Source organism: Exiguobacterium sp. AB2, from assembly GCF_000696055.1.
Classification (GTDB): Bacteria; Bacillota; Bacilli; order Exiguobacteriales; family Exiguobacteriaceae; genus Exiguobacterium; species Exiguobacterium alkaliphilum.
Window position 1 is genome coordinate 1 of the sequence record NZ_JNAA01000001.1, and the last position, 41,216, is coordinate 41,216.

Below are 41,216 nucleotides of genomic sequence, written 5' to 3' on the forward strand. Positions count from 1 at the left end.
AGATTCTCGCTTTTTCTTTTACATTTTCAAATAAAAAAAGACCGCTTCGCACGGAAGGGTCCAATCAAACGGAAGCGATGGCTTCTTCGCTTAAATACGAGGCAATCTGTTGTTCGATTTCAGTTTCTGACTGCTTGAGCGCGAGCGACAACTCTTTGACGAGAATCGTTTTAGCGTTCTCTAAGATTTTACGGTCTTGCTCGTACAGTTTCTTGTTCAACAAATCGGCCTCTGCCTTCCGACGTGCCAGTGTGTTGATTACTTGTGCAATCTCTTGGCGATTGCCCGAATGGACGACGTTCAAAAATTCACGGTTCCGGTTGTTCGGGTGGGGATTCCACTCGACGCCAGGGGAACGAAACGACTCGAGAATCGATTTTGCCTCCGTCGCTTCAAGAAGCGTCAACATCATCACTTTGTCGCTGTCGACCGGGATGCTGATTTGAAGCTTCTGCGTGTTGTTGATTGGATGAAGCGTGTAGTACGACTTGGTCTCACCTGCGATTGTCTTATCGGAAATGTCGTCGATTTGACAGACGCCGTGGGTCGAATAAATCATTAAATCACCTTTTTTGAACAAATCGATCACCTCTCCCTTTCATCAAGTATAGTAGTTCATGATGTAAAATGTCAACTCGGTTGACATTTAGAGGAAGATGTGGTCCGTGAAAAAAAGACCCTTTCCGTTGAAGGGTCTACAGTTTCCAATCGGCTTGAAGCAACGTCTGCAGTTGTTGGAACGCCTCGTCACTAAGGGCGTTGGCGATGTCTCGCTCGAGGCTCGCCTTGAGCGCCTCGTTTTGTTCGTAACACGTCACGCCGAGCGCGGTCAGTTCGATGCATTTATCTTTTCGGCTCGTCGGATGGTCGGTCACGAGGACGAGCCCTTTCGTGTCCAAGTTTTTAATGAGTTTATGGATGGCCTGGCGGGAGACGTGGACGCCTCGTGTCACCTCGGCGATGGTCGGTTTCTTTTGATAAATCCGGGCGAGCACGTACCATTCCGAGTTCGAGATATAGATGTCGTGCTTGTCGTTCCAAGCCTGCTCGCTGATGCGTCGGATTTGATCGTGGCGTGCGGCGAGCAAATCAAGCAGCCGGGTCGAGCTCGTTTCGTTTGGAGTCAAAATGGCACTCCTCCATTCGTTTTTGTCGTTCCTAACTATACAAAAGCAAGGCGTAAGCGTCAAACTGAGGCGACGGTCGGCGTTTCAATACAGTCACTATTGAGAACAGACAATAAAGGAGGGATGACCATGCCGATGAGAACCGACCACTTTCAAGCCTATAAACAAAAGATTCTCGATTTGGCGGACTTAGAAGAAGCGACGTTGAAGAGTGAGACGTTCTTGTTCGAAGCAGACCCGGTCAAACCGCTCGAGATTTATTACGCGCCGTTCGAATACGTCAATCCGGATGCGAAAGTCGTCATCGCCGGCATCACGCCGGGCCTGTACCAGATGCGTCAGTCGTTCGAGGCGATTCGTGATTTGGCAAATGCCCCGGAGGAGGAGGCGCTCCGGTCCGTCAAACAACGAGGGAGTTTCTCAGGGCCGATTCGAAAAAACTTGGTGACGATGCTCGACGACTTGGACTTACATCGTCACCTCGGCATCGAGACGACGCTCGACTTGTTCGGGCCTGCGAACCACCTCGTCCAAAACACGGCCGTCTTGCCGTACCCGGTGTTCTATAAGGGGAAAAACTATAATGGGGCGAGCCCGGACCTGTTGAAGACGGATCTGTTCGGCTCCTATATCGACGGGATGTTCGCGGACGAGATGGCTTTACTGAAAGACGCGCTGATCTTGCCGATGGGTATCAACGTGCGCCGCGCCGTCGAAACGCTCGTCGACCGCGATCTGATTGATCCAGCGCGTGTCGTGAGCGGGTTTCCGCACCCTTCCGGTGGGAACGGACACCGGCATCGCATCTTTGCTGAGAATCGGGAGGCGATGCGCGCCCACATTGCCGAACACTTCAAACGTCATCCGATTTAAGCGCATCAAAAAAGGAAGAATCTGCGGATTCCTCCTTTTTTGTGTTACATGAACAATACGTACACCATCAGTACCGAGACGACGAGGAAAAGTAGGCTCATGATGCCGCCGGCTTTCATATAGTCGGCGTTCCGATAACCACCGGGTCCCATGATGAAGGCGTTCACTTGGTGCGTCGGCAAGATGAACGAGTTCGAGGCCGAGACGGCGACGAGAAGGGCGAGTCCGATTGGGTCCATACTGAACGTGTCGGCCATCATGAGGACGAGTGGGACGAGCAAGACCGTTGCGGCGACGTTCGACATAAAGAGCGAAAAGAACATCGTGATGAGCCCGATGATGAACAAGATGGCGAGAGTGCTCCATCCTCCGACGAGGTTGACGATGGCGTTCGCCGTATAGGCGGCCGCTCCGCTCTTCTCGAATGCCGTACCGAGCGGGATGAGCCCGGCGAGCAAGAAGACGGTCTTCCAATCGATTGCCGGATAAATCTCTTCTTTCGGGATGACGCCGAGCAAGATCATGAGCAAGGCGCCGGTGAAAAAGCTGAGCGACAGTGGAAAGCCCATGAAGACGAGTCCGAGTGAGACGACGATTGCGAACAGTGCCGGCTTTTTCTTGTTTTGTTGTGGTGCGAGTTCGGGTGCTTTCACGTCACTGAGCACCGCGACTTCGCGACCGTTACGAAGGTTGATTAAATCTTGCCAACGACCGTAGACGATGAGCTGCATCCCGGCTTCAAACGGGACGTCCTCAAGTGCCGTCTTCGTTCCGTCGTTGCCGACGACGGCGAGCGGTTCGAGCCGGAAGTTTTTCCGGAAGCCGATGTCGCGAAGCGTCTTGCCGATGAACGGCGATGTCGGTGGGATGATAATTTCGGCGAAGCCGCTCTCATCTTCGTTCTCAAGCGAGGCGAAGTGTTCGAGCTCGGGCTTAATGTTCACACCATAATCGTCTGCGAACCGCTCCACCGCGTCCTTCGTCCCAAGAACAGCGAGCGTCTGCCCTTCGGCGAGGTGCGTTTTCCGCCATGGGCCATAGACGTGACTCACATCTTCACGAAGGGCGAGGATGTTGAGACCGTACGTCGACCAAATATCGAGTTGTTCAATCGTCGAGCCGGTAAGCCGGGCGTTGACGTCGAACTCATGGATGTCGGTCGTCAAGTTGTGCGTCTCTTGCATGAACGAGGCGCTCGTCGCTAGCTTCTCACCTGAAGCTTTCGGTAAGACGAGATTTCCCGCGAAATAAAAATATAGAATTCCCGTCGCAAGCAAGGCGAGCCCGATTGGCGTGACGGCGAACAAGTTCAAGGCGTCAAATCCCGACTCGGTCAACAAGTCGTTCAAGATGATAAGCGGACCCGAGGCGACCATTGTCAGCGTCCCACCGAGGATGGCGGCGAAGCCCATCGGCATGATCAGTTTCGAGGCCGGGATGTTCGCATTCTTGCTGATGCGTTTCAGCGCCGGCAAGAATAGAGCAGCCGCACCGATGTTTTGCATGAACGCCGAGATGAGGCCGACGGTCGTCGACGTCGTTGCCATCACGTTCTTTTCTTTGACGCCGACACGTTTCGTGATGAAGCCCGCGACGACGGACATGATACCGGAGCGTTCAACGCCATATCCGATTAACATGACCCCAATCACCGAGATGACCGCGTTCGAGGCGAATCCAGAAAACGCCTCGTTCGCCGTGATGACGCCGGTCCACGGCAAGATGACCATGATTAAGACGGCGACGAGGTCGGTCCGGAGCTTGTCGGTCACAAACAGGAAAATCGCCAGCGCCAGGACGGCGAAGGTCAATCCGATTTCAATTGTCATTTTTATATACCCCCTATGGTATTATCTGTTTTCATTATAGAGGCCGAGGTGGGCGATTGGGAAGTGAAATGTTCTGAAGCCGATTGGATGGAGCGGAAGAACTGACATTTGTCCTTTACTTCGCTAAAATGGGATACGGGTATCACACAGATTTCATAAGGAAAGGGACAGTCGATGATTACGTTAACGAATGTACGCAAACAGTTTGGACGCGATATAGCTGTAAAGGACGTCTCGCTCCACGTCGACCGTGGGGAAATCTACGGCATTATCGGGGCGAGCGGTGCCGGTAAGTCGACGGTGCTCCGGCTCATGAACTTGCTCGAGACGCCGGACAGCGGCACGGTCGAGATTGACGGGTCCGTGCTGACCTCGCTCTCGACACGGCAGCTTCGCGAAAAGCGACACGTCATCGGGATGATCTTTCAGCAGTTCAACCTCGTCGCCAATAAGACCGTCTATGACAACGTCGTCGCACCACTCAAGCTAGCCGGTCGACCGAGAGCGACGCACAAGGAACGGGTGCTCGAATGTCTCCGTTTCGTCGGGCTCGAATCGTTCAAGGACAAGTATCCGGCCCAACTGAGCGGGGGACAGAAGCAACGCGTCGCCATCGCGCGGGCGCTCGCAAACGAGCCGCACGTCTTATTGTGCGATGAACCGACGTCCTCGCTCGACCCGAACACGACGGCCGAGGTGCTCGACGTGTTGAAGTCGATTAACGAGCGACTCGGCGTCACCATCGTCATCGTCACGCACGAGATGGACGTCATTAAACAAGTGTGTGACCGCGTGACCGTCATGGCGGACGGGTCTGTTTATGAGACGATGGACCTCGTCCCAAGCGGTGTGCCAGTCATCGACAACAATCCGAGCTGGTTCGTCGACCAGCTGAAGAAGGCGGGTGAGACCGATGCCTGAAGTGCTCGTCCAATACCAGACCGAGATTTGGCGTTCAATCGGCGAGACGTTCATCATGGTCGGCGTCTCGATCCTCGCCGCCGTCCTCGTCGGTCTACCGCTCGGCACATGGCTCTACTTGTCCCGAAAAGGGCAGCTCTTAGAGAATCGGGCCGTCTTCTCCGTCCTCAACTTGGTCGTCAACATCGTCCGGTCGTTCCCGTTCCTACTACTCGTCGTGTTTTTGATTCCATTCACACGGCTCATCATCGGAACGGCCATCGGGACGGCAGCGGCGACCGTGCCGCTCGCCATCATCGCGATCGCCCATTACTCGCGCCTCGTCGAGCAATCGCTCTTAGACGTCCCGCGCGGCGTCGTCGAGGCGGCGGTATCGATGGGCGCATCCATCAAAGACGTCATCTTCAAGTTCTTATACGTCGAGGCCCGTTCCGGTCTCGTCCTCGGGCTGACGACGTCCATCATCAGCTTCATTTCGTACTCGACCATCATGGGGGTGGTCGGGGGCGGCGGCATCGGTGACTTCGCCATCCGCTACGGGTATCAACAGTTCAAGACGGAGCTCATGATGTACATGATTCTCATCATGCTCCTCTTCGTCCAGATGATTCAGTTCACCGGTACGACCGTGGCCCGTCTCATCGACAAACGCTAATCAAACACAGAAAGAAGGAAAACCAATGAAAAAATTAATGGCCCTCTTCGCTTCACTCACGCTCGTTCTCGCGGCGTGTGGAAACGACTCAGAAACGAACACGACGGAAGCCCCGTCGAACGAGCCACAGACGCTCAAAGTTGCATCGCTCATCCCGCCGATGACGGACATGCTTGAGATCGCGAAAGAACAGCTTGCCGAAGACAACATCGAGCTTGAGATCGTCGTCCTCGGGGACAACGTCCAGCCGAACACGGCGCTCGCGGCAGAAGAAGTCGATGCGAACTTCTTCCAACACGTCCCGTACATGGAAGAGTTCAATCGCAGCAACGATGCGAACCTCGTCCCGATCGAGCCGATTTACTTCGCCAACTACGGGGTCTACTCGAAAGAGTATGACAACATCGACGACATCCCGGAAGGCGCGACGATTGCCATCGCGAACGACGTGTCGAACATCGACCGTTCGCTCTCACTCCTTGCCCAGCACGATGTGATTGAGCTCGGTGAAAAGAACGGTTCATATTACACGCAAGCCGATATTACGGAAAACCCGAAGAACTTCACGTTCCAAGAAGTCGACTTGCTCATGCTCGCGCGCGCCTATGACGACGTCGACGCGGTCCTCATGACACCGGCCTACGCGGCACCGCTCGGGTTGACGCCGAAGACGGACGCCCTCTTGACCGAAGGTGTCGATAACGACTTCGCGATCACACTCGTCGCCCGTGAGGACAATCAAGATGATGAGGCGATTCAGAAGCTCGGCGAGGCGCTCACGAGCGATGAAGTCCGTGCCTTCTTAGAAGAGAACTACGACGAAACGGCGATTCCTGCGTTTTGACGACAAAAAGATTGAGCCCGTCGCGGCTCAATCTTTTTTAGTACTCTTCATATTCTCTCGGGTCTTGATTATCGATACGTCCATCCGGTTTTGTCAGCGCGTTGAGCGTCTTCATCTCGCCCTCGGTCAATTCGAAGTTGAAGACGTCGAGATTCTCTTTTTGGTGCATCTCGCTCGACGAACGCGGGAGTGGGATGACGCCTAGCTGGACGTGCCAGCGCAAGATGACTTGCGACACGGTCTTCCCTTTTTGTCGTGCGAGCTCGGTGATCGTCTCGTCATGGATGACAGTGCGGGCGCGACTGAGTGGGCTCCACGCTTCGGTTATGATGCCTCGTTCCTTGTCGGCATCGCGTTGTTCGACTTGTGAGAAGTAGGGGTGCATCTCAATTTGATTGATGACCGGCGTCTCACCCGTCTCCTCGATTAAACGGTCGAGGTGCTCGGGCATGAAGTTCGATACACCGATGGAGCGAATCCATCCGTTTTTCTTCGCTTGGATGAGGGCACGCCACGCCTCGACATACTTATCTTGTTTTGGGTTCGGCCAATGTAAGAGAAATAGGTCCCAATAGTCGAGGTTCGCCCGGTAAAGCGACTCGCGAATCATCTCGAGCGCGTCGTCATAGTCGAAATATTGACCGCGTAGCTTTGAGGTCAGAAACAGTTGCTCACGTGGGATACCGGATTGACGGACCGCCTCGCCGACCGTCCCTTCGTTGTCATAGCGGATGGCCGAGTCGATCAAGCGATAGCCGTTCCGAATCGCGCCCGTTATCGCGTCGACACCGGTTTCTCCTCGTAAATAGACGGTACCGAGCCCGATGGCGGGAATCTCATAGCCGTCATGTAGTTTGATGGTTGGGATGTTCATAAAATGCCTCCTCATTCAAAATCCGTTCTCTTGTCCGCTATTCCACTTTCCCGGGGAATCAAACGTTTGAATCGGTCGCAGAACGATGAAAAACGCGTCCTCACAGTGGAGGACGCGTTTTGCGTTAGTTGCGAATCATATAATCGAAAGCACCGAGTGCGGCCGTCGCACCAGAGCCCATCGAGATGATGATTTGTTTGTAGGCGCTGTTCGTGCAGTCACCTGCCGCGAACACACCTGGGACGTTCGTCGCGCCATGACGGTCGACGACGATCTCCCCGAAGTTGTTGCGTTCGACCGAGTCGAGCCAGTCCGTGTTCGGTACGAGGCCGATTTGGACGAAGACGCCTTCGAGTTCGACGTGGTGCGTCTCGTTCGTCTCGCGAGACAAGTACGAGATACCGTTCACTTTGTCCGTACCCGTGATTTCTGTCGTCTGTGCGTTCGTAACGACGGTCACGTTCGGGAGGCTGTGAAGGCGGTCTTGAAGCACTTGGTCGGCTTTGAGTTCAGGAGCGAACTCGAGCACCGTAACGTGCTTGACGATTCCGGCAAGGTCAATCGCTGCTTCAATCCCAGAGTTCCCGCCACCGATGACGGCGACGCGCTTGCCTTCGAAGAGCGGACCGTCACAGTGCGGACAGTAGGCGACACCTTTGTTTTTGAACTCGGCTTCACCTGGGACGTTGACGTTGCGCCAGCGTGCACCTGTCGAGAGGATGACGCTCTTACTCTTCAAGACAGCACCGTTCTCGAGTTCGACTTCGACGAGGTCAGTTTTCTCGAGACGCTTCGCGCGCTGGAGGTTCATGACGTCGATGCCGTACTCTTTCACGTGCTCTTCCAAGCTCGCGACGAGTTTCGGGCCTTCCGTGTAAGACGTTCCGATGAAGTTCTCGATCCCCATCGTGTCCATCACTTGACCACCGAAGCGCTCGGCGACGATTCCTGTGCGGATGCCTTTACGAGCCGCATAAACAGCAGCGCTCGCGCCAGCTGGGCCGCCACCGATGACGAGGACGTCATACGGATCTTTGTTTTCGAACGCCGAAGCGTCCGGGCCTGTGCCGAGTTTCGCTAAAATCTCTTCAAGTGACATACGTCCGTTGCCGAATGCCTCACCGTTCAAGAAGACGGTCGGGACAGCCATGATTTCTTTCGCTTCGACTTCCGCCTTGAAGGCGCCACCGTCGATCATCGTATGGGAGATGTTCGGGTTGAGCACGCTCATGACGTTCAGTGCCTGGACGACGTCTGGGCAGTTGTGGCAGCTGAGGCTGATATACGACTCGAAGTGGTACGTGCCTTCGATCTGTTGAATTTGTTTGATCGCGTCCGCGTCGACTTTCGGCGCTCGGCCGCTCACTTGGAGCAACGCGAGGACGAGTGACGTGAACTCGTGACCGAGCGGGATTCCTGCGAAGACGATTCCCGTCTCTTCAGACGGACGGCTCACGCTGAAACTCGGTGTGCGATCGAGTGTGACGTTCTCGACCGAGATGCGTGACGACATGCTCGCAAGTTCGTTCACGAGGTCGAGCATCTCTTTTGAGACCGTGTCGTCTCCAGCGCTGACACGGAGGACGACATCGCCCTCCATGAGCTGGAGATATTGGTCCAACTGTTGTTTAATATCTGCTTCTAACATGTAATCCGCTCCTTACAACTTGCCGACGAGGTCGAGGCTCGGGCGAAGTGTTTCAGAACCTTCTTCCCATTTCGCCGGGCAGACTTCGCCTGGGTTGTTGCGGACGTATTGTGCCGCTTTGACTTTGTTGACGAGCGTGCTCGCGTCACGGCCGATGCCGCCTGCGTTGATTTCAACTGTTTGGATGACGCCGTCTGGGTCGATGATGAACGTACCGCGGTCAGCAAGGCCATCTTCTTCGTTCAAGACGTCGAAGTTGCGTGAGATTGTGTGTGATGGGTCACCGATCATGATGTACTCGATTTTGCCGATTTTCTCAGACGTTTCGTGCCATGCTTTGTGCGTGAAGTGTGTGTCAGTCGATACTGAGTACACTTCGACGCCGAGGTTTTTAAGTGTCGCGTATTCGTTTTGAAGGTCTTCGAGTTCAGTCGGGCAGACGAACGTGAAGTCAGCTGGGTAGAAGCAAACGACGCTCCATTGACCTTTGAAGTCGTTGTCCGATACTTCGAGGAATTCACCTGTTTGGAATGCTTGTGCTTTGAACGGTAAGATTTCTTTGCCGATTAATGACATGGGATATGTCCTCCTTGGTTTTTTACTCTAGTGGACTTTTGTCTCTACTAGAATAATTATAATGTAATACTAACTTCATATAACCGACCAAAAATGTCAAGGCGTTTGCATGTCTGGGAAAATGTTGATACATCAACGTTTTATGTACGAAACGCTTAATATAAGGAAAGAAAACGATTACAAAATAAATGTGCTTTTGTTTTCAATCATGTATCCTGATAAAGTGATTAGGAGTGATGAGAGTTTGAATTAATTGAAGAAACAGCAATGATTCTCGTCATAAAGTACATCATTATCAATTACAGACAAAAGGGTGAGACAGTTGAACTATCGAATTCATTCACACCGTTTCGGGGAGACGATACTTAAAAATGATAAGGAATTCACAGAGATTTGGAGAGAAATCCACGACATCATACATTCCATAAGTGATGACGACATCATTCAAAAATTCGAAGAGAAGTATGCGGACAAGAACAAAAGTCTATCTTCGACCTTGAATGATTTATTCAAATCGGAGTTTTCTAAGAGAGGCTGGGCCAGCGAAAGCCCAATCTTCCAAGATCGCGATTATTCAGAGAACGTATGGCGCCTTGATTTCGCTAAAGAGAATATCTCGCTGGAAGTAGGTTTCAATCATTCGGGAACGATTGCATGGAATCTGTTGAAACCGGTTATTGCGAGCGAGTTGAATCATGTTGAGAAGGCAATTCAAACTCGAATCGGTGTAATCATCTGCGCGACCCAACGACTTCAGCGTGCCGGAAACTTCGATAACGCTATCGGGACGTATGAGAAGTATGTCCATCATTTAAAGCCGTTGAACACGCAGTTGACTGTACCAATCGTCATCATCGGGCTTGAAGCGCCCGACACGTTCAAAATCGTCGAGTACTTGAATGAAGGTGGCAAAAAAAGAGGCCGTGTAGAAGGAATCTACACGAACCTGTTGATTGATGATACGACGGAAACGTTTGATGAACCATTGTTTGACGAGGATTTAGATTAACGAGTGAGGGTTGTCATCCGCTCCGTCTATGACGGTTGACCTTGGCCATGTCGACGAAATGGGTGATGGTATGAATCACGTGGTCGAAGTCCTCATTGACCTGATGCTCCCAAAACCGAAGGATGATCCATCCCTCCTCGACGTAGTGTCGTGTGACGTCGGCATCCCGTTCGATGTTACGTCCAATCTTTTGTCGCCAGAACTCGGCGTTCGTCTTCGGGATTTTAAAGTGAAGGGGGCAGCCATGCCAATAGCAGGAGTCCAAAAAGACGACGACACGGAGTCCGGGAAACGAGATGTCTGGTGTCCCATACAGCTTCCGATTGTTCTTCCGATATCGATATCCGGCAGCCCAAAGTGCTTTTCGGACCTTCACTTCCATTTTGGTATCCTTGCCACGATTCCCGCTCATCGTCTTGAAGACGGCTGGACTCGATGCTTTCGGTACATTTCTGGCCATACCTTCACCTCCCTCTAGTAAGAGGATTCCACTTGAGGGAGGGAAATACTCATGTTAAGCGTCTAGAATCTGTCGGATATAGCTTTTGTCCAACCAGAATGATTGCTTGGTGATCCATTGACCATCCGGAAGACGAACTTTATCCTGTCCATCGGCAGCTTTTGAGCGAACGTGAGCGACCCGATTAAACTTGGCACCTGGCAGGTTGTTCTTGACCCCTCGCTTCATAGGCGTCAATTGAACACCTGCACGGACCACCGCTTGTGTTTCAAGCCACATCGATTTTACTTCGCCGTCAATCGTTTCAAGCGGCATGTTCCATAATCGTATCCCTTCGAAGCGAGGGATACGTTTTTGTTTGGAAACGTACTTCTCATCGTATCGGAAGATGAGGAAGAGGTATTTTTGTTCGGCAAACGTGTCATATAGATCAGACTCTTCCCATGCCTCTCGGGACAAGGCCTCGAAGTCGACTTTACCGAACGACATATGTTCCCGAAGATTGCCGTCAGGTTCCCGAGCGATTGTCTTGAACTTGATATTGGCCTTTGCAAACTCCTCAATGCTCGATAAATCGGTCTTTCGGACACCTAAGAGCTTTGCCATGACGCGAGGAATCATCGCCTTATTCCCCGGGTTATAAGGGATACCGGTCTCTTCGCACAAATCGAGTAACGTCTTTCCATAATGAGGGGAGAGGCGTTCCTCGAGGAGCTGTTCGAGAGACATCTCTTTCAGTTCACCATGCGAGGCAATCGACTCCATCAGTTCTGGGGTCAAGTACTGACGGACAAGCCCGGACATATAAGAAGATTTTAGTGAGAAGGCGCGCGGTTTTGCGGGTTGCTCTGAGAACGGTTGGCTGCGTACGACCGATCCGTTCGCTCCTTTCGTGCAAGCGGATAGATACATCGTATCGGCCTCGGAAATCAAATGGGCCTCGCCACGTTTGATTTTTGCGACGATTGTCTCCCAGTCTTGCCGCATCACGTCCAAATCCTCTTCTGAGAACTCATTCAAGAACGCCTTGTAGATACGGTAGTCGTCGATAGGGATGTTTGGTTCATATTGATAAAGCATAATCAGCATGCTCGTGGCTTTGGATAAGAAGCTCGACGTCTCGAACGAATACTCGTGCTCGTTATGATAATCGATCATGTTCAAAACGAGCCGCTCCTTCGATGAATATGTACCATTTTTATTTTTCTTGAAAGGGGTGACCTTCAACTCGATGCCGAGTTCCTCGAAATCGGGTCGAGCGTCCGAATTGATTGGGTAACCGAAATGGCTTTCCTCAATGACATGTCCGAGGGCACCTTTTGAGCGGACATTCTTGATGCGTCCGGTCGTGTCGATTTCACCAAACGTCTTCCCTTCGGCCTCTCTTGCCTTATCCATCAATTCTTGAATCGTTTCATACCGCAAAGTGAATCCTCCTATATTTTACATTTATAACCATTATAGCGTACCGCTTGATCGAATTCATCGTTCGTGATACACTATTTCCATTGAGTCGAAATTAAAAATAGAGTAAATTTAAGATAGAAAATGCGAAAGGGTGTTCCCATTGATTAAAGTAGTTGAGTTATTTGCTGGTGTAGGAGGTTTCCGCATCGCACTTGAAGGAATTAAAGATGTGAATGCCGAGCCTACATCGGACAAATTCGATGTGGTTTGGGGCAATCAATGGGAACCGGCGACTAAGAGCCAGCCGGCCTTTGATTGCTACGCCGAACGGTTCAAGAACCGAGGTATACATTCGAACGAAGATATCGCCTTGTCATGGATGGAGGCAGGCCCGCATCATCTGTTAGTAGGCGGGTTTCCTTGCCAAGACTACAGCGTGTCGCGCAGCCTCAAGAACGAGCAAGGCATCCAAGGGAAGAAGGGCGTCTTGTTCTGGGAAATCATGAACATCATCGAACAAGAGAAACCACCATATGTGTTGCTCGAGAACGTCGATCGCCTCATGAAGTCGCCGGCCAAGCAACGGGGACGTGACTTTAGCGTCATGCTTCGTGCGTTCGCCGACCAAGGCTATACGGTCGAGTGGCGCGTCATCAATGCGGCCGACTATGGGTTCGCGCAACGCCGTCGTCGCATCTTCATCTTCGCGACCCGCACCGACCTGAATCATTCGGTACGTGCTCAACAGGCAAACCCTGAGGAATGGCTGCTCGAGTCAGGATTCTTCGCCCCGGCATTCCCGGTCCATGAACTGACGAGCGAGAAACATCCGGGCTCGCAGTTCGAACTGCCGAAAGATATCGTCGAAATCTCTGACACGTTCTCGGCCACGTACCGGAACGCAGGAATCATGTCGGGCAATCAGGTGACGACGCTCGAGACGTTACCTAAACGCGAAGTGCCGAAGACACTCGGCGAAGTGGTCCAAGAAGTCTATGAGCAGTTCGGTCCTGCACCGGAGCAGTATTATTTGGACACCGAGACGATTAAAAAGTCGGGTCGGAACGAGCGGGAAGAGTTGGCTTACTTGAAAGGACCGAAGAAAATCGAGCGGACTTCGGCGAGCGGTCACGTGTATGTGTACGCGGAAGGCGGCATGTCGTATCCGGACTCGCTCGACCTTCCGGGCCGCACGATGTTGACGAGCGAAGGCACATGCAACCGTTCGAGCCATGTCATCGAAGATCCACAGACGAAGAAGCTTCGTTACTTGCGGCCTGAGGAGTGCGAGGGGCTGAACGGATTCCCATATGGATGGACGGACACGATGACGGACCGAAAACGCTACTTCACGATGGGGAACGCCCTCGTCGTCGGATTAATTGAGCGGATGAGTCATCGAATCGCAGAAATCCATGAGCAAGAGGATGATCGGAACATTTTGCAGGAAGCGATTCAGATGCAGTTGTTAGGTACGTACAATAACTTTAAATAAAATCAATCCTCTTTCTACGTTTTGATTGATTATTGAATTCGATTACTGAATTCAATAATTTTTCGTAACGATAGTGAGAGGATTTTTGTTGTCCTGAGGCAAATATTTGCTTTAGAACAAATAAATAGCTCATAGGAGGAGTGACATTTGAATTTACCAATTTTACAACCAAGTGGAAGAGGAAGAGAGTTTAATTCTGTTGATGACTTAAAAAAGTATCGAGTATTAATTGCTTATCTTATCGATGGTCTTAGTCATAGGGAAATCGAAAATAGGATTCTAAAGCCTGCTTCTAAAAAATCCAATGGCTTTGAATCGATGAATATTTTAAGATACCTAGGCCTGAGTGATGAGTTCAAAGGTATTTTTAAAAATTATTCAGTAGATGGAATGATTGAAGAACTTACATCGCATAGCGGATATGAGGAAATAGTGAATATTCTTAGCTCTGTAAGTATGGAGTTAGCGTATATAACGGAAGAAGATGTAGATGCCGAGGAAGTAGAGAGCGGTGGCATGGTATTAGAAGGACAAGAACGTTATTACTACGGGAAGCGATACGAGCGGGAAGCTTCAAATCGGAAAAGAGCCATCGAAATTCATGGTGTGAATTGTATCGTATGTGACTTTAACTTTGAAGCGGCATATGGTGAACGTGGCAAAGATTATATTGAAATCCATCATTTGAAACCGCTGAGTACTTTAAAGGAACCTATGAGAGTTGATGCTGAAACAGATTTGGTGCCAGTCTGTTCTAATTGTCATCGAATGATTCATCGGAGAGCTGAACAAGTATTGTCACCAGACCAGTTACGGCAGTTGATGAACAACAGATAAAATGAAAAAGACAGAGGTCGCCCTCTGTCTTTCCATTATTCTGCCATCAACGCACACACCGCATTCGAATAGGCGACCGGGTCTTCAATCGGTAACCCTTCGATGAGGAGCGCTTGCTGATAGAGCAAATCGGTGTACTGTTTCGCTTTCGTTTCGTCTTCCTTATAGATGCGCTGTAACGTCTGGAAGATGGCGTGATCGGCGTTCACTTCAAGCACTTTCTCCGCTTTCATACCGCCACCGTTCGGCATCGTGTTCAAAATCTTCTCCATCTCGATTGAGACATCGCCGGCGACCGTCAAGCAGACCGGATGTGACTTGAGACGTGTAGATGCGCGCACTTCTTTGACGCGGTCGCCGAGCGCTTCTTTCATGAAGGCGAACAAGTCTTGGTTGTCTTCGTTGAGCGATTTCGCTTCCGCGTCATCGAGACCGAGGTCGCCGCTCGCAATTGATTTGAACTCTTTGCCGTCATACGACTGCAGCATCTTGATGGCAAACTCGTCGATCTCTTCTGTGAAGTAGAGGATTTCATATCCTTCTTCCTTCAAGCGTTCTGCTTGTGGCAAGAGGTCGATGCGATGAATCGATTCACCTGTCGCATAATAGATATACTTCTGATCTTCCTTCATTCGCTCGACATACTCTTTAAGCGAGACGAGTTTCTTCTCATGAGAAGAATAGAACAGAATCAAGTCTTTCAATTCGTCTTTGGCTGCGCCGAACTGGTCGTACACGCCGAACTTCAACTGGCGACCGAACGACTCATAGAACTTCTCATAGTCCTCACGCTCGTTTTGGAGCATCTTCTCGAGCATGCCTTTGATTTTCGACTTCACGTTCTTCGCAATCACGCGAAGCTGGCGGTCCTGCTGCAACATTTCACGGGAAATGTTGAGGGAGAGGTCTTCGGAGTCGACCATTCCTTTGACGAAGCCGAAGTAGTCTGGCAAGAGGTCGGGTGACTTCTCCATGATTAACACGCCATTCGAGTAGAGCTCGAGCCCTTTCTCAAATTCTTTTGTGTAGTAGTCGAATGGAACCGTTGACGGGATGTAGAGGATTGATTGATAACGAATCGTCCCGTCGACGTTCAAGTGCAGGTGCTTGAGCGGCTCGTCGAAGCCGTAGCGCTTCTCATGATAGAACGCCTTGTAGTCCTCGTCCGAGAGTTCGCTCTTCCGTTTGCGCCAAATCGGCACCATGCTGTTGATTGTCTCTTCTTCGACATAGTCCTCGTATTCTTCCGAGTCGTCTTTTTGACGATGCTTCGTCACATCGAGCTTAATCGGATAGCGGATGAAGTCCGAGTGCTTCTTGATGAGCGAACGAATCTCGTACTCTTCGAGAAACGTCGAGTACGTCTCGTCGTCCGTGTCAGCTTTCACATGTAACGTAATCTCGGTCCCGATGTCGGCCTTATCCGTCGGTTCAATCGTGTAGCCGTCCGTGCCTTCCGATTCCCACAAGTAACCTTGCTCGCTGTCGACCGAGCGGGTGCGCACCGTCACACGGTCCGCGACCATGAACGCCGAGTAGAAGCCGACGCCGAACTGGCCGATGAGGCTATGGTCTTCTTCCATCTTCGTCGCCTGTTTCATCGCGAGCGAGCCGCTCTTGGCGATGATCCCGAGGTTCGACTCGAGCTCGTCGGCCGTCATCCCGATCCCGGTGTCGCGGATGGTGATCGTCCGAGCGTCTTTGTCGAGTACGACTTTGACGAAGTAGTCGTCCTTGTTGAAGTCGAGTGCCTCGTCCGAGAGGGCCCGGTAATACATCTTGTCGATGGCGTCACTCGCGTTCGAGATGAGCTCACGGAGGAAGATGTCCTTATGCGTATAGATTGAGTGGACCATCAACTCTAAAATTCGTTTCGATTCGGCTTGAAACTGTTTCTTTGTCATGATCGTTCTCCTTTATTCGTTCGATTTTGGCACTCTGTATATAAGAGTGCTAACACTATTGATTATCCTAATTTTTAGAAAGATGTCAAGACGCATCAAACAAAAGATTGACGCGGGGCTCGGATTCGCCTATAGTTGAGTACATGCGATGAGCTGGTCTATGTAAGACGGCGGACATTCCTTTTAGGAGCACGTTGTGGAGCGTGGTTCGACGCGGTAGACTTTTCGAGAGCACCTCTAGTGAGAGGTGCTCATTTTTTGTATATGGGGGATTATGATGCAACTACATACCATCCATCACGTGGCGATTATCGCCTCGGACTATGACGAGGCGAAGCGGTTCTATATCGATATCCTCGGGTTCGACGTCATCCGCGAGCATCATCGTCCGGACAAAGGCGACCACAAGATCGACCTGCGGCTCGGCGCGTACGAGCTCGAGCTGTTCATCAAACCGGACAGCCCGAAGCGTCCGAGCTTCCCGGAGGCATGCGGACTCCGCCATCTCGCTTTCAAAGTCGATGACATCGAGGCGGTCGTCGCCGAACTGAATGCGCACGGCGTCACGACGGAACCGATTCGGGTTGACACGTTCACAGGCGAGAAGATGACGTTCTTCTTCGACCCAGACGGTCTGCCGCTCGAACTGCACGAATGAAGCCCCTTCACGCGAAGGGGCTTTCGTTATGGGCGCACATACGACAAGAGCATCTCGCGCAGTACCCGTTGCTGGATGGCCGGTTCGATGTCGTCCTCTAAATAGCTGATATGTGACTTCAAGATGATGTTGTTGCCGAACGTCCCGAACGCATTGATGATCGTGACGACGGTCGCTTTCACGTCGATGTCACTTCGAAGTGAGCCGTCCGTCTTCCCATGCTCAATGAGCGGTTCGAGCGTCTCCATGATTTCGCGCTGCAACTCGATATAGTCGTCAATCCCGGGAAGGGGATTTGCGACGGACGAGGCATAGCTCTCGAACGCCTCACGGAAGCGGGAATGGTTTGTCTGCTTCAGCTGTTGCTCGAGCAAATAATCAAGAATCGCCTCGAGTCGCGAGTAGGCATTTCCCGGTCGGTTCGTCAGTTGTTTGAACGCGTCCAACGTCGGTGCCAAATTGCGCACGGCCGCGGCAACGATTAACTGGTCTTTTTTCGGAAAGTACCGGAACAACGTCGCGACCCCGAGCTCGGACGCGTCAGCGATATCCTGCATTTGCACCCGTTCAAATCCGTCTTGTAAAAAGAGCACCTCGGCTTGCTCAATGATGCGATTCATTCGTTCTACTTTATTTTGTTGTCGTTTACTCATGAAATCACCTCTTTGTATCTCGTTATTATACCGTGTCGAAGCAGTTTCGTTGAGAATCGAATGTGCATCGACTACTATTATGATAGTTAGACTATCATAATTTAAGATTGGAGCTGGAACAATGCGGTTAACGGGGAAAGTAGCGGTCATTACGGGGGCAGGTAGCGGTATGGGTGAGGAGACGGCTAAACTGTTCGCGCGCGACAGACATCAATGTAGACGCGGTGACACGTGTCGTCGAAACGATCCGGACGAATGGAGGAGAGGCGCTCGCACTTCAGCATGACGTCACTTCGCGCAGTGATTGGGAAAGAATTTATGATGAAGTGCGATCCGTGTGCGGGAAACTCGATATTCTCGTCAACAATGCGGGCATCGCGCTCGCAAAACCGTTCTTGGAACAGACCGAGGACGATTGGGCGCGGACGTATCGAATCAATATCGATGGCGTCATGCTCGGGACACAGTATGCCATCCCGCTCATGGAACAAAATGGCGGCGGTTCAATCGTCAACATCTCGTCGATTTCGGCGCTCACCGGTATGGCCGGTGCCGGTGCCTATACGGCTTCAAAAGGAGCCGTCCGGTCGCTCACGAAAGCGGCAGCCGTCGATTACGGGAAATACAACATTCGCGTCAATTCGGTCCATCCAGGCTATATCGTAACGCCGATGAGTGCGCCACACATGGAGCAACCAGACTACAAACGGCATTTCTTGAACCAAATCGCCTTACCGAATCTCGGTCGGGCTGAAGAAGTGGCGATGGCCATTCTCTTCCTAGCGTCGGACGAGGCGAGTCACATCACCGGAATCGAACTTCCGGTCGATGGGGGCGTCACGGCGAAATAAGAAAAATCATTTGTCCAGGTCAGAGGAATCCCTCTGGCCTTTTTCATATTATTTTTCGAAAAAACCATATTAGAGATAGACAAATTGAGCGTTTCCTAAAATAGCGTCTCTCGGTCCACATCGAGGACGCGAATGGTCGCGCGAGTCAGATGGAACACGTCGTCAAATAAATATAAACGAAATCATCTGTATAGGGCTACTCCCGTTTTGGCGAAATGTTGACGGCTTTCGTTGAAACGACATGATATAGTCGAAACTAGAAGGTGTTCGATTGAGTGATGTAATAGTTGAAAGGTGACGTTTGAAGTACGAGCAATGAATTTTAGGAAAGAGAGTTTAGAATTCAGAGAAAATCGAAAAAATAACAAAGAGGTAAAGTGGCCACGTTTAGAGGATTCATACAGGGTGAATCGATTATCAAATAGACGGTTATTACACGCTTACAAGGAGGCGTCACGGATAGAAGTCTTTCCTACCTTAATCAGTTCCAGACAGCTATAAATTAGATAGACCAAAAAATTTATCGTCTGTCTACACCAAGCGGAAGGAGGTTTTGATGAACTATGAAAAATGATTCTGACTTTCGTCTCCTTAATCTAAATCCCTCGTATTATACGAGCCAAACGGACATATCGCGTGACTTCTATAATCCCATCCTCTCGGTGGCCGTCTCTTACGACCGTGTGAGCGGATACTTCAGCGGGAAAGCGCTCGCACGCTATGCGAGGGGCATTCAGGGACTGGTCGAGAACGGTGGACGCATGCGTCTCATTATCTCCGAGGAGATATCAGAGGAAGATTTTCACGACATCAGCGAGGGATATGAGTTGAAGAGGTCTCTCGAGCAGGACCTGCTGGACCGGCTCGAGGAGCACTTGTCGCTCCAGGAAGAGGCGGACTTCGCGAACCTGGCCCATCTCATCGCGAACGGGTATGCGGACATCCGGGTCGGATTCATCAAATCCGGGCTGTTCCATTCCAAGTTCGGGCTCGTCGAGGACGCAGAGGGGAACATCGTCTATTTCACCGGTTCCAACAACGAGACCAGGGCGGCCATCGAACACAACTATGAGTCATTCGACGTCACCGGTTCCTGGCTCTGCTCGGACTTCGACAGACAAAAAATCGACAAGGCAATCGACGAGTTCGATGCCCTGTGGGACGACAGGTCGGGCGCCTACGGTGTCAGGGTCAAATCGTTCGAGGAACTGGTACTGAAAAAAATCTTGAGACGCGACAGGGGGAGGATCATCTTGGACAAGGAGATGTTATTGGAGGACGTACTCGTATTGACGATCGACAAGGGGGTGCTCGTCATCCATGACCGCGTCGCACCTGGAAAGATACGGCCGAACGAGCGCACGTTCACGAGCAAGCTCGTACCGTTCTGCAAAAACGAGGGATACCCGCACTTCCGTGAAGACCTGACCTACGTCGAAATCAAGACGGTCATCCGTCATCTCGAGCGGCTCGGTGGTCGCCGGGACTTCGAGGTCGTCGTGACCGAACAGTTGCGCCAACATCTGGGGGACCAGGAGTACATGATTGAGGAGCGGGCGGAGTATGCCCGCCTGCTCAAGTCCCTGGACGAGAAGGTGAGCACGAAGTTCGAGGCGTTCGCTGAAGTGGTGGACCGTGAGCTCGTTCGAAGCCTGCGGGAGATGCAGATGCGTTCCGCCTTTTATATGGTAGAGATGAAGAAGGCCGCCAACTTTTCTGTCCCTGGGGCAGGGAAGACCTCGATGGTCTATGGGGCATACGCCTTCCTCTCGTCAGAGGAACAGAAGAAGGTGGAGCGGCTGATTGTCATCGGGCCGAAGAACACCTTTATCTCGTGGAAGGACGAGTTCAAGGCCAACTTCGGGGAGAAACGGGACCTGCGGGTGCTCGACATCCATGACTCGGTGGCCCCGTTGCTCTCCTTGAAGACTGACGCGCACCTCTACGACCTGATTTTGATTAACTATGAGTCACTCGGCAAGTACGAGCGGGTCCTCATGGATGTGATAGACTTGAAGACCATGCTCGTTTACGACGAGGTGCACAAGGTCAAGGGCTTGACCAGCGTGCGTGCGAAGGCCGCCAAGTCGATTGCGCCATATGCCGGATACAAGTTCGTCCTGACCGGGACACCGATACCCAACTCATACGCGGACATCTACAACTTCTTGAACATCCTCTATGGCGAGGAATATAAATCATTCTTCAACTTCAAGCCATATGAGCTGAAGGCACCGAACGAGACAAAGATACAGGAAGTGAACAGGAAGCTCGCACCGTTCTTCTGGCGGACGAACAAAAGGGAGCTCGGGGTCCCCGATGCGGATGCCGACCTCGTGTATAAGATTGTCGCCGATGAGACGGAGCAAAGAATCATCGATCTCCTCTATCAAAAATATCGCGGCAATCCTTTCAGTCTGTATATCCGACTGATCCAGGCGGCTTCGAGCCCCGAGCTCGTCCTCCGTAACATCGACCTCGTCGAGATGTTCGGCGAAGACGATGACTCCATCCCAATCCTTGACGGATGGGCGCCCTCCCAGGTCACGTTAGACCTCGAAGACGTGAGATTGCTCATGTCCGTCCGCGAGACGCGGAAGTTCCGACGCGCCATCGAGACTGTCACCTCGCTACGCGAGGAAGGCAAGACTGCCGTGGTCTGGTGCATGTTCGTGCATACAATCGACAGGGTCCATGAGGAGCTCATGTCGCGAGGGATAAAGTCGGCCGTCATATACGGTGGCACTCCTCAGGAAGAGCGAGAAAGGCTCATCAAGGCGTTCCAGAACCGCGAGTTCGACGTCATCGTCACGAACCCGCACACTTTGGCCGAGTCCGTTTCTCTCCACCATGTCTGCCATGACGCGGTCTATCTCGAATATTCGTTTAACCTGACCCATATGCTCCAGTCGAGGGACCGCATCCATCGCCTAGGTCTACCGGACGGGCAATATACCCGCTATCATTATATGATGCTCGAGGGCCAACCCAACCGGCAGAACACGGTGGATGAAAAGATATATATCCGATTGAAAGAGAAGGAGCAACGGATGATGGAGGCTATCGAGAACAGCGACCTCCGCCCCGCCCCGAACGTGGACTACGATGAGATTGTGGCTCTGTTCGATTGAGACCCCATCAAGTGGAGAAGGCCTTGCCATGACGGCGGGGCCTTTTGCCCTTACTTGAAAAAAGAAATTACGAACATCATATTTTTTGATGGACCATGCCGGAAAAAGGACAGGGCAGGGCTGTCAATCGTGCGAAAACAATAGTAAAATATAGGGAAATAAGGTGTCGTGTTCTAAGTTTAAGGACCTGTTCTCAGATTCTCGGACATAAGATAAGAATCCGTGAAGACAATCCTCACACGACCCTTGATGGAGGAGGGGGACATATGGTGGACCACAAGAAAACAGGAGTGGTCGAAACGGACACGTTCGACCCTGGACAATGCATATTCGGCATCCTCGACCTTTTGGAGAGGTTTGATGTGGAGGTCGCCCCTGCCGATGCCGTGTCCCTTCTGAAAAAAGGTATATTCATCGACGACCTTCTGTCGAAGAAAGGGAAGTCACTACCGGGCGTCCCGGCGACTGTGAGACGCGCGTTGATTGTCCTTCAGTCTGTGATGAGCGATAAGGAAATCAAAGACATGTGCAAGACGAGGACGCTTTATCATCTTCTCTTGCCAGAGACAGGGCTACTGGTCTCTGACATCGAGCTCATGAGGGACGCAGGGCTGACATATAAAGATCTCGAGGGACTCGACCTCGAATCATTTCAGGCTGCCACAGGTGGCGGACGGAGACCAGGTGCGTATGAGCGAGTCATGAGGGCGTACGACATCTTCGAGGGACGGAAGCCCGCCCCGATTTCCGTATCCGAGAACGTGTTAGATGATGCTAGGACAGAAGATAAGATAGAGGATAAGACACGAGCCACGACGGTCATTGCACGAAAGATAGACAGGAAAGGACTTGTCCATACCTTTTATCAGACCATATACGATAGACTCGATGACGTCTTCTCGACCGAAGACGTGATGAGCGAAATCGCTAGGAGCGGTCCCGAGGTCTCGGTACTTCTTGAGGAGATGTCACGCTCCGCCATTCTGACCCCGACGCAGGACGGCTTTTTCAAGAAGAGGACGAGGACGTTAAAGTCGATTCTTTCATCGCAACTACCACACATGGACCTCTTGAGGGAGAGGTTGGAGCAGGGACTCACACCCCATGAGATTGCGCGTCTACGTGGGCTGCAGCCGAGGGTCGTCATGAGGCAGTTGAGGGAGACCCTCGACACGATTCCCGTCACATCTGTGAAGGAGGGGAAAAGATACCTCAAACGATTCGTGCGCTTCGACATACCAGAGGACGTATTCGTGGAGGTGTTCGCCGAACCCCCCATGGTACACCGCTTCCTCTCGTCGAAGGTTCGGATGGGAACCGATGACGTCATGGGCCTTTATAACAGGCTGGACGATGCCCAGCGTCACAGGTTCAGGTCGTATCTCTCCGTCATCGTCGGACGTGACGGCAGCATCTCGCCCGCCACGAAGACGAGCGTGTTCGAGCATGTCTTATGGTTATATGGCGACGACACGGCGAGACCTATCGAGGAGTGGAAAGGTATCTATGACCGGTATATCCTCGAAGAATTCGATGTGAGGACCGTCGATAGGCTAGGGGCAGACGCCAGGTCACTCTCCGCCATCGCCTCACGCTCGGACGTCATCATACCGTCCGCTGGAAGATGTCTCCGATTCCATGACCGCTCGGTGCTGACGCAGAGACGCCTGCAGAGACTGCGCGGCCTGCTCCGGCTCGAGCCGGGATTCTATAGCACGGAACATATCTTCGGCCTCTCGGCTGATCTGATGGACGAGCTCGACTGCAGGGATCACGAGGAGCTACACTATATCATCCGTAAGCATGTCGAGATGACAAATGTCACCCCTGGGCGTCAACCGGAAATCGCGATCGGGACGATGGGCAAGGCGGAATGGCTGAAGAAGCTAATCAGACAGAACGCTCCTATCGATATAGAAGCGTTCCTCACGCTCGTCCAGCACCGCTTCGGCCTCTCGCCCAAATCCGTGAGACAAGTGCTCCGCCGTGAACTCCCGGACTATCTCTCGCCCGACGGGACGATAGGTCACAGCATGTCCTTGCTCACGAAGAGGGAGGCGGCGTGGTTCTCAAGGCGTCTCACCAAAGAAATCTATACTTATGAAGAGTTGGAGCAGGCGTTCAATCATATCGAGAACTTTACTTCCCGTTACCTGAACAGCGGAGCACTCGAGAAGGTCGGATTCGTCAACCGTGGGGGACTCGTCCTCCGCGCGGGGTACCCGAGCGCGGAAGCTTATTTCCAGGAGCTCTTGACCCGTGAGGACTTCTTCAGCGTCCCTGATTCTCCTGCTTTCAAGACGGCCCCGTTCAAACGCGTCATCAAGAGGCTTGAGAACGGCCACGATATCTTCCGATTCGACGACAACACCTATATCCACATCGCACGACTGCGTAAGGCCGGTATCAATAAGGGGATCGTCAAGGGATTCATCAGACAAATGGTCGACGCCGCCAAAGAGATAGGGACGGGCTACTTCACCATCGCATCCATCCGTGTGCTTCTGGATTCCCCAATTCTCGAGCTCGGACTAGAGGACATCTTCTTCGAGGGACTGCTTCACACGCAAACAAGGTTCGGCGCCATCAGGACGGGCAAGGGGGACATTTTCTACATGGGTCGAGACAAGAGGACGCTCGGCCGATTCCTGCTCGACCTGCTGCCTGAGACTGACGGGCTGGATGCGGACACGATACGCGAGGAAATCTTGCAGACATATCATCTAGAGTTCGACAGGAACGCCATCATCTCGAACGTCCGTGGGAGAGGCGGGTACTTCTCCCCGGACACAGGCAAACTTTACAGAGACAAAGAGCTGTTCCTAGACAGTATATTCAAATCTTGAGAAACAGTGGAGGGATACGACATGACGGTAGAACCAGGTACAGACAAGGTCAATTTGAGGGGGCGAATCGGGAAGGACATCTCGAAGACGGAACAGAAGCGGAAACTCACGCTCAAAGGGGAGACTCGGGTATTCGACGTTTATCAGATTCCGCTCGAACATCTCGTCTACAACAAGCGCAACGGACGCATCATCAGCTGGATGAACCGGCTCGAATCAGACGGGAAGGACATTGGCCTCCTCACCAAGGAGGAGTATAATAAACAGGTCGAGGACATGATTGTCCAATCGAACACGGCCGCGCTCGAGAAGACGAAGAACAACATCAAGAACTTCGGGCAACGAGTGGCTGGAGTCGTCCTGAACAACGGTACCATCGTGGACGGTAACCGTCGCTTCACCTGTCTGCGCCACCTGAAGAGGGACCATGGGATGGACGTCTTTTTCGAGGCCATTATCCTGGACCCGGCTGAAGGACTCTCCGACATCGACATCAAACGGCTCGAGCTCAACCTTCAGCATGGCGAGGAGCGCCCGGTCGACTACAACCCAATCGACAACCTCGTAGACGTCTACAATGACATCGTCGTCAACAAGTATTTCACCGTCCAAGAGTATGCCCTGAACACGAACAAGAAACCGGCAGAGGTCAGAAAGATGGTTGATAAGGCAGAACTTATGGTCGAGTACCTCGAGTTCATCAACGCCAGCGGGAAGTTCTACCTTGCTCGGGAGATGGACCTGGACGGCCCGCTCCAAGAGATGGTCGGCATCCTCAAGAAAGAAGAGGACGATGAGGAAGAGCACATGCGTGTGAAGGATGCCCTCTTTGCGGCACTCAGTGTCTCGAAGGACAAGGATTTGACCCGATACATCCGGAGAATCGGGAGTGATATCTTGAAGGGTGGAAATCGCGAGGATTTCTTGGAGGAGTTCGAGGATATCGTAGATGACGTCCATGACACCTTCCAAGAAAAAGATGGTATCGACCTAGACTCTTATCGTCGAGTAATCAAAGAACTTGAGGACACGAGGAGAGAGGCCGCCTCGATCGTCAGCCGCCGGGCCGAGGAGACGGCCATCTCCCGTGCCAAGATGAAGCCGCTCGATGCGTTGAACACCTCTCTTAAGGCGCTCGAGACGATTGACATGGACCATGTCGGGAGATTCGATGAGAAAACAAAAGAGGAGTTCGTCCGACTCATGGGGCAAATGAGAGGGAAGTTGGACGCTTATGAGGAACGACTCTGAAACGATATAGGGGTTTGTATCGCCACCGACACAACATAAAAGAGCAAGAGACGTCGGTCCACCAACGGATTGACGTATCTTGCTCTTTTCATCTTTAAAGACTTGGCATCGAAGTGCAATCACGCTCGTCACATGTTTTCGATGATATCGAACGTGTCCCGATATCGTATCGGCACCTTTGATGTTCGAACCTTGGCATAGGTTTGTAGCCTCTTCTTTTGATATACCAATTAGGTGATGTTATATAACCCTTATTCGAATAAAAATAAACTGTTCCCTGCTTTTCAATACCATTCTTTCGGTTCGTAATTCAATTCACGGAACAACTGCTCGCGCTCTTTCTTCGAAAGGTCGCGCCATTGGCCTGGCGGGAGCTTGCCGAGCGTGATGTTCATGATGCGGACGCGCTGCAAGCGGTACACCTCGTACCCGAGCTCTTCGCACATGCGACGGATTTGACGGTTGAGTCCTTGCGTGAGCGTGATGTTGAAGTCGAACTTCGACAGTTGGTGTACTTTACACGGCAACGTCTTCTGCCCGAGAATCTTGACGCCGGCCTCCATCTGCTCGACGAATTCTGGAGTGATTGGCTTATCGACCGAGACGATATACTCTTTCTCGTGCTCGTTCTCGGCGCGAAGGATCTCGTTGACGATATCGCCGTCGTTCGTCATCAAGATGAGCCCCTCAGAGTCTTTGTCGAGGCGCCCGATGTTGAAGATACGGAGCGGATGGTTGACGAGGTCGACCAAGTTGCCTTTCACTTTCTTCTCCGTCGTACTCGTAATGCCGACCGGTTTATGGACGGCGATGTAGACGTTGTTGCGGGCGACACGGGCGACCGAGCCGTTGACGAGCACTTCGTCCCCAGGCTTCACTTGGTCGCCGATTTTCGCTTTCTTCCCGTTGATGGTGACGCGTCCCTCTTCGACGAGACGGTCGGCTTGGCGGCGGGACGCCTTGCCTGATTCACTGATGAATTTATTGATACGCATCGATTCACGTCCTTTGTTTGGCTTCGTCTTCTCACTATAACGCATTTTACATACCGCCGAAAGCGGGAAACGAACGGAGAGAAGGGATGTGACACGATGGAGCACGCACGAGATTTATTAAAAGACGCGCTTCGATTTCAAGAACGGCTCTTGGCGTCACCGTTTCAAAAGGAGCTGATTGAGGGGGCATCTCCCGTCCTTTGGTACGGGCGTCCGACAGACGGGCAGTGGCTTACGATCGGAACGAACCCGTCGCGCGGCGAATTCTTTGAACGAGACGGCAAAGTCAGAAGTGACGACGCGCAAAAATTCTATTGGCGTGACCAGTCATTTGAAGCGTATCTAGAGGACGAGACAGCCCTCGACGCGACAATTGAATACGCAACGGCCTATTTTGAGGCCGGGCGGGCGACGACGAGCTGGTTCGGTAAGCCAGACGGGGCGAAACTTGAAGCGTTACTCGAAGGCATGGACCAGTCGTTTTACGACGGGTCCGTCATCCATGTCGACTTCTTCAAATATGCGACCTATCGGCAAATGGGGCAGATTCGAGACGGGCGTCGTTGGATGGAACATCCCGACTCGCTGGCGCTTTTAGAACGGACGATTCGTCTCATCCGTCCAGAACGCCTCATCGTGCTCGGTCGCGACAACTGCATGGCCATGACGGGCTTTACCGAAAAACGGACGGTCACGGGCTATCCGAGCGCCGTCTACGAGCTCGGCCTTCATCCGGCGGGCATCCCGATGGTCGGTCTTCACTTCAAACCGTCCGAAGTGTTCGTTGGCCTCGGCAACGGCGTCGACTTGAACGGTCTGCATCACGGGTCATATGCGAAGCGGGAGCACTTATTGAAAATCGGCGCGCACATTCATCAGGAGGCAGACATTTTCTTCTCCTGAAAGATTACTTCGCAGACGGATAGACGCGCGTGATGCTGCCCCAAAAATTGAACTCGTTGAAGTCGATGTAACGGACGTCCTCGGAGCGGTTGTCGAGCACTTCGAGCAAGACAACGTCAGCGTAGCCGGGCTTTTTATATATGATATAGCCGATGCCCGTGACCGAATGATTTTTATAGAACCCGTTCGCCATATTTAAAATGAACGGACGATTGGCGAGGAGCTCGCGCTCGAACGTCGACCATTTCCATAAATAACGGGAGCTGCTGTGGCCGGTATACCCGTAATGGTCCCATAGCTTTGTGACGATGGTACTGATCCGTGTTGGCGGCGTACCTTTCTCGTCTTTAAAAAAATGGCGGACCGCGATGTCTCGAGCGTCTTGTTGAATGACAAACGGGTCGTCGGGGATGTTCGTGTAGCCGTGATCACGGTAGTAGCGAAAAATGGCTGTGATGGATGTGAGGGTGCAGTTGTTCTTCCCGCCGTTAAACGCGCGTTGAAGAAGGGGGGGCACCCCGTCGATGCGTTTCTCTTCTTTCACAGTCCAATGGCCGTGATACCGGTCGTCTACATAAGCTTGCGGATTGACGATGCCCGCATAGCCTTTCTTTGCGGTTTCAAGTTGTCCGGCAAAATGCTCTTCCACATCAATCCCTCCTATTCATTCATTATACAAACAACGCCTCTTCCCAGGAAATACGAGAAGAGGCGTTTGTCGTCAAAAGACCAAATGGGCGATCCCGACGATAATCGGGAGCGTGATAAACGTCCGGAGCAAGAAGATGAGGACGAGGTCGACGAATGAGATTGGCAGTTTCGAGCCGAGGAGCAGCCCCCCGACTTCGGACATGAAGATGAGCTGGGTGACCGATACGGTCGCGATGATGAAGCGCGTCATCTCACTCTCGATGCCGCTACCGAGTACGGCCGGCAAGAACATGTCGGCGAACCCGACGACCATCGTCTGGGCGGCGGCTTCGGCTTCCGGTACTTGGAGCAACATCAAAATCGGTTCGAACGGCTTGCCGAGAATCGTGAAGAGCGGCGTATACTCCGCGATGACGAGCGCGATCGTCCCGACGGCCATGACGATCGGCAAGATGCCGAGCCACATGTCGAGCACGTTTTGGAAGCCGTCCTTCAGCGTGGCACCAGAGCTCTTACTCGATTGCGACTTGAGGAGCGCCTGGCGTAATGCCCATTTCGGCATCGAGACGTTTGACGGCACTGGTTCTTCTGGTTTTAGCTCGGTCCCTTCATACGGCGTGTCCGCTTTTTTCGAAAGCGGATAAATACGCGGCATAATGAGGGCCGCGACGACACCTGACACGATGATCGCCCCGTAATATTGCAGGAAGTATGCGTCGAGTTCCATATACGACAAGATGACGATGGTGAACGTGATTGAGACGACGGAGAACGTCGTGGCGATGACGGCGGCTTCGCGCTTCGTATAGTATCCGTTTTCGTACTGTTTCGTCGTCAACAAAATCCCGATTGTCGCATCGCCGACCCATGAGGCGAGCGAGTCGAGCGAGGCCCGGCCCGGCAATTTGAAGAGCGGACGCATCACCTTGATGAGCATCGTCCCGACGAACTCGAGCAAGCCGAAGTTCAGTAAGAGTGGGAGTAACAGCCCGGCGAATAAGAACGTCGCAAATAAGATTGGAATTAGTTCATATAGGAGCAATCCGCCTGTGTTTTCGGATGTAATGATCTCTGGTCCGATGACGAGGAGCGTCATGATACCAGCGATGAGCCCGATGACACGCATGGCAAACCAGAACGGCGTGACGTTCAACAGCGAGTTGAAGTGCGGGCGTTCCAAGACGAACGCAGGTTTCGCAAGACATGTCCAAAGTGACCCGAGCACCGAGATACCCATCATGATCACGGCGAGCGTTGGCACGACGTCACCAATCACGCCAATCAGTTGATTCGATAAGAATGCGACCGGAATGGTGAAGCCGTCCTCGGTCGGGATTGGGACGATGAAGAACATCAATCCAATCAAAGATGGAATAAGAAATTTCAAAAAATCGTTGGACGTGAACGATGTCCCGTCCTGGTCTGGCCTGTTCGGTGTTTGATTCATTGTGTATACCCCATTTTCCCGTAAATGTGTGTGACCGCTCGCGTGTCCCCATCACGCGGCTGGTTTTTGCTATGAAGGAATAATATCTTCTCGTTCATTATAGTGAACGAAACGCTTCGACGGCAACAATCCGTTGTAATTTTCAGAAAAAAGAAAGCGTTACCATGAGCAGGCGATTCGTATTTGACGTTGTTCTTTAGTATGATGACGGCGAGTTTTACAAATTCGAGATATTCATCATATATAATAGAAGCGGAGAGATGAACCATGAGATTAAGTGTACTCGATCAAGCACCGGTCACGTCCGGTCATACGTCAGAGCATGCCCTTGAGAGCGCTGTCGAACTTGCGCAACTCGCTGATGAGCTCGGTTATCATCGGATGTGGATGGCCGAACACCACGGGGGCATGTCGTTTGCGAGTTCGGCGCCAGAAGTCATCGCGGCTTATCTAGCGGCCAAAACGGAACGGATTCGCCTCGGGTCCGGCGGCATCATGATGATGCACTATTCACCGCTCAAAATGGCAGAAGTATTCAAGACGCTGAGTGCACTCGCACCAGGTCGAATCGATTTCGGCGTCGGCCGGGCACCGGGTGGGGACGCCAATGCCATTTACGCGATGTCGCAAGGCCAAAAGCCGATGATGGACGGCCTGTATGAGAAACTTGGGACTACGCTCCAACTGATCAACGACGAGACGCCAGAAGAACGCTGGTATAAGACGACACCGGCCGCTCCGACAGGGGTCGTCCTCCCCGAGGCATGGCTACTCGGCTCGAGCGGAAACAGCGCCATCCAAGCCGGACGGATGGGCGTCGGCTACTCGTTCGCGCAATTTTTCAACGGCGAGTTGAGAACCGATGCGCTCGACGCCTATCGCCACAACTTTCGACCGTCGGCCTTTATGGAAAAGCCCGACATCAATGTCACGTATCTCGTCACGACGGCCGAAACGGAAGAAGAAGCCGAATATTTGGCGCGTCCGTCTGACTTGTCCCGTTTGTTCCTCATGCGCGGCCAACTGCGCCAACTGATGAGTCCGGAAGCGGCGCACGCCTATCCGCTCACCGAGGTCGATCAAATTCATATCGCCAACAACCGCGCCATCCACCTCGTCGGAACACCGAAGCAAATTGCGACGCAACTGCAAGAAGAAGCAGAGCGTTACGGCTTTGACGAGGCGATGATTTGTAGCATTCAACACCAGCAAGCCGATCGCTTGAACGTTTACCGTTTACTTGCGAAAGAGTTGCTGTAACAAGACGCTCCTTCTCAATTTGGGAAGGGGCGTCTTCGTTTAGATGAATAGCTGAAGAAGGACGAACAAGACGACGAGACCGCCGAGCAGTACCGCGAAGATGACAGAAGTCGCGCGTTCGTGATGCCGAAAGATTGTATACAATCCGACGAAGAACGCACCCATCGCTGCAGCAAGCGCCGTCATCGAGACGAAGGCTGGCCACGTATTTGTGAACAGTGTGCTGACGTTGAACGGTGGAGCAGATTGTGGGCTGGTGGTGGCGATAATCAACAAGAGGAAGACGGCGAGCAACAGCCCGATTGACCATTTGCCGGGCCGTGTTTGTGGATAGACGTTTCGACTGATCATGATGGCTCACCTCGATTCCGGACTAGACTCACTTATCTTTACCCGTTTTCGTACAATCTGAGTAAAAACACTTTCCCTTTTTTAAACGGTTTTATGAACAAATGAGCAGAAAAGTTCTACACTAGAGGGAACAGAGATTGTTTGGAGGTAGCTTATGAAACAGATGAAGGCCGACCCACATTATTTATTCGATGTATTCGTTCGTTTGTATCGCATGGTGTTCTTAATGGAAGTGACGCCCAATAGTTATCGCTATGTGCGTGTCAGTGAAGAGGGTAAGCGCGCCTCCATGCTTCCTGACGATGTGGCGGGTCGCTACTTGCAAGACATGTACACGGCTGAAGTCGCAGATGAATTGATTCATTACTATGACTCGGTCTTAGCAACGCGTTCACCCGTCTATTTCATGTCAAAGATGAACATTGAGACGAATACGGCCCGCTTCGCTTCATCTGTTCTCATGCCGATTGAAGATGAGCAAGGCGAGATTCGGTATATTCTTGGATTGACGACCGACTTATCAAAAGAAGCCGAGATGGAACTCCTTTCAAGCATCGAGCACATCGATTATTTGACGGGGATGCCAAACTTGATGAAAGTCAAACTCGAGCTTGAAAAGCTCTTCCACCAAACGACCGGTGACGAAATGACGAGCGTCATGCGCCTTCACATCAATCGCTTCAAAATCATTCTGTCCCTTCAAGGGGTTGAGCCGTCGCATCACTTGATTAAAGAAATGACGCGACGATTGGCCGAACTGCTTCCGGTCGGATCAATCATCGGTCGTGTTGACGGCGAAGACTTCGTCGTCGTCTTACCGCATACATCGGTCGAGGCGGCGTATGCGCACGGTGAGCGTTTACTAGGCGCACTCGCGGATTACACGTATGATGTAGCGGGGAATGAATTCGCCCTATCCGGATGCATCGGCATTAGCGCCGGATACGAAGACGCCGATCGTGTCATCATGAACGCGTCGACGGCGCTCCTTGAAGCGAGACAAGCCGGCAAACAAGTGATTCGTCTATATGAAAAAGACGACTATGTCCAACATTATATCGATGAGATGACGATTGAGACGGAACTCGTCAAAGGGTTGAAAGCAAATGAGTTCAGCATGGTGTATCAGCCACGCGTCAGCTGTCATGATGGCACGATTCAATTTGAGGCGCTTGTGCGCTGGAATAGCGCGACCCTTGGAAACGTCTCCCCGGAAACGTTTATTACCATTGCGGAGAAATCGCTTCTCATCGAAGATATCACGGCGTTCGTCATCGAACGGGTCTGTCAGGATTTGATTGAGCGTCCAGAGGTGTTCGCAGGACGTCGCGTCGCGATTAACGTGTCACCGGTCGTCTTTAAACAGTCCTATATGCGAAACGTCCTCTCGACGTTTGCTTGTCATGGACTCTCTCCACACCAATTTGAATTTGAAATTACCGAACATACGCTCATGCAAGAACCGCTCGTCGGGATTCAAACGGTCGATTATTTGAAGGCGAAAGGGTTCCGTATTTTGATTGATGACTTCGGTGTCAGTTATTCCTCGCTGAATTATTTAAAGTTGTTCGACATTGACGGCATTAAAATCGATCGCTCCTTCATCAGTCAACTCGATAAAGAAAATGGACTAAAAGAGTACGAAATTGTGAAACTGATCGTCTCGCTCGCCAAAAAGCTAGACCTCGAAGTGACGGCCGAAGGGGTAGAGACCGAGGCGCAATACCACGTCGTCGAACGGCTCGGTTGCGATGAAGTGCAAGGCTTTTTCTTCAGTCGACCGCTTCCGCTGAGCGAGTTGCAAACGGCCCTCGATACGCTCGAACATCAATATGCGGCGCTCCGTCACGGATTATCAGGGCGTCAGCAGGCGTTCACGTCACTTCATGAGAATGAGACTGAACGATTGAAAGCGATTTTGCGCCTCGAGATTTTACATTCACCACGAGAAGAGCGATACGACCGAATCAGTCGTCTCGTTGGGCATACCCTCGACATGCCGACGGCGTTGATTTCGATTTTGACACCGGACCAGCAATGGGTCAAATCGTGCCATGGGGAAGAGATCCAGCCGTACTTCGAACGGAAGTGGACGCTATGCGACCGGGTCGTGACGAGCAAATCGAACTTGGTCATCGAAGACGTGCAAGCGACGGAAATGACGGAAGGGAATCCTGTGCTCGAAGACTTAGGCTTTTATGCCGGTGTCCCGTTGATTACGAGTGCAGGCCATGCCATCGGGACACTTTGCGTCACAGATGAAATTCCGAGAACCTTTGACGAGGCCGGCATGCAGACACTCGAAGATTTCGCCCGCTGGATCATCGCTGAAATTGAATTGACCGAACAGAAGCGCGCTTCGACACGACGTCAACAAACGCTTGAATCGTTGTATGAGATCACGGCACTCCATGCCCCGTTCGCAGAAAAGCTAAAACGAATTCAAACCGTCTTGCGGGAATGGATCGGTTATACGCATGCGATTGCGTTCTCTGTGGAAAATGGATTTAAGACGTGGTCGGTGGATGGAGACACGGCACTCAAATGGAACGAGGACGACATGATGCGTCTTGAAGCCATCGCGACGAGCAATCACCAACGGCTAGATCGTGCCGAATTGGTCGTGAACGGCATCGAATTCTCGGCGGTGATTGCTTTGCCGCTCGTCAGTGAGGGGAAGACGTTCGGTTGGGTTGTCTTCCTCACGGAACAAGGGAGTCTCGACGATGTGATTGACCAAGTCGCCATCCAAGAGATGACGGACACGATTTTACTCGTGACCCGTTGGATGGAAAATGAGATTCGCCGTGAGCGTAAACATCAAGAAGTCATCGAGCTGATCACGAAAGACGGATTGACGAAACTCGGCAATCGTCATTCGCTCATGGCGGACCTACGGCAAAAGATGAACCGGAAACAGCCTGTCGCCCTCTTGTTCATCGACCTAGACGATTTCAAACGCATTAACGACACGTACGGTCACCTCGTCGGAGATGAAGTGCTCATCGAGACGGCGAAGCGGATTCGTTCGTTCAGCGAGTTTTATGCAGGCAAGGCGTATCGGTTCGCAGGGGATGAGTTTTTAATCATCCTCGAGTCAGAAGCGCTTGAACAGGCTGATTTTGAGAAGTTGGCGGCACTGATTTCCCAGGAAATGTTGGTCGGGAACGATTTATCGCTCCAGTTATCGGCAAGCATCGGGGTCGCTTATTCATCAGGAGAGTTCACGTCGCTCGACGATTTGATTCATCACTCGGACGCTGCGATGTACGTCGCCAAAAATTGCGGAGGCGACGGCTTCTACATTTATGATTCACGAGAAGAGAAGTGAGGGGAAAAAGATGGGGAAACTATGGTTAATCGAAGGATTGCCAGGCAGTGGCAAGACGACGTTCGCCGAGGCTTTAGCAAAGCGTGACGCAAAGCGGACGTTTTATTCGGAGGTCGATCCCGCCCATCCCGTCGATGTGCATGATGTGCGGTGGGTCGAAGGGGAAGTCACGTCCGGACACGTGCTCGAGCGTGACGCGCGGGGCACGTTCGTCCGATATGAGTCAACGGATGAGCCGCAAGGGACGGACGTCTATGAGTTGCCGTTCGAGCAACACGTTGACGTCATGCTCGGTCGCTGGGAACGATTCGTTCAACAGGCACGTCATCAAGACGAAGCGTACGTGTTCGAGTGTGCGCTACTCCAAAATCCGTTCACGATCGGCATGATTTCTCAAGACGTACCCCTGGCTTTCCTTCAGGCCTACGTGGAGGGAATTGTCGAACGAATTGCCCCGCTCGACCCGACCGTCGTCTACGTAGAGCTTGAAGATGTCGAAACGGCGTTCAAAGATGTTTATGCGGAACGACCAGAGGCGTGGCAACACGGCTTTGTCGAGTACTACACGAAGCGCCGATACGCGATGCGCAAGGCGTTATCTGGAATAGACGGCACGATTGAAATTTTGAAAGAACGGCAACGCCATGAACTAGACTGCTTGAACCGATTATCGCTTCGTCACGTTCGCGTGTTAAACGATCACCGGAACGCAATCGAGCAAATCGCAAGCATCGAGTCAGGGGAGGGTCACACATGCAGACATTAATTTCCCATTCCCCTCGATTTTGGTACATGACGCCAGTGGCCGAGACCGATCGACCGATTTTAGGCGTTGTCGTCGGTGAGACTCATACGCTCCTCATCGATGCAGGGAACTCTGAGTCCCATGTGACCGATCTCCTCACTGCGATGGAAGCAAAAGGGTTGAAGCGTCCGACGCTCGTCGCGCTGACGCACTGGCATTGGGATCATATTTTCGGACTTTCGGCGTTAACGGACCTCGTCTCGATTGCGAGCACGGAGACGAAAAACCGGATGGAGCGTCTCTTGCCCTATGAGTGGGATGACGCGTCGCTCGACGAACGCGTCAAAAGCGAAATCGAAATCCCGTTCTGTGCCGAGGCGATCCGTCTCGAGTTCGGTGCGCAGCGGACGATGCGCGTCGTGTTGCCGACGTTGACGTTCGACGATACCCTCACGCTCGACCTCGGCGGGGTACATGTTATTTTGAAACACGTCGGTGGGGACCATGCGGCCGACTCAGTCGTCGCCTACATCCCAGAAGAGCGCGTCTTGTTTTTAGGCGACGCGCTCTATGCGAACCTATACGCCCCGTCCTGGCGCATGACGGCAGAAGCGACGCTTCGCTTGCTCCACCTACTCGACCGGTTCGATGCGGACGCATACGTCTGGTCGCACGGGGAAGTCGTATCCCGTGAAGCGTTTGAAAAAGACCGTGACATCCTGCGTCGTTTGGCGGTTCTAGCGCTTGATTTCCCAGGAAATGAAGCGATGATGACGGCTCAGTACGAACAGAAGGTCGGTCGACCTGTCGATGAAGAAGAGCAAGAGTTGATTACATTCTTCGTGAATGGGTCAGGTGAAGCATGATGGAGATTCAAGAGATTGCACAGGATGATGCGGCGTTCCAACAATATTTGACAGAGCGACTTCGGGCGTTTAACGACACACATTCGTCCCATCATCGCAATATTCGAGGTATAGACGTCCCCGTCGTCCAGTTGAAAGTGGAGCGAGACGGGGAGATCATCGCCGGATTGTACGGTAGCGTCTATTGGGGCTGGTTCGATTTGGACCGACTGTGGGTCGCTGAAGCCTACCACAACCAAGGAATCGGCTCGCGCTTGCTCGTAGCAGGAGAGGCGAAAGCACGGATGCTCGGGGCGAGTCGGGTGAAGCTGACGACCTTCTCGTTCCAGGCCAAGTCGTTTTATGAGCGATACGGCTATGAGGTCGCTGGGGTGTTGCATGACTATCCGCCAGGTGCCGACTACTATATGATGACGAAACGCTTCACAAACGCATAAAAACAGGCGACTCGCGTGAGTCGCCTGTTTTTAATATACTTTGTCCCCGTTAAAAATCGAATTTTTCACCATGACGTAATCGACGGTACGCAATGCGTCCAGATTGTCCCCACCCGAGTAGGAGATGGCCGATTGGAGGTCTTGCTCCATCTCGGTCAACGTGTCCTGTAATGCCCCTTTGTATGCGACGAACATCTTTTTCCCTTCGACGTTTTTCCGTTCCCCTTTTTGGAATTCAGACGCCGAACCAAAGTATTCTTTGAGCAGTTTCCCGTCCTGCTCGATCGTCGCGCCCGGCGACTCTTCATGGCCCGCGAACAGCGAGCCGATCATGACCATTGACGCACCGAAACGAATCGATTTCGCGATGTCTCCATGTGTGCGGATTCCCCCATCCGCGATAATCGGTTTGGTCGCCGCTTTGGCACACCAACGGAGGGCGGCGAGTTGCCATCCACCAGTCCCAAAGCCAGTCTTGATTTTCGTGATGCACACTTTCCCGGGACCGATGCCGACTTTCGTCGCATCCGCGCCCGCATGTTCGAGTTCTCGGACGGCTTCGGGCGTCCCGACGTTTCCGGCAATGACGAACGTTCCAGGCAAGTGGTGCTTGATGTGTTGGATCATGCGAATAACCGCATTCGAGTGCCCGTGGGCGATATCGATCGTGATGAACTCAGGCGTATGCCCCATTTCAGCGAGCATTTCAACGAAACGGTATTCGTCTTCCTTCACCCCGACGCTGATTGACGCGTATAAGCCGCGTCCGTGCATGTTTTCAATAAACGCGAGCCGCGTCTCGGGATGAAAGCGATGCATGATATAGAAATAGCCGTTCTCCGCAAGGGAGAGGGCGACCTTCTCATCGATAATCGTCTGCATATTCGCCGGCACGACCGGAAGTCGGAACGTGAAACCGCCGAGTGTCACACTGGCATCACACTCAGACCGGCTATCAACGACACATTTAGCCGGAATTAATTGAATATCTTCATAATCGAACACTTTATCCATTTGAAACACCCCTATTTACGAACATTTTAAGTGATATGAGTTAAAATTCTTCGTCCATTAGGTAATGTAACCCGTATGCGGATGAAAGTCAAAGCTTACTGGTGAAAAGTAAGTAAAAAATAAAAATAGTTAAATTTTCTCATTAATGTTCGGATTTTGACGTAAATTTAATGTTTCACGTGAAAAAGACCGCTTGTCAGCGGTCTTCATACAAGGCGTAGCCGTTGCGGCCATTCAATTTCGCTTTATATAGTGCGATGTCCGCTCGCTTTAACAGTTGTTTCGGTGAAACGGCGCCGTCACAGCTAGCGATTCCAATACTCGACGTCGTGACGAAGGCGTGCGTCTCGATCTGCCACGGCTGTTCAAGGGCGACGAGTAATTTCTCGGCGACCCGACGCGGGGCGATGGGGTCGTTGTATCGAATCAACACGATGAATTCATCTCCACCGAACCGGGCGATGACGTCTTGCTTGCGGAGTACATCGGTGAGCCGGTGGGCGAACTGACGTAACAGTTCATCCCCGATGTCATGTCCGAGCGTGTCGTTGACCCATTTGAACCGGTCGAGGTCGAGCGATAGAATCGCGAGGGATTCCGCTTCTTCTTCGATTCTCGAGAGGGACTCTTCAAGATAGGCAAGGAAATAGCGGCGATTCGGCAAATCCGTCAACGTATCGTGATACGCAAGGTGTCGTAGCTGTTTCTCGACGACTTTCCGTTGCATGATCTCCCGAGTGACCGTCAAGTAGTGAAGCAACGTGCCAGTGTCACTATAAATGGCCTGAATCTTTGTCTCGAGCCAAATCCAACGTCCGTCATCGTGTGCATGTCGGAACTCGAGCGTGAGCGGTGAAGCGGCGGTGATGGTTTGAAGCGTTTGACGTGTCGAGGCGACATCGCGAGGATGGATGAAGTCGAGCGTATTTTTACCCTCGTAAAATGACGGCGTATAACCGAGCACATGAAGATGGGACGGGCTTGCGTAGCGTACCGTCCCGTCCGGCTCGAGCATGCAGACGAGGTCGCTCATATTTTCGGTGATGAGACGGTATTGCGTCTCGCTTTGACGAAGCGCTTCTTCCATCTCGCGCTTTTCCGTCACGTCACGGAGCACGGTCAGGACGGCAGTCGTCCCTTCGTAATCGATGACGAGGCTCGTGATGTCCATATGTAATCGCTGGCCGCCATGGGTGACGAGCGTCAACTCCGTGTCATCGACAGGGTCGCCGAGACGGAGCGCCTCGAGTCGCTTTAGGATGCGCTCGTGATGTTCCGGGGCGATGAACTGAAAGATTGATTCGTGATGCATGTCGGTCTCGCCAATCGTCGAGCGCGCGATGGCGTTCGCGTATAATACATGCCCGTCCCCATGCACGATAATCCCTTCAGGAATCAGCTCGATCAATTGGCGGTAACGCCGTTCACTTTCCCGCATCGCCCTTTCGGCGTCCTTCTCCGGCGTGTGGTCGATGATGATGGCAAACAGGCCGTTAATACGGCCACCGACTTCAATCGGAATATTCAAAATCGCCAAATCGAGCGGTTCTCCGGACCGGTAACGTCCACGAATGGCGTACTTGTGTGGAGTGCCTGACATGGCATGGCGAAGCCCCGCTTCGACCGTTGTGCGTTCAGACGTCTCGACCCAGTCGATGAACGAGCGGTTTAACAAGTCATCTTCCGTGTAACCTGTAATCGCCGTAACGGCCGGATTGAGCGACTTGATGCGGAAATCATGATCGAGGACAAAAATACCGTGGGGCGAATAACGGCGTAACGACTCATGCTGATCACGTAAAATCGTCAGTTCGAGCTCACGTCGCTTGCGTTCGGTTACTTCCCGGACGACCGAAATGACGTGCGTGCACGTCTCCCCGTCAAACACCGGCGTCACTTCTGACTCGAAGTAGTGCAGTGGCAACGACAAGACATCCTCTGATTCGAGCGTATCCGTATAGAACGAATCGGCAAGTTGATAATCTTCATAAACGACGCTCTTTCGTTCTCGGATGGCTTGATTGTAATAGCGAGAGATGAGCGCGGCCGTTTCAGGCGGCATTTTATCCTCAATGCTCTTCCCAAGGTCGTCATCAGTCCAGCCGATCGCACGTTTGCCGGGCTCATTGACGAACACATATCGATAGGTCGCCCCGTCGACTTCCATGAAGAACACGTAGTCCGAAATCTTATCAAACGTTCGAAGTAGGGCGGCGGAATGGTGATGAATCGTCTGGTCAGCGTACATGATGTCCCTCGTTTCGATAAAAACTTTTCAACACGTCATTCTCATATTACCGTATGTCGAACAGAAATGTGTGAACATTCAAAGAAGACAGGACGAAAGTTCTGTCCTGTCAGGCTACCTGTTTTAGCTTGGCGCGTTCATGCCGTCCGTTCATGATGTGATACAAGAAGAGCAATAAAGCCACGACCCCTGCGAGACCGAGGTAGAGCATCGAGAACCCGGTCAGTGGAATCATCAAGCCAATCAAGTAAGGCCCGAACCCGAGTCCTGCGTCAAGGGCGATAAAAAATGTCGAAGTGGTCATTCCCATTCACGCCGGCGTGGCTGCTTTGACCGCAATCGCTTGCGTCCCGGACTGGATATTCCCGAAGCCAAGGCCAATCAAGGCGCCGGCGACGAGTAAACCGATTGCCGTCGTCGCTTGGCTCAACACGAACAATCCGACGGCGAACACGGCGATGGCGGGGTACATCACAATGTTTGCCCCGCGCGCGTCCATGAGCCGCCCGGTAAGGGGACGGCGATGATGAGGGCGATCGGTAACGCTTTTGGTTCGACGAACGAGCTCGGTGAAAAGCCGCGGACGATGCTTGGGTTGTCCGCTTCCGGCACGTTGACGGTCAGGGCGCTGACGAGGCTGATGAGCCCGATGACGAGACAGAGCAAGAAAATCGTAGAAAAGTTCGTATATTGACTCATGAGTAGGCCGACGAATGGACCGATTGCGGTCGCGAGTGTCGAACTCATGCTGTAATAGCCGATGCCTTCCCCTTTACGGGCCGCTGGGATGACTTGCGCGACAATCGTGCCGGTCGCCGTGCTCGACAGTCCCATGCCGAGCCCGTGCACGAAGCGGGTGAACAAGAGGAAAACCGGCCTCACTCGTTGAAGCCCCATAGGCCGAGACGGCGTGGACCCCGATTGTGACCATGAGCAGGAAGAAGATGAGTGTTAAGAAAAGGTTGACGAGCGAGATGATGAGAAAATCTTTCGTCCAAAGTTTTTGAGTGGCCAAATGCATGGAGCCCGCCTCCTAATATAAATAGTTAGTAAACATAACTAAAGGAGTATAGCAAACAGCGGGCGCGTTTGTCTGTTCGGACGCATCGCCTCGAAAAA

Annotated in this window: 33 protein-coding genes and 2 pseudogenes; 18 read left to right on the forward strand and 17 right to left on the reverse strand. The window is 52.2% G+C overall.

From position 1 onward, the window contains the following. Positions 1-64 precede the first annotated feature (64 nt). Together DI14_RS00005 and DI14_RS00010 are read right to left on the reverse strand one after the other, a co-directional pair. Entirely contained in the window at positions 65-589 is a 525-nt protein-coding gene (locus tag DI14_RS00005) for a CarD family transcriptional regulator (protein WP_081825769.1), read from the reverse strand. Between the two features lie 106 nt (positions 590-695). Then, positions 696-1,127: a MarR family winged helix-turn-helix transcriptional regulator gene (locus DI14_RS00010; protein WP_034803584.1), complete on the reverse strand. Its 432-nt coding sequence runs from the start codon at positions 1,125-1,127 to the stop codon at positions 696-698. Between the two features lie 129 nt (positions 1,128-1,256). Here DI14_RS00010 and DI14_RS00015 point away from each other — a divergent pair, with 129 nt between their 5' ends. Continuing rightward, a complete protein-coding gene (locus DI14_RS00015; protein ID WP_051622466.1) occupies positions 1,257-2,000 on the forward strand; it encodes a hypothetical protein in 744 nt (247 codons plus the stop codon). Between the two features lie 44 nt (positions 2,001-2,044). On the opposite strand, the gene DI14_RS00020 is transcribed toward DI14_RS00015, so the two are convergent. Beyond that, entirely contained in the window at positions 2,045-3,829 is a 1,785-nt protein-coding gene (locus DI14_RS00020) for an SLC13 family permease (RefSeq protein ID WP_051622467.1), read from the reverse strand. Positions 3,830-4,003: 174 nt separating this feature from the next. On the opposite strand from DI14_RS00020, the gene DI14_RS00025 reads away from it, so the two are divergent. The 3 genes from DI14_RS00025 to DI14_RS00035 are packed head-to-tail and all read left to right on the forward strand — an operon-like array spanning position 4,004 to position 6,249. Beyond that, complete coding sequence (locus DI14_RS00025; protein ID WP_051622468.1) at positions 4,004-4,750, forward strand: methionine ABC transporter ATP-binding protein; 747 nt, start codon at positions 4,004-4,006, stop codon at positions 4,748-4,750. Further along, positions 4,743-5,405 carry a methionine ABC transporter permease gene (locus tag DI14_RS00030; RefSeq protein WP_034803590.1) on the forward strand — a complete coding sequence of 221 codons (663 nt, stop codon included), beginning with the start codon at positions 4,743-4,745 and terminating at the stop codon, positions 5,403-5,405. Before DI14_RS00025 ends, DI14_RS00030 begins: the two co-directional genes overlap by 8 nt. A 25-nt stretch (positions 5,406-5,430) precedes the next feature. Beyond that, positions 5,431-6,249: a MetQ/NlpA family ABC transporter substrate-binding protein gene (locus DI14_RS00035; protein WP_034803592.1), complete on the forward strand. Its 819-nt coding sequence runs from the start codon at positions 5,431-5,433 to the stop codon at positions 6,247-6,249. Positions 6,250-6,286: 37 nt separating this feature from the next. On the opposite strand, the gene DI14_RS00040 is transcribed toward DI14_RS00035, so the two are convergent. From DI14_RS00040 to ahpC, 3 genes are all read right to left on the reverse strand, one after another. Then, positions 6,287-7,123 (reverse strand): aldo/keto reductase, encoded by an 837-nt coding sequence (locus tag DI14_RS00040; RefSeq protein WP_034803597.1) that lies wholly within the window; start codon positions 7,121-7,123, stop codon positions 6,287-6,289. Between the two features lie 124 nt (positions 7,124-7,247). Continuing rightward, complete coding sequence (ahpF, locus tag DI14_RS00045; RefSeq protein ID WP_024371035.1) at positions 7,248-8,771, reverse strand: alkyl hydroperoxide reductase subunit F; 1,524 nt, start codon at positions 8,769-8,771, stop codon at positions 7,248-7,250. Between the two features lie 12 nt (positions 8,772-8,783). Beyond that, complete coding sequence (ahpC, locus tag DI14_RS00050) at positions 8,784-9,347, reverse strand: alkyl hydroperoxide reductase subunit C (protein WP_034803599.1); 564 nt, start codon at positions 9,345-9,347, stop codon at positions 8,784-8,786. 313 nt (positions 9,348-9,660) lie between these two features. Between ahpC and DI14_RS00055 the strand changes: the two genes are divergently transcribed. Next, positions 9,661-10,356, forward strand: a complete 696-nt coding sequence (locus DI14_RS00055; protein WP_235193356.1) for a BglII/BstYI family type II restriction endonuclease — start codon at positions 9,661-9,663, stop codon at positions 10,354-10,356. 13 nt (positions 10,357-10,369) lie between these two features. On the opposite strand, the gene DI14_RS00060 is transcribed toward DI14_RS00055, so the two are convergent. Together DI14_RS00060 and DI14_RS00065 are read right to left on the reverse strand one after the other, a co-directional pair. After that, positions 10,370-10,816, reverse strand: a complete 447-nt coding sequence (locus tag DI14_RS00060) for a very short patch repair endonuclease (RefSeq protein WP_034803600.1) — start codon at positions 10,814-10,816, stop codon at positions 10,370-10,372. A gap of 54 nt (positions 10,817-10,870) precedes the next feature. Further along, positions 10,871-12,241, reverse strand: a complete 1,371-nt coding sequence (locus DI14_RS00065) for a Sau3AI family type II restriction endonuclease (RefSeq protein ID WP_034803603.1) — start codon at positions 12,239-12,241, stop codon at positions 10,871-10,873. 142 nt (positions 12,242-12,383) lie between these two features. Between DI14_RS00065 and dcm the strand changes: the two genes are divergently transcribed. Then, positions 12,384-13,718, forward strand: a complete 1,335-nt coding sequence (dcm, locus tag DI14_RS00070; protein WP_034803606.1) for a DNA (cytosine-5-)-methyltransferase — start codon at positions 12,384-12,386, stop codon at positions 13,716-13,718. A gap of 147 nt (positions 13,719-13,865) precedes the next feature. Continuing rightward, on the forward strand, positions 13,866-14,555 hold the full coding sequence (locus tag DI14_RS14920; RefSeq protein WP_051622470.1) for an HNH endonuclease: 690 nt from the start codon (positions 13,866-13,868) through the stop codon (positions 14,553-14,555). 35 nt (positions 14,556-14,590) lie between these two features. Here the strand turns inward: DI14_RS14920 and htpG are convergent, their stop codons facing one another. Next, positions 14,591-16,459 (reverse strand): molecular chaperone HtpG, encoded by a 1,869-nt coding sequence (gene htpG, locus DI14_RS00080; RefSeq protein ID WP_034803608.1) that lies wholly within the window; start codon positions 16,457-16,459, stop codon positions 14,591-14,593. A gap of 277 nt (positions 16,460-16,736) precedes the next feature. Between htpG and DI14_RS00085 the strand changes: the two genes are divergently transcribed. After that, positions 16,737-17,117: a VOC family protein gene (locus DI14_RS00085; RefSeq protein ID WP_034803612.1), complete on the forward strand. Its 381-nt coding sequence runs from the start codon at positions 16,737-16,739 to the stop codon at positions 17,115-17,117. A gap of 26 nt (positions 17,118-17,143) precedes the next feature. Here DI14_RS00085 and DI14_RS00090 read toward each other — a convergent pair whose 3' ends face one another. Then, positions 17,144-17,770 (reverse strand): TetR/AcrR family transcriptional regulator, encoded by a 627-nt coding sequence (locus DI14_RS00090; protein ID WP_034803615.1) that lies wholly within the window; start codon positions 17,768-17,770, stop codon positions 17,144-17,146. A gap of 121 nt (positions 17,771-17,891) precedes the next feature. Here DI14_RS00090 and DI14_RS00095 point away from each other — a divergent pair. The 4 genes and pseudogenes from DI14_RS00095 to DI14_RS00110 all read left to right on the forward strand — a co-directional run bounded on the left by DI14_RS00095 (position 17,892) and on the right by DI14_RS00110 (position 25,849). Then, a pseudogene (locus tag DI14_RS00095) lies at positions 17,892-18,621 on the forward strand (SDR family NAD(P)-dependent oxidoreductase). A 563-nt stretch (positions 18,622-19,184) separates the two neighbouring features. Further along, the gene (locus DI14_RS00100) at positions 19,185-21,752 is read left to right on the forward strand and encodes an SNF2-related protein (RefSeq protein WP_034803618.1); all 2,568 of its coding nucleotides are present in this window, start codon (positions 19,185-19,187) and stop codon (positions 21,750-21,752) included. 266 nt (positions 21,753-22,018) lie between these two features. Further along, on the forward strand, positions 22,019-24,598 hold the full coding sequence (locus DI14_RS00105; protein WP_034803620.1) for a hypothetical protein: 2,580 nt from the start codon (positions 22,019-22,021) through the stop codon (positions 24,596-24,598). 21 nt (positions 24,599-24,619) lie between these two features. Further along, entirely contained in the window at positions 24,620-25,849 is a 1,230-nt protein-coding gene (locus tag DI14_RS00110; protein WP_051622471.1) for a hypothetical protein, read from the forward strand. A 284-nt stretch (positions 25,850-26,133) separates the two neighbouring features. Here the strand turns inward: DI14_RS00110 and rluF are convergent, their stop codons facing one another. Next, the gene (rluF, locus tag DI14_RS00115) at positions 26,134-26,844 is read right to left on the reverse strand and encodes a 23S rRNA pseudouridine(2604) synthase RluF (protein WP_034803651.1); all 711 of its coding nucleotides are present in this window, start codon (positions 26,842-26,844) and stop codon (positions 26,134-26,136) included. A gap of 96 nt (positions 26,845-26,940) precedes the next feature. On the opposite strand from rluF, the gene DI14_RS00120 reads away from it, so the two are divergent. After that, the gene (locus DI14_RS00120; RefSeq protein WP_034803622.1) at positions 26,941-27,747 is read left to right on the forward strand and encodes a hypothetical protein; all 807 of its coding nucleotides are present in this window, start codon (positions 26,941-26,943) and stop codon (positions 27,745-27,747) included. Between the two features lie 4 nt (positions 27,748-27,751). On the opposite strand, the gene DI14_RS00125 is transcribed toward DI14_RS00120, so the two are convergent. Both DI14_RS00125 and DI14_RS00130 read right to left on the reverse strand, forming a co-directional pair. Continuing rightward, positions 27,752-28,396, reverse strand: coding sequence for a C39 family peptidase (locus tag DI14_RS00125; protein ID WP_034803624.1), 645 nt, complete (start codon positions 28,394-28,396; stop codon positions 27,752-27,754). A gap of 72 nt (positions 28,397-28,468) precedes the next feature. After that, the gene (locus DI14_RS00130; RefSeq protein ID WP_034803625.1) at positions 28,469-29,845 is read right to left on the reverse strand and encodes a YjiH family protein; all 1,377 of its coding nucleotides are present in this window, start codon (positions 29,843-29,845) and stop codon (positions 28,469-28,471) included. A gap of 267 nt (positions 29,846-30,112) precedes the next feature. On the opposite strand from DI14_RS00130, the gene DI14_RS00140 reads away from it, so the two are divergent. Beyond that, positions 30,113-31,105, forward strand: a complete 993-nt coding sequence (locus DI14_RS00140; protein ID WP_034803627.1) for an LLM class flavin-dependent oxidoreductase — start codon at positions 30,113-30,115, stop codon at positions 31,103-31,105. A 39-nt stretch (positions 31,106-31,144) separates the two neighbouring features. Here the strand turns inward: DI14_RS00140 and DI14_RS00145 are convergent, their stop codons facing one another. Next, the gene (locus DI14_RS00145; RefSeq protein WP_034803628.1) at positions 31,145-31,456 is read right to left on the reverse strand and encodes a hypothetical protein; all 312 of its coding nucleotides are present in this window, start codon (positions 31,454-31,456) and stop codon (positions 31,145-31,147) included. Positions 31,457-31,610: 154 nt separating this feature from the next. On the opposite strand from DI14_RS00145, the gene DI14_RS00150 reads away from it, so the two are divergent. The 4 genes from DI14_RS00150 to DI14_RS00165 are packed head-to-tail and all read left to right on the forward strand — an operon-like array spanning position 31,611 to position 36,835. After that, complete coding sequence (locus DI14_RS00150; protein WP_034803629.1) at positions 31,611-34,787, forward strand: EAL domain-containing protein; 3,177 nt, start codon at positions 31,611-31,613, stop codon at positions 34,785-34,787. A gap of 10 nt (positions 34,788-34,797) precedes the next feature. After that, on the forward strand, positions 34,798-35,553 hold the full coding sequence (locus DI14_RS14925; RefSeq protein ID WP_051622472.1) for a hypothetical protein: 756 nt from the start codon (positions 34,798-34,800) through the stop codon (positions 35,551-35,553). Then, positions 35,541-36,398 (forward strand): MBL fold metallo-hydrolase, encoded by an 858-nt coding sequence (locus tag DI14_RS00160; RefSeq protein ID WP_034803631.1) that lies wholly within the window; start codon positions 35,541-35,543, stop codon positions 36,396-36,398. The genes DI14_RS14925 and DI14_RS00160 overlap by 13 nt, the downstream gene beginning before the upstream one ends. Next, positions 36,398-36,835, forward strand: coding sequence for a GNAT family N-acetyltransferase (locus tag DI14_RS00165; RefSeq protein ID WP_235193357.1), 438 nt, complete (start codon positions 36,398-36,400; stop codon positions 36,833-36,835). The genes DI14_RS00160 and DI14_RS00165 overlap by 1 nt, the downstream gene beginning before the upstream one ends. 30 nt (positions 36,836-36,865) lie before the next feature. Here the strand turns inward: DI14_RS00165 and guaC are convergent, their stop codons facing one another. From guaC to DI14_RS00180, 3 genes and pseudogenes are all read right to left on the reverse strand, one after another. Continuing rightward, entirely contained in the window at positions 36,866-37,849 is a 984-nt protein-coding gene (gene guaC / locus DI14_RS00170) for a GMP reductase (RefSeq protein ID WP_034803636.1), read from the reverse strand. A 196-nt stretch (positions 37,850-38,045) separates the two neighbouring features. After that, positions 38,046-40,097, reverse strand: coding sequence for a sensor domain-containing diguanylate cyclase (locus DI14_RS14930; protein WP_051622473.1), 2,052 nt, complete (start codon positions 40,095-40,097; stop codon positions 38,046-38,048). Positions 40,098-40,206: 109 nt separating this feature from the next. Continuing rightward, positions 40,207-41,118 (reverse strand): annotated as a pseudogene (locus DI14_RS00180) (MFS transporter). Between the last annotated feature and the right edge of the window lie 98 nt (positions 41,119-41,216).

What these genes read in the sequence shown, in the direction of transcription:
- DI14_RS00015 (WP_051622466.1), top strand. Translation starts at nt 1,257, where the DNA reads ATGCCGATGAGAACCGACCACTTTCAAGCCTATAAACAAAAGATTCTC.
- DI14_RS00020 (WP_051622467.1), bottom strand. Translation starts at nt 3,829, where the DNA reads ATGACAATTGAAATCGGATTGACCTTCGCCGTCCTGGCGCTGGCGATT.
- DI14_RS00025 (WP_051622468.1), top strand. Translation starts at nt 4,004, where the DNA reads ATGATTACGTTAACGAATGTACGCAAACAGTTTGGACGCGATATAGCT.
- DI14_RS00030 (WP_034803590.1), top strand. Translation starts at nt 4,743, where the DNA reads ATGCCTGAAGTGCTCGTCCAATACCAGACCGAGATTTGGCGTTCAATC.
- DI14_RS00035 (WP_034803592.1), top strand. Translation starts at nt 5,431, where the DNA reads ATGAAAAAATTAATGGCCCTCTTCGCTTCACTCACGCTCGTTCTCGCG.
- DI14_RS00040 (WP_034803597.1), bottom strand. Translation starts at nt 7,123, where the DNA reads ATGAACATCCCAACCATCAAACTACATGACGGCTATGAGATTCCCGCC.
- ahpF (WP_024371035.1), bottom strand. Translation starts at nt 8,771, where the DNA reads ATGTTAGAAGCAGATATTAAACAACAGTTGGACCAATATCTCCAGCTC.
- ahpC (WP_034803599.1), bottom strand. Translation starts at nt 9,347, where the DNA reads ATGTCATTAATCGGCAAAGAAATCTTACCGTTCAAAGCACAAGCATTC.
- DI14_RS00060 (WP_034803600.1), bottom strand. Translation starts at nt 10,816, where the DNA reads ATGGCCAGAAATGTACCGAAAGCATCGAGTCCAGCCGTCTTCAAGACG.
- htpG (WP_034803608.1), bottom strand. Translation starts at nt 16,459, where the DNA reads ATGACAAAGAAACAGTTTCAAGCCGAATCGAAACGAATTTTAGAGTTG.
- DI14_RS00085 (WP_034803612.1), top strand. Translation starts at nt 16,737, where the DNA reads ATGCAACTACATACCATCCATCACGTGGCGATTATCGCCTCGGACTAT.
- DI14_RS00090 (WP_034803615.1), bottom strand. Translation starts at nt 17,770, where the DNA reads ATGAGTAAACGACAACAAAATAAAGTAGAACGAATGAATCGCATCATT.
- DI14_RS00100 (WP_034803618.1), top strand. Translation starts at nt 19,185, where the DNA reads ATGAAAAATGATTCTGACTTTCGTCTCCTTAATCTAAATCCCTCGTAT.
- DI14_RS00105 (WP_034803620.1), top strand. Translation starts at nt 22,019, where the DNA reads ATGGTGGACCACAAGAAAACAGGAGTGGTCGAAACGGACACGTTCGAC.
- DI14_RS00110 (WP_051622471.1), top strand. Translation starts at nt 24,620, where the DNA reads ATGACGGTAGAACCAGGTACAGACAAGGTCAATTTGAGGGGGCGAATC.
- rluF (WP_034803651.1), bottom strand. Translation starts at nt 26,844, where the DNA reads ATGCGTATCAATAAATTCATCAGTGAATCAGGCAAGGCGTCCCGCCGC.
- DI14_RS00120 (WP_034803622.1), top strand. Translation starts at nt 26,941, where the DNA reads ATGGAGCACGCACGAGATTTATTAAAAGACGCGCTTCGATTTCAAGAA.
- DI14_RS00130 (WP_034803625.1), bottom strand. Translation starts at nt 29,845, where the DNA reads ATGAATCAAACACCGAACAGGCCAGACCAGGACGGGACATCGTTCACG.
- DI14_RS00140 (WP_034803627.1), top strand. Translation starts at nt 30,113, where the DNA reads ATGAGATTAAGTGTACTCGATCAAGCACCGGTCACGTCCGGTCATACG.
- DI14_RS00145 (WP_034803628.1), bottom strand. Translation starts at nt 31,456, where the DNA reads ATGATCAGTCGAAACGTCTATCCACAAACACGGCCCGGCAAATGGTCA.
- DI14_RS00150 (WP_034803629.1), top strand. Translation starts at nt 31,611, where the DNA reads ATGAAACAGATGAAGGCCGACCCACATTATTTATTCGATGTATTCGTT.
- DI14_RS14925 (WP_051622472.1), top strand. Translation starts at nt 34,798, where the DNA reads ATGGGGAAACTATGGTTAATCGAAGGATTGCCAGGCAGTGGCAAGACG.
- DI14_RS00160 (WP_034803631.1), top strand. Translation starts at nt 35,541, where the DNA reads ATGCAGACATTAATTTCCCATTCCCCTCGATTTTGGTACATGACGCCA.
- DI14_RS00165 (WP_235193357.1), top strand. Translation starts at nt 36,398, where the DNA reads ATGGAGATTCAAGAGATTGCACAGGATGATGCGGCGTTCCAACAATAT.
- guaC (WP_034803636.1), bottom strand. Translation starts at nt 37,849, where the DNA reads ATGGATAAAGTGTTCGATTATGAAGATATTCAATTAATTCCGGCTAAA.
- DI14_RS14930 (WP_051622473.1), bottom strand. Translation starts at nt 40,097, where the DNA reads ATGTACGCTGACCAGACGATTCATCACCATTCCGCCGCCCTACTTCGA.